This is a genomic window from Streptomyces sp. NPDC005761, assembly GCF_040630635.1.
In the GTDB taxonomy this organism is placed as follows: domain Bacteria; phylum Actinomycetota; class Actinomycetes; order Streptomycetales; family Streptomycetaceae; genus Streptomyces.
The window spans coordinates 214,170-269,761 of the sequence record NZ_JBEXXX010000003.1 but is presented as its reverse complement, the minus strand read 5'-3'; the positions used below and the strand labels follow the sequence as shown (position 1 = coordinate 269,761).

Genomic DNA, 55,592 nt, shown 5'->3' with positions numbered 1-55,592 from the left:
TCCATCTCGTCGACGGACGCCGCGCCCACGTACCCCATCGTCTGGCGGAGACCGCCGACGAGCTGGTGCAGGACGTTGGCCAGCGGGCCGCGATAGGGGACCTGGCCCTCGATGCCCTCGGGGACGAGCTTGTCGTCGGAGGAGACCTCGGCCTGGAAGTAGCGGTCCTTCGAGTACGAGCGGCCCTGGCCGCGGGACTGCATCGCGCCCAGCGAACCCATGCCGCGGTACGACTTGAACTGCTTGCCGTTGATGAAGAGGAGCTCGCCCGGCGACTCCTCGCAACCCGCGAGCAGGGAGCCCAGCATCACGCTGTCGGCACCGGCGGCGAGCGCCTTGCCGATGTCGCCGGAGTACTGGAGGCCGCCGTCGCCGATGACCGGGACGCCCGCCGCACGGGCGGCCAGCGCGGCCTCGTAGATCGCGGTGACCTGCGGGACGCCGATACCGGCGACCACACGGGTGGTACAGATCGAACCGGGTCCGACGCCCACCTTGACGCCGTCCACGCCGGCGTCGATCAGGGCCTGGGCGCCGTCGCGGGTCGCGACGTTGCCGCCGATGACGTCCACGTTCACGGCCGACTTGATCTTCGCCATCCAGTTGAGGGCGTTGCTGTTGTGGCCGTGCGAGGTGTCGACGATCAGGAAGTCCACGCCGGCCCCGGCCAGCGCCTGGGCGCGGTCCAGCGCCTCCGGGCTGGCACCGACGGCCGCGCCGACGAGCAGCCGGCCCTCGGCGTCCTTGGCCGCGCCCGGGTACTGCTCGGCCTTCTTGAAGTCCTTGACCGTGATGAGGCCCTTGAGGATGCCCGCCTCGTCGACCAGCGGCAGCTTCTCGATCTTGTGGCGGCGCAGCAGCTCCATGGCGTCCACGCCGGAGATGCCGACCCGGCCGGTGACCAGCGGCATCGGCGTCATGACCTCGCGCACCTGGCGCGAACGGTCCGACTCGAAGGCCATGTCGCGGTTGGTGACGATGCCGAGCAGCTTGCCCGCCGGGTCGGTGACCGGGACACCGCTGATGCGGAACTTGGCGCAGAGCGCGTCGGCGTCGCCGAGGGTGGCGTCCGGGCCGACCGTGATCGGGTCGGTGACCATGCCGGACTCGGACCGCTTCACCAGGTCGACCTGGTTGACCTGGTCCTCGATCGAGAGATTGCGGTGGAGGACACCGACGCCGCCCTGACGGGCCATGGCGATGGCCATGCGCGCTTCGGTCACCTTGTCCATCGCGGCGGAGAGCAGCGGGATGTTCACGCGTACGTTCCGCGAGATGAGCGTCGAGGTGTCGACCGCGTTGGGCAGCACTTCAGATGCGCCCGGCAGCAGCAGCACGTCGTCGTATGTCAGCCCGAGCGTCGCGAACTTCTCGGGCACTCCGTCGACGTTTGCAGTCATGACACCTTCCCCAAATGGCCTTGATCGGTGCGGATGTCCATGCTAACGGCCTCTGGAGGTGTCTCATTCCACGGGCAAGATCACCGGGCGGTTCTGTAGCTTTCTACGGGCCCGGGCAGGGCCTGTGTCACTGTTCCGCGAGGGCCCGCAGCCGGCTCAGGGCACGGTGCTGGGCGACCCGCACGGCACCCGGCGACATGCCGAGCATCTGTCCGGTCTCCTCGGCGGTGAGCCCGACGGCGACCCGCAGGACGAGCAGCTCGCGCTGGTTCTCCGGAAGGTTGGCGAGGAGTTTCTTGGCCCAGGCGGCATCGCTGCTGAGCAGCGCCCGCTCCTCGGGCCCGAGCGAGTCGTCCGGCCGCTCCGGCATCTCGTCGGAGGGCACCGCGGTCGAACCCGGGTGCCGCATCGCGGCGCGCTGGAGATCGGCCACCTTGTGGCCGGCGATGGCGAAGACGAAGGCTTCGAAGGGCCTGCCGGTGTCCTTGTACCGCGGCAGTGCCATCAGCACCGCGACACAGACCTCCTGCGCCAGGTCCTCCACGAAGTGACGGGCATCACCGGGCAGCCGGTTGAGCCGGGCCCTGCAGTAGCGCAGCGCGAGGGGGTGGACGTGGGCCAGCAGATCATGGGTGGCCTGCGCGTCGCCCTCGACGGCGCGATGCACCAGTGCACCGATCACCGTCGTTCCGTCCTCGCGCATCGAACCATGGTGCCCCGGTGCCCCGTCATCTGCGGCACCGCGTTCGTAGTTGTGCACTGAAGCGTTATGAGCGGGTGCGCCGGAAGTCATGTCCTGCGCCCTCCCCTTCCGCTCGACCGAATCGTTCCCGAGGAACTCCACGTCTCAAGGATGCGTCATCGGCCGGGAAGCGTCACATGCCGCGGGGCGGCGGGCTGCACGGGCGGGGCACGAACGGGTCGCGTCCGGGGACACGACCCTGCTCAGCACCCCTCACCCGGGGTCACCCCGTCCGCCCGCGAGCGGACGGGGAATGGATCGCCGGCCGGTCACGGCCGGGCCTCCGCGGACCGGACCTCAGCGGACCAGGCCCCAGCGGAAACCGAGCGCCACCGCGTGGGCGCGGTCCGAGGCGCCGAGCTTCTTGAACAGACGCCGGGCGTGCGTCTTCACCGTGTCCTCGGACAGGAACAGCTCGCGGCCGATCTCCGCGTTGGAGCGGCCGTGGCTCATTCCTTCGAGCACCTGGATCTCACGCGCCGTGAGCGTGGGCGCCGCACCCATCTCGGCCGACCGGAGCCGGCGCGGGGCGAGCCGCCACGTCGGATCGGCCAGGGCCTGGGTGACGGTCGCCCTGAGCTCCGCCCGGGAGGCGTCCTTGTGCAGATAGCCGCGGGCTCCCGCGGCGACCGCGAGCGCGACCCCGTCCAGGTCCTCGGCGACGGTCAGCATGATGATCCGCGCCCCGGGGTCGGCGGAGAGCAGTCGACGGACGGTCTCCACTCCCCCCAGACCGGGCATGCGTACGTCCATGAGAATCAGGTCCGAACGGTCGGCACCCCAGCGGCGGAGGACTTCCTCCCCGTTGGCCGCCGTCGTCACACGCTCGACGCCGGGCACGGTCGCGACCGCGCGGCGGAGCGCTTCTCGGGCAAGCGGGGAATCGTCGCAGACGAGAACGGATGTCATGACCGCCCTCCGCAGCTGATGCGCGTCACCTTGTGCCTCCAGGCTGTTACAAGTCGTCACCTGTGCGGTTGACGCTCTCGGACATCTGCCCGATCGCTTTCTCTGCCAACCGCCTCCGCACTCTCAACGACGGTCACTCGAAAGAGTTACGGGTCGGACGACCGAGTTCGGCACTCTACGTGAAGGGACGACCACGGAGGAGAGCGCCACGGGTCGTCCAGCCGTCAACCGAAAACTCCCCAGGAACTCATGCCCCATTTAGCGGGTTTTCTTCCCTTTTGCTGGTGTCTGTGACTAGATTCGCAATCAGTCATATTTACATCTACTAACACCGTAGATGTACGGTCATGGGCACGGCACGACGGACGACCACGACGTTTCCGACTCAGCATGGTTTCGAGGGGACAAGCAATGGCAGATTTCTCCCGCCTTCCCGGACCCAACGCCGATCTGTGGGACTGGCAGCTGCTGGCGGCCTGCCGAGGGGTCGACAGCTCACTGTTCTTCCACCCCGAGGGGGAACGCGGAGCCGCTCGGAGCGCCCGCGAGACCTCCGCGAAAGAGGTCTGCATGCGCTGCCCGGTACGCGCCGAGTGCGCTGCCCACGCACTGGCGGTACGCGAGCCCTACGGGGTGTGGGGAGGACTGACCGAGGACGAACGCGAAGAACTCATGGGCAGGGCGCGCAACCGCCTGATCAGCGCGGCGGCACCCTCGTCCCCGCCCGGGCACGGCTGACCCCGCCGCGCCGGACGACAACAGAAACGTTTCTCCACCGGACCCCGCGGGCCCGGGGCGGACCGCTCAGCGGGCAGCCGCCAGCGACAGCTGGTCCAGGGTGGCCGCCACGGCCGGGACCTGCGCCAGGTCGGGCAGGGTCAGCGCGACGATCTCGCGCTCGATGGCGGGCTCCACCGTCACGGTCCTGGCCCCCCTGGGGCGTACCGACTCGATCGCCAGCGCCGGCAGGACGGCCACCCCGAGGCCCGCACCGACCAGACCGATCACGGCGGGGTAGTCGTCGGTGGCGAAGTCGATCCGCGGGGTGAAGCCGGACGCCTCGCAGACCTCCACCAGCTGCCGCCGGCAGCGCGGACACCCGGCGATCCACGGCTCCCCGGCGAGTTCACCGATGCCCACCTCGTCCCGGTCCGCGAGCGGGTGGCGCTCCGGAACGAGACCGATCAGCCGGTCGGTGAGCAGGGGCCGCACCACCAGGTCCTCCCACTCGGCGCCCTGCGTGCCGTAGCGGAAGGCCAGTGCGATGTCGCAGTCGCCGTCGCGCAGCATCTCCACCGAGCGGGGCGGCTCGGCCTCGACCAGGGAGACCCGGGTGCCGGGGTGGGCGGCCCGGAGCGCCGCGAGGGCGCCCGGGACCAGGGTGGAGCTGCCGCTGGGGAAGGAGACCAGCCGGACCCGGCCGGCCCGCAGCCCGGCGATCGCGGCGACCTCCTCCTCAGCGGCGGTCAGCCCGGCGAGGATGCCCGAGGCGTGGCGTACGAGCGCCTCCCCGGCCTGCGTCAGCCGCATCTCGCGTCCGGTGCGGATGAGCAGCGTGGTGCCCGCCGAGGATTCGAGCGCCTTCATCTGCTGACTCACGGCGGGCTGGGTGCAGCCGAGCTCGCGGGCGGCGGCGGAGAAGGAGCCGGTGCCGGCCACGGCTCGCAGGACTCGGAGATGACGGGCTTCGATCACCCTCCTAATATAAGGGATTCTTGGGTCGCCTGCGCATTATTGACGTGCACCTTTGAGCTGGCGTTCGCTAGCGTTCGGGCATGACTGCGATGACTGTGCTGACCGTGAACGCGGGCCGCCCCGTGGCGGCGCCCTACACCGACTCCCCGGGCGGAATGACCGGGATCGACAAGCGCCCGGCCGAGGGGCTCATACGGGTCAGCGACCCCGGGCCCAAGGGGGAGGGCGGCAGCGGTCTGGCCGGGGACGCGGTCTGCGACCTGCGCCACCACGGCGGCTCGCACCAGGCGGTGTACGCCTTCGCCCGCGAGGATCTCGACGCGTGGGAGCGGGAGCTGGGGCGTCCGCTGGCCAATGGGACGTTCGGTGAGAACCTGACCACAAACGGTCTGGACGTCAGCGGCGCGCTGATCGGCGAGCGCTGGCGGATCGGTGCCGAGTTGGTCCTGGAGGTCACCTCCGGCCGGATTCCCTGCCGTACGTTCGCGGGCCACCTCGAAGAGGCGCGCTGGGTCAAGCGGTTCACGCAGGCGGCGGGCCCCGGGGCGTACTTCCGGGTGATCACGCCGGGCAGCATCCGGGCCGGCGACCCGGTCGAGATCGTGCACCGGCCGGAACACGAGGTCACGGTGGAAATGCAGTTCCGGGCGGTGACGACCCAGCGCGAACTGCTGCCGCTGCTGCTTGCGGCGGGCGAGGCGCTGCACCCCGAAGCGCTGCGCAGGGCGCGCGCGCACGCGGAGAAGTCGGCGGCGTCCTGACGGGGGTGCGGGCACGGCTTCCCCGTCCACGACGTGCGGTTCGGGGCGCCGGCGGTGAAGGGCGGGGGACCGGCGCCGCGGGCCGGGAGGACACTGTCGCGGGCCCGCGGCGGGCGGGTCGTCCGGGGGCTCGGGCGGCGAGCTAACGTGCCGCGTATGACGACTGCACTGATTACGGGCGCGACCGCGGGCATCGGCGCCGCCTTCGCGCGGCGGCTCGCGGCCGAAGGGCACAATCTCGTGCTGGTGGCCCGCGACACCGACCGGCTGCGGGAACAGGCCACCGAACTGCACGACCGGCACGGCATCGAGGCCGAGGTGCTGACCGCGGACCTGTCCCTCGACGACGGGATCGCCGCCGTCGAGGCCCGGCTGGCCGACCGGAGGCAGTCGGTCGATCTGCTGGTCAACAACGCCGGGTTCGGCAACAAGGGGCACTTTCTCGACGTCCCCATGGCGGACGAACTGGCGATGCTGAAGGTGCACTGCGAGGCGGTCCTGCGGCTGACCTCGGCGGCCGCGGCCGGCATGAAGGAGCGGGGCAGGGGCGGCATCGTGAACGTGGCCTCCGTGGCCGCGTTCGTGCCGCGCGGCACGTACGGGGCGTCCAAGGCGTGGGTCGTGCAGTTCACCCAGGGCGCGGCGAAGGACCTGGCCGGTTCCGGAGTGCGGCTGATGGCACTCTGCCCCGGCTTCGTACGGACGGAGTTCCACCAGCGGGCCGGCATGGGCACCGGCAACATCCCTGGCTGGATGTGGCTCGACGCCGACAAGCTGGTGGCGACGGCGCTGGCGGACCTGGCGCGCGGCAAGTCGCTCTCGATTCCCGACGCGCGGTACAAGGCGCTGATGGGACTGGTGAAGGTGACGCCGCGCGGCCTGCTCGGAGGGGTGACCTCCAAGACAGGCCGCAAGTACGGGCCGCGGTGAGCGGCCGGGAGCGAGGATGAGCTCGTTACCGCACGCCGCGGCCCGCGTAGGCGCCGATGTTGGGGGCGCCGGCCCTGAGCCGGTTGCCGAAGTAGTCCTTGCCGCCGTTGTCCTCGATGACGGCTCCGGCGGCGAGGGCCGGTGAGCCCGCACCGAGGCGGAAGTCGTCCCGGAGCTTCGGGTCGGCCGTGACGCCGCCGGGGTCGGGGCGCGTCATGTCGATGCCGTAGAAGGCGTTGTGGTCGAAGGAGAGCCCGGGGGTCGGGTTCTTGAAGGCGTAGCCGCCGGTGCCTTCGGCGACGAAGACGTTGTTGCGGATGGACAGTTCGTGCTGCGTGGTGGCGGGGCTGCCGGCGTCGTCCTGGACGAGGTAGCCGGGGATCTGCTCCGTGTTGCGGAAGGTGTTGTTGTAGATCCGGGTGCCGAGGATCGGGCCCCAGCAGTTCTGGATCAGGCGGGCGCCGTCGTTGTGGCTGACGTTGTAGCGCGCGACCGTGCCGATGGTCTTCGCGCCGCTGTACGGGCAGATCAGCAGGAAGCCGCCCTTGTTGTCATGGCTGTGGTTGTACTGGAAGACGGTGTTCCGCGAGGCGCCGTCGGCGTCGAAGGACATGCCGTCGTGGGTGTTGCCGCCGCCCGAGACCTCGTTGTACTCGACGGTCGTGTCGTCGGTGTTGAAGGTCCAGATTCCCGCGTTGGCGGAGGGCGAACGGAGCTGGAAGCCGTCGACCCGGTTGTGGTCGACCCGGGCGCCGCTGGTGGTGTCGAGCTTCATGCCGTCGCCGGCCAGGGACCTCAGGGTGTTGTGGTGGATGCGGACGCCGGTGCTCGGGGTCCACTCCCCCGGGTAGACGTTCGGGTCCTGCTGTTGACCGACCAGATCGCGCTTGGAGAACGTCGACTTGAAGTAGATCCCTTCGCGGTCGACGTCCTCGATGCGGTTGTGGCCGATGTCCAGGCCGTCGTACCAGCTGGCCTTCGCCGTGCCCTCGACGGCGATGTGGATGGCGCTGGAGCCGGACACGGTCTTGTGGTCGCCGCCGCGCACGTCGTGGATGTGGAGGCCGCTGATCTCGAAGCCGCGGGCGACACCGTAGTCGGTGAGGCGGAGGCGGACGCCGTTGCGCTCGCTGCCCGGGTTGTCGGCGTTGGTGATCTCCAGGTCCCGGAGGTGCACGTACTGCGTGTCGGAGAGCAGGACGGTGTCGTGGGCACCGGCGCCGTCGAGGTGGGCACGGGCCGGGCCGTTGCCGTAGTCGGCGATGGTGAACGGCGTCGGCGATGGTGAACGGCGCGCGGGCGGAGCCGGCGCCGGTGGGGGCGAGTGTGCCGGTGCAGGTGGCGCCCCGCCTGAAGAGCAGCCGGTCGCCGGGCCCGTAGGCGTGCGCGTTGGCTTCGGCGAGCGTGGTCCAGGGATGCTGCCTGCTGCCGGTGGCCCCCTGCGGGGCGGCTCCGCAGTCGACGTGGAAGGTGCGGCCGGCGGGTGCCGCCTGGGCGGCGCTCGGCCCCGCGGCTGCCAGACCGGCGGCGGCAGTCAGGGCCGCGAGCGCCGCGGCGGTGACGCGATGTCTCACAATTCCTCCGTACGTACAGTCAGGGTCGGGACGGCCGGATACGGCCTGGATCGGCATCGCCGGGAATCCTGGACTCGGATTGATCGAACGTCAATGGATAACGTTTGAATGATCGAAACTCCCATCGTTCGATCACGTTGGTCTAGGGTCGGACATCGGCTCCGGCACCGGCCGGGCCCGGGGCCGGGCCACACACTGCGAGGGGACTGCCGCCGTGCGCGAAAGTGCTGCTGAACGTCATGACCGCCTGCTCGGGCTCGTACGGGACCGGGGCTCCGCCCGGGTCTCGGAGCTGGCCGCACAGCTGGGGGTCTCACCCGTCACGGTGCGCCGGGACGTCGAGGACCTGGCCGGCCGCGGACTGCTCGACCGGGTCCACGGCTCCGTGTCCTGGCCCCAGGACACGGCCCACGCCGCAGGGGCGGGGACCGGCGGCGCGGGCAACGGCCTGGTCCTCGGCATGCTCGCGCCCTCCGCGACCTACTACTTCGCCGAAGTCATCCGGGGCGCCCACGAGGCGGCCGCCAGGGCGGGCGCCCGGCTCATCCTGCGGATCTCCGACTACCGGCCCCAGGAGGACCACGCCCGCACCCAGGGGCTGCTCGCCGCGGGCGCCGAGGGCCTGCTGGTCGCGCCCGGCTGGCAGCACCCGGGCGACCCCTCCGCGTTCGGTGACTGGATCAGCTCACTGCCCGTACCGACCGTCCTGCTGGAGCGAAGGCCCACCGCCGGGTCACCGCTGGACGGCCTGGACCGTGTCTGCTCGGACCACGCGCACGGGGTGCTGCTGGCCGTACGCCACCTGGTGGGCCTCGGGCACGGGGCCCCCCTGCTGATGGCCCGGGCGGACTCCCCGACCGCGCTGGCGGTGCGCTCCGGGTACGCGGAGGCGCTGACCGCGCTCGGGCTGCGCGCACCGCAGGACGTGATCGACTCCGTACCGGCCGAACTCGCCCCGGAATCGTTCGAGGAGGCCGTGCGGGCCTTGCACGAGGCGGTCCGCTCGGGGGTGGCGACGGCGGCGCTGATCCACAACGACGTGGACGCGATCCAGGTGGTGCAGCGCCTGGCGGAGCTGGGCGTGCGGGTACCGGACGACCTCGCCCTGATCGCGTACGACGACGAGGTGGCGGCACTGGCGGACACCCCTCTCACCGCCGTCGCCCCGCCCAAGCGCGAGGTGGGCCGCCATGCGACAGAACTGCTGGTGGAGCGGCTGGGTCAGGGCGGCGGCGACGCCCCTCGGCGGCACCTGACGCTGCTCCCGCAGCTGCGGGTCAGGGACTCCTGCGGAGCACCGCTTCCGTAGACGCCCTCCGGACTCCCCGGCAGTTTCCGTACGCAACTCTTCTGATCTTTTTTCGATCAATCGCTCTTTCGCTCTTGACTTCGGTCACGGCTGGTCCAAGGATCACGGCCAACGCCAATGTCGCCGCCTGTTCAGGAGCTTCGCTGTGAGCCGCAGTTCGAGCAGAACGTCCCTCGCCGTAGTCGGCGCCGCCACCGCCCTCGCCGTTCTCACGGCCTGCGGCGGAAGCGGCGACGACTCGTCCGCCGCCAAGAGCGACGGCAAGCCCGTCAGCATCACCTTCTGGGGCTGGGCCAAGGGGTCCAAGGAGGTCGTTGACGCCTTCAACGCCTCGCACACGGACATCGAGGTGGTGTACGAGGAGATCCCGTCCGGCAACGCGGGCGGCTACGCCAAGATCTCCAACGCCGTGAAGGCGGGCAACGCCCCCGACCTCGTCTCCATCGAGTACCCGCAGCTCCCGGAGTACGTCAGCCAGGGCGCGCTCCAGGACATCGGCCAGTACTTCACCGAGGACGTCAGGAAGAAGCTGCTGCCCCAGGCGGTGGAGCTGACGACGCTCGGCGGCAAGAACTGGGCCGTCCCCTTCGACGCCTCCCCGCAGTCCTTCTACTACCGCAAGGACCTGTTCGAGAAGTACGGCGTCGAAGTCCCCAGGACCTGGGACGACTTCCGCAAGGCCGCCGAGAAGGTCAGGAAGGCCGACAAGAAGGCGCGGATCGGCACGTTCTTCCCCGACGACCCGACCACCTTCCAGGCGATGGCCTGGCAGGCCGGCGCCCAGTGGTACAAGCCCGAGGGCGACACCTGGAAGGTGAACACCACCGACGCGGGCACCACCAAGGTCGCCGACTACTGGCAGGGCCTGCTCGACGACGACCTGATCCGCGCGAACGCCTCCTTCAGCCCGGAGTGGACCAACTCCCTCAAGAACGGCGGCACCGTCGGCTATCTCGGCGCGGCCTGGGGCGCGGGCGTCCTCAAGGGCACCCTGCCCGAGCAGAGCGGCAAGTGGGCCGTCGCCCCGATGCCCAGCTGGGACGGGAAGCCGGCCAGCGGGATGCTCGGCGGCTCCACCTTCGCGGTGACGAAGACCAGCAAGAAGGCCGAGGCGGCGGTCGAGTTCGCCACCTGGATGTCGACCACGGAGGACGGCATCAAGGCCCGCATCGAATCCGGCACATCGAGCGCCTTCCCGGCCGCCGCGTCCCTGCGCCCGGTCGCGAAGAAGGCGTTCGACGCGGACTTCTACGGCGGCGAGGACATCTACCAGGTGTTCGAGGACGCCGCGACGTCCATCGGCCCCGACTGGAGCTGGGGCCCGACCACCGGCACCACGAACACCACCATGAAGGACCAGTTCGGCAAGGTCGCGAGTGGCGGCACCACGGTGAAGGAGGCCGTGGAGGCCGGACACGACGCCACCGTCGCCGAGTTGAAGAAGCGCGGTCTGAAGGTCGAGGACGCAGGCTGATGAAGCACGCCCGGACGACCAGAGCCGCCGCCATCCTGCTGGGGCCCTTCTTCGTACTGTTCACCCTGGCGATGGTGCTGCCGATCGGATACGCGGTCTGGCTCAGCCTGTTCACCGAGAAGCAGTCCGGCCTGGGCTTCGGCGGCACCGAGTCCGTCTTCAGCGGTCTCGACAACTACACGGCGGCCCTCGGCGACCGGGCGTTCCGCGAGGGCTTCGGCGTACTGCTCGGATACTGCCTGTTCTACATCCCGCTGCTGCTCGTCGGGGCCCTCGTCCTCGCCCTGCTGCTGGACTCCACGCTGGCCCGCGCCCGCCGGTTCTTCCAGCTCGCGCTGTTCCTGCCGCACGCCGTGCCTGGCATCATCGCCGCGCTGATCTGGGTGTACCTCTACACCCCGCAGCTCAGCCCGGTGGTCAGCGCGATGGAGTCCGGCGGCATCGGCTTCGACTTCTTCTCTCCCGACGGGGCCCTGCCCTCGGTCGTGAACATCGCGCTGTGGGAGTGGCTCGGCTACAACATGGTGATCTTCTATGCCGCGTTGCAGGCCATCGACCGCTCCGTACTGGAAGCGGCCACGGTCGACGGAGCGGGTGCCTGGCGCGTCGCGATCGCCATCAAGGTGCCGCTGATCCGCGCCTCGGTCGTGATGGTCGCGCTGTTCACCGTCATCGGCTCGCTCCAGCTGTTCACCGAACCACTGATCCTCAACAAGGGGACCGGCTCCGCCGTCTCCTCCACCTGGACGCCGAACATGTACGCGTACACCGCGGCCTTCGAACGCAATGACTACGGCCTTGCCGCGGCCGCCTCCATCCTGCTGGCACTCACCGCCGCGCTGCTGTCCTTCGTCGTCACCCGCTTCACCGGCCGGAAGGGAAAGAAAGCATGAGTTCCCCCGCCTCCCACGGCCGCTGGATGTCGAAGACCGCGGTCAACGGCTTCCTCCTGCTCGCCGTCGTCTACATGCTCTTCCCGCTCGTCTGGCTGGTCACCGCCGCCACCAAGGACACGGGCGGACTCCTCGCCGGCAACGCGTTCTCCTTCGACGGCTTCAACCTCGGCGAGAACCTGTCGGACCTGGCCTCCTACGGCGACGGCATCTACTTCCGGTGGTACCTCAACAGCCTCCTGTACGCGGGCGGTGGGGCGATCGTCTGCTCACTGATCTGTGTCGCCGCCGGGTACGCCTTCGACAAGTACGAGTTCCACGGCAAGGAGAAGCTGTTCGGCCTCGTGCTGATGGGTGTGCTCGTCCCCACCACCGCGCTCGCCCTGCCGATGTACCTGCTGGCCTCGAAGGTCGGCCTGGTCAACACCTACTGGTCGGTGCTGATCCCCGTCCTGGTCAATCCGTTCGGCGTGTACCTCGCCCGGGTCTTCTGCTCGGGCTACATACCGAACGAGGCGCTGGAGGCTGCCCGTATCGACGGGGCCGGCGAACTGCGCACCTTCTGGTCCGTCGGTCTGCCCATGGTCATGCCGGGATTCGTGACCGTCTTCCTCTTCCAGTTCACCGCGATCTGGAACAACTTCTTCCTCCCCCTCGTGATGCTCTCGGACCGCGAACTCTTCCCCCTGAGCCTCGGTCTGTACTCGTGGAACACCAACACCCACGGCGAGCCGAGCTTCTACCCCCTCGTCGTCACCGGCTCCCTCCTCGCCGTCATCCCGCTCATCGTCGCCTTCGTCTCCCTGCAGCGGCACTGGAAGGCGGGCCTGACCGCCGGAAGCGTCAAGTGACCGCCCCCGAGAGCCCCGAGGAGTTCGAGTTCCCCCATGCCGCACCCCACTGACAACCGGCCCCGGGCCCTGCTCGCGATGGGCCCCGGCATCGCCGGACGCCTCCTCGCCGAGCGCCACCACACCCGGCTGAGCACCCTCACCCGTACGGACACCCGGCTCGTCGCCCATGACCTGGCCGACCCCTCGCCCGAGGTGGCGGCCGCGCTCGCCGAGGCCGAGGTGCTGTTCACCTGCTGGGGTGCGACCCCGCTGACCGCACCGGTACTCGCCGCCGCTCCCCGGCTGCGCGCGGTGGTGCACGCGGCCGGGTCCGTGAAGCACCACATCACCGACGCCTGCTGGGAGCGGGGCATCGCCGTCACCTCCGCGGCCGGCGCCAACGCGCTGCCGGTGGCCGAGTTCACCCTCGCCGCGATCCTCTTCGCGGGCAAGCAGGTCCTGCGTTCCGCACAGCACTACCGCGCCCTGCGCACCGGCCACGACTGGCTCGACGAGCTGGGCGGCACCGGCAACTACGGCCGCACGGTGGGCATCGTCGGCGCCTCCCGCATCGGCCGGCGGGTGATCGAGCTGCTGCGCCCCTTCGATCTGGACGTCCTGCTGTACGACCCGTACGTCGGCGTGGACGACGCGGCCCGGCTGGGCGTCCGGCTCACCACGCTCGACGACCTGTGCGCGAACAGTTCCGTCGTGTCGGTGCACGCCCCGCAACTGCCTCGGACGCACCATCTCGTCGGCGCCGCCCAGCTGGCCGCGATGCCGACGGGTGCGACGCTGATCAACACGGCCCGGGGCTCGCTGGTCGACGAGGCCGCGCTGCTGGCGGAGCTGACGAGTGGGCGGCTGCACGCGGTCCTGGACGTGACGGACCCCGACCTGCCCCGGGCGGCCTCGCCGCTCTACGACCTGCCGAACGTGCTGCTGACACCGCACATCGCCGGATCGCTCGGCAACGAGCTGCACCGGATGGCGGACCAGGCCCTGGACGAACTGGAGCGGTTCGCGGCCGGCCGGCCGTTCGCGGACCCGGTGTACGGCGAAGGACTGTCACGCTCGGCATGACCCTCCCCGGAGGTGCGCGAACACGCAAGAGGCCCGGTACCCCGCGAGGGGTACCGGGCCTCACCGCTTGCGCGGAGAGCTACGGCTGCACGCTAGTGCGAGTGGCCGTGACCGTGACCGGCCTCGGCCTCTTCCTCGGCCGGCTTCTCGACGACCAGGGTCTCGGTCGTGAGCAGCAGCGACGCGATGGACGCGGCGTTCTCCAGGGCGGAGCGGGTGACCTTGACCGGGTCGATGACGCCGGCCTTCACCAGGTCGCCGTACTCGCCGGTCGCGGCGTTGAAGCCCTGACCCTTGTCGAGCTCGGAGACCTTCGAGGTGATGACGTAGCCCTCGAGGCCCGCGTTCTCCGCGATCCAGCGGAGCGGCTCGACGGCGGCGCGGCGCACGACCGCGACACCGGTGGCCTCGTCGCCGGTCTTGTCGAGGTTGCCCTCGAGGACCTTGACGGCGTGGACCAGAGCGGAGCCACCACCGGAGACGATGCCCTCCTCGACCGCGGCGCGGGTCGCGGAGATGGCGTCCTCCAGACGGTGCTTCTTCTCCTTGAGCTCCACCTCGGTGGCCGCACCGACGCGGATCACGCAGACACCGCCGGCCAGCTTCGCCAGGCGCTCCTGGAGCTTCTCGCGGTCCCAGTCGGAGTCCGTGGACTCGATCTCGGCCTTGATCTGGTTGACGCGGCCCGCGACCTCGTCGGACTTGCCGCCACCGTCGACGATGGTGGTGTCGTCCTTGGAGACGGTCACGCGGCGGGCGGTGCCCAGCACGTCAAGACCAGCCTGGTCGAGCTTGAGGCCGACCTCTTCGGCGATGACGGTCGCACCGGTGAGGGTGGCGATGTCGCCGAGCATGGCCTTGCGGCGGTCACCGAAGCCCGGGGCCTTCACCGCGACGGCGTTGAAGGTGCCACGGATCTTGTTGACGACCAGGGTCGACAGGGCCTCGCCCTCGACGTCCTCGGCGATGATCAGCAGCGGCTTGGAGGCACCGGCCTGGATGACCTTCTCCAGGAGCGGCAGCAGCTCCTGGATCGAGCCGATCTTGCCCTGGTGGATCAGGATGTACGGGTCGTCGAGGACGGCCTCCATACGCTCCTGGTCGGTCACCATGTACGGGGACAGGTAGCCCTTGTCGAAGGCCATGCCCTCGGTGAAGTCCAGGTCCAGACCGAAGGTGTTGGACTCCTCGACGGTGATGACACCGTCCTTGCCGACCTTGTCCATCGCGTCCGCGATGAGCTCGCCGACCTGGGTGTCCTGCGCGGAGAGCGCGGCCACGGCGGCGATGTCCGACTTGTCCTCGATCGGGCGGGCGGTCGCGAGGAGCTCCTCGGACACGGCCTTGACCGCGGCGTCGATGCCCTTCTTCAGAGCGGCCGGGGACGCGCCCGCGGCCACGTTGCGCAGGCCCTCGCGGACGAGCGCCTGGGCCAGGACGGTCGCGGTGGTCGTACCGTCACCAGCTACGTCGTTGGTCTTGGTCGCCACCTCCTTCACCAGCTGGGCACCGAGGTTCTCGTACGGGTCGTCCAGCTCGACCTCGCGCGCGATGGTGACACCGTCGTTGGTGATGGTGGGCGCACCGAACTTCTTGTCGATGACGACGTTGCGGCCCTTGGGGCCGATCGTCACCTTCACCGTGTCGGCAAGCTTGTTGACGCCGCGCTCGAGGGCGCGACGGGCGTCCTCGTCGAACTTCAGGATCTTCGCCATGGAGCTGAACTGTCCTCTCAAAAACAAGAACTGCGCCCCTGCCGCCCGGCTAGTTATTTCGCAGGGGGCCAGGGGCGCAGAACAGAAGCAAACGTTGAGTGAATTACTTCTCGATGATCGCGAGCACGTCGCGAGCCGAGAGGACGAGGTACTCCTCGCCGTTGTACTTCACCTCGGTGCCGCCGTACTTGCTGTACAGCACGACATCGCCGGTCTTGACGTCGAGCGGAAGGCGCTCGCCGTTCTCGAAGCGGCCCGGGCCCACGGCCAGGACGACGCCCTCCTGGGGCTTCTCCTTGGCAGTGTCCGGAATGACCAGGCCGGAGGCCGTGGTCTGCTCGGCGTCGAGCGGCTGGACCACAATGCGGTCCTCGAGCGGCTTGATCGCAACCTTGGTGCTGGTCGACACGATCCGGTCTCCCCCTTCGGAGATCTCACGGGGTTATCAGTCTGTGGGTGGCGACCAGGTGGGCCCGTCGTCGCGGGTGCCGGACCTGCCGGTCGCACAGTACTGCTGGCACTCTCCAGTGGGGAGTGCCAGCACTGAGACTATGACCGCGATTAGCACTCGGTCAAGCGGAGTGCCAATTCACGCCCCACGTGGCGTCCGGGGGCCCGCCTCTCGCACAGCTGTGCCCGTACGACGCTCCGCTCACCGCAGGAACAACGCGGGGACCGTCCGCACCGTTCCGTCGAACGGTGGAGTCCTGCGCATGCGGCCTGCCGGGCCGTCCGGGCCGGGCACCTCGGGGCCGCTCATGGCGTGGCACAGCGACTACCGCCTCGCGCACCCCGCGTCCGCGGCCGCTGCGTCGTACGCCCCCGCCCGCTCCGGCCACCAGTGGACCGCCGGGCGCACCCCGGAGCCCTCGGCCGCGGCGGGGCGGCCGCAGGAGACGACGACCATCGCCCCCGGCGCCCCGTGATCACCGCGCACCGCCGTGGGCCGCACCTGACCGCCGGGCGACGGGTTCACATGCTGCGCCGCCTTGCGGCCCAGCCGTTCGATCGGGTCCACCGACTGGGCGCAGCCGGCGGTGGCGGTCACGAGCGCACCGGCGGTCAGCAGTCCGGCCAGCAGCCGGTGCGCCCTTCTCATACGTAGTCCTCCAGGCGGGCCACGGCGTAACCCTTGTCCGTGATGACCTTCATGACGTTCCGGATCATGTCGGGCATGCTGCCCTTCCAGTCCGCCTTGCCCCGGAAGTGCGTGAGGATGATGTCGCCGGGATGGAGGTCCTGGTCCTCCTCGCGCCACTCCATGTGGTCGGGGAAGGCCTCCGCCGCCCACAGGGGCACGGCCGTGATGCCACAGGACTTGGCGATCCTCAGGGTGTCGCCGTTGTAGTTGCCGTACGGCGGCCGGAAGAGCCGGGGGCGCTCGCCGTACTGCTGCTCGAGGATGTCCTGCTGGTCGCAGATCTCCCGCTCCTGCTCGCCGCGGGAGAGTCCGGGCATGTAGCGGTGGTTCAGCGTGTGGTTGCCGAGGACGACACCGCGGACCTGGGCCTCCTTGAAGTACGCGTAGTTGTCGCGCACCAGGTAGTCGCTGAGGAAGGCGCTGTACGGGATGTTCAGCTCCGACATCATCTTCAGCAGCTCGGGGTCCTTGTCCTCCCCGTCGTCCATCGTCAGGAAGACGATCTTCTCCTTGGTGGGGACGGTGGTGAAGACCGGCGGCAGCGAGGCGTCACCGCCCTCGACCTCGAACCCCTCGCGGGTGGTGATGTGCGGCTTCACGGCGGGCGGCGCCGGCGGCGCCAGCGGGGTGCTCGCCAGGCCCCACTTCTTGGCGGCCACCGCGCGTGCGGCCTGGGCGCGGCGCGCCTTCTCGGCCTGCGCCGCGACGGAACCCGCAGCGCCCGCCGGCGGGCCGCCCGGCTGTCCGGCCTGCGCCGCGGCCACGTGCGCGGGGTCGGGCGCCGCTCGTTCGCCGCTCCCGGCCGCGCAGCCCGAGCCGGCGGCGGCGACCAGGAGCGCGGCCAGGACCGCGTAGCCGGGCCGGCGCCGCAGATGCCCCTGCCCGCGCTTGCTGCCGCCCCGCCCGCTCGCCACCGCACCCGGTCTGCGCCTCTTCATGGCAAATTCTTCCTTTTGTCGTACTGGCTGCATGGCGCCGCATCCTGCCAGCCCGGAACCGGGCATCCGGGCCGACACAGCGCCCACCCCGCACGGTCCCCCGGCTGGCGCGCAGCCGACTGGCCCACAATGGGACGGGTGAACGCTCAAGCCCCGACCGGCCCGTCCGACGTCCCCGACCCCATCGCCGCCTTCCAGGCCCTGCGCACCCCCGAGGGCGCCGAGTTGCTGGCCGGACTGCGCTCGTACGACCCCGCAACCGAACTGGCCACCGCCACCCGGCTGCGCCGCACCCACCCGGCCGGCCTCGTCACGGCGGCACTGGGGCAGGCCCGGCTGCGGCAGCGGGCGGCGGCGAAGTTCGGCGCCGAGGACGCGCACCGGATGTTCTTCACGCCGAACGGGGTCGAGCAGGCGACCCGCACCTCGGTGGCCGGCTACCGCGCGCGGCGGTTCGCGGACGCCGGGGTGCGCAGCGTCGCCGACCTCTGCTGCGGGATCGGCGGCGACGCGATCGCCCTGGCCCGGGCCGGCATCACCGTCCTCGCCGTGGACCGCGATCCGCTGACCGCCGAGGTGGCCCGGGCCAACGCCGCCGCGCTCGGTCTCGACGCGCTGATCGAGGTGCGGTGCGCCGACGTCACGGAGATCGACACGTCGCCCTACGACGCGGTGTTCGTCGACCCGGCCCGCCGGGGCGGACGCGGGCGGATCTTCGACCCGGAGGCGTACTCCCCGCCCCTGTCCTGGGCGACGGCGGCCGCGCTGAAGGCGCCCAGGGCCGCACTGAAGATCGCCCCGGGGGTGCCGCACGAGGCGATCGGGCCGCAGGCGGAGGCGGAGTGGATCTCGGACGGCGGCGACGTGAAGGAGGCGGTGCTCTGGTTCGGCGAGGGCTTCGAGGCGGGCTCCTACCGCGCGACGCTGCTCCCGTCGGGCGCCACCCTGTCCGCTCCGGCCACGCTGCCCGCACCGCCGGTCGGCCCGGTGGGGCGCTATCTGTACGAGCCGGACGGTGCGGTGATCCGGGCGCACCTGGTCGCCGGGATCGTGGAGCGGTGCCACGGGAGGCTGTTCGACGGGATGATCGCGTACGTCACGAGCGACGAGCTGTACGACTCCCCGTACACCTCCGGCTACGAGATCACCGATCAGCTTCCCTTCAACACGAAGCGGCTGAAGGCGCTGCTGCGGGAGCGGAAGGTCGGTGTCCTCACGGTCAAGAAGCGCGGTTCGGCGGTCGAACCGGAGGAACTGCGCAGGAAGATGAAGCTCCAGGGACCGAACGCGGCCACGGTGTTCCTGACCCGGGTCGCCGACGTGCCGACGATGCTGATCGGCCGCCCCGTGACCGGCCCGGAGGCCGGCCTGCGCTGACGACGGCCGGACGCCGGTGCCCGCGGAGCGGGCCCGGGGTCAGCGGTGGGCGCCGCCCCCCGCGGAGAGCAGCGGCTCGGGGGCGGGGGCGCCGAGCAGCGTCCGCAGGACCCAACGCCGGTGCCAGAAGGCCTTGGTGATGCCGATGAGGCCGGTGATCCAGCCGATGAGTCCGAGGCCCATGACGAGGGCCATCAGGCCGTAGGTGTCGTCGCCCCGGACCGCGCCCGCCGGCACCACGAAGCAGGCGTACAGCCCGCATGCGCAGAGCACGAAGGAGCCGAGGAGCCAGGCGAGGCTCACGCCCGGCAGCCGGTACGCGGCATCGCGCGCGGGGTCACGGTCCAACGCGCCCCACTGTGTGAGCAGCCGGCGGAGCTGCCGGTCCCGGCCCAGGCCGATGACGACGAGGATGACGGCTGGCACCAGGCAACAGGCGCCCATGGCAAGCATGACGAAGCCGAAGAAGGCGCTGAAGACGTCGTACGACTGCTCGAAGGTGACGAACGCGGTCCCGATCAGTGCCCAGCCCAGCGCACCGACCGCTGCCCACAGCCACAGCAGTCCGAGCCGGCCGGGGCCGATGTGCCTCTTCACCAGCGCGCCCAGGATGAGGGCGCGGTCGGCCAGCAGCGCCCCCCGGTCGGGCCAGGTGCGTATCTCCACGGGAGGCGGGGGCGGCGGCAGCGCCGAGCGAGCGAACATGGGCCAGACCCTATCGAGAGCCGGCGCCGCCCTGCTCCGTGGTGATCACACGTCAGGCGTTGCGCAGCGCCTCGATGTCGAGCCGCTTCATGCCGAGCATCGCCTTCATGGCGCGGGCCGCCTTGTCCGGGTCCGGGTCGGTCAGGGCATCACCGAGGCCGGGCGGGATGATCTGCCAGGAGACGCCGAATCTGTCCTTGAGCCAGCCGCACTGGCTCTCCTGTCCGCCGTCCGCGGTGAGCTCGTCCCACAACCGGTCCGCCTCCTCCTGCGAGGCGCAGTCGACGGACAGGGAGACGGCCTCGCTGAAGGGGAACTCGGGGCCCCCGTCGAACGCGATGTACTCGGTGCCGTCCAGCTGGAAGCGGACCGTCATCACCGCTCCCTCCTCACCCGGCGACGCGGCCGTCCAGCGCGTCACGTCCAGGACCCGGGAGTCACCGCCGATGACGGAGATGTAGTGGTCCGCCGCCTCCTCGGCCTGGTTTTTGTCGAACCACAGGAACGTGGTGACCTTCTGCATGGTCTTCTCCTCACGCGGTGGTACTGAGTGCTGTGCTGGGTAGACCGGTGGCGGGCCCGGAACTCATCGGCCGGCCCGGTCCAGGAGCAGGGCCCGTTCCCGTTCGTTGCGGGTGAGCTCCGCCGCCCGTACGAACTCGGCGCGGGCCTCGTCCGTACGCCCCATCCGCTCCAGCAGATCCCCGCGGACGCTCGGCAGCAAGTGGTAGCCCTTGAGCGCGGGGTCGGCGGCCAGGGCGTCGACCAGGGCGAGACCGGCGGCCGGGCCCTCGGCCATGGAGACCGCGACGGCACGGTTGAGCTCCACGACCGGGGACGGGGTCAGGGCGGCGAGCCGGCCGTACAGCGCGGCGATGGCGGCCCAGTCGGTCTCCTCGTAGCGCGCCGCCCTGGCATGGCACGCGGCGAGAGCTGCCTGCAGGGCGTAGGGCCCCAGGGCCTGCCCCGCCTCCGCGGCCGTGTCGCGGGCCCGGAGCAGGGCCGCCAGGCCCCGGCGGATCAGCAGCCGGTCCCAGCGGGCCCGGTTCTGGTCGGCGAGCAGTACCGGGGCGCCGTCCGGCCCCACCCTGGCTGCGGTGCGCGAGGCCTGGAGCTCCAGCAGGGCGGCCAGTCCGTGCGCCTCGGGTTCGTCCGGCATCAGCCCGGCCAGCACCCGGGCCAGGCGCAGCGCGTCCTCGCAGAGCCCCGGGCGCAGCCAGTCGTCGCCGGCGGTCGCGGCGTACCCCTCGTTGAAGATCAGGTAGATGACTTCGAGCACCGGTCCGAGCCGGGCGGCGCGCTCGGGGCCGTACGGCACCTCGAAGGGGACGTCTGCCCGGCCCAGCGCCCGTTTGGCGCGGACGATCCGCTGGGCGACGGCCGGCTCGGTGGTGAGGAAGGCGCGGGCGATCTCCTCAGTGGTGAGGCCGCCGAGGAGCCGCAGGGTGAGGGCGATCCGGGCGTCGGTGGAGAGGACCGGATGGCAGGAGGTGAAGATCAGCCTCAGCAGGTCGTCGTCGATGCGGTCGGGGTCGGCGGAGCCCGGATCCGGTTCGCCGGAGACACCGTCCAGGTCGCGGCCCATCTCGGCCAGCTTGCGGGCGTACGTCTCGCGACGGCGTACGAGATCGATGGCGCGGTGCTTGGCCGTGGCCATGAGCCAGGCTCCCGGATTGTCCGGGACACCCGACTCCGGCCACTGCTCCAGCGCGGCGACCAGGGCGTCCTGCGCGAGCTCCTCGGCGATGCCGACGTCCCGTACGATCCGGGCGACACCGGCGATGATCCGCGCGGACTCGATCCTGAATACCGCCTCAACCGCGCTCGCTGCCGTCACGGCCACCCATCAGAGCAGCCGCACCGGACGCGGGCAAGCGCGACCCGGCGTCTCCTCAGGCCTCGTCGATGGCCCGGACCTCGCAGGTGACGCTCCAGCTCTCCGGGTGCACCTGCAGGAACCTCCTGGCCCATTCCAGGGCCTCGGCGTGGTCCTTGCACTGGAGGATCGCGTATCCGCCGACGACTTCCTTCGTCTCGGTGAAGGGCCCGTCGGTGTGGCTGATTTTGCCGCCGGACCAATGCACCCGGGTGCCCTGGGCGGTCGGGGTGAGGCCGGCCGTCTCCAGCATCACGCCCGCCTTGTTGATCTCCTCGAACAGTGCGGTGACCCGCTCGTCGAACCCGGGATCGGGCTCGAACCCCGCGGCGGCCTCCTCGTCGAGGCGGATGAGGGACATGAAGCGCGGCATGGTGACTCCTCGGTCGGGAGGGCGGGGACCTTCCCTGCCTCTCACCACTGCGTCGAACGGGGCACGGCCGGATCGACAGTTCCCCCGGAATTCTTCTGAGAAGTTTCCGGATCGGCCACCGGGGCGGCCCCGGGACCGGATTCCGCGCCCGTCCGCCGGGTTGCGGGGCGCAGGGCCGGCGCCGCCGTCGCCCCCGGTTCACCGCGCTCCGGAAGGACCGGCGGGCGGGCGCCGGCTACGAGGTCGCGGACGACCCCGACGCCGTCGTCACCGGTCCGCCGGCCCGAGGGACTCGAAGCGCCAGCGGTGCACCGGCCGGGTGATGATCTCCGCGGCCGGCTCGGGCAGCTCCGGCAGCTCGTCGCCGTACGCGCCCTCCCACCAGGTGATGACCAGGACGCGGTCCTGCGGGGCGCGCAGCAGTTCGCTGCGCAGCGGCGGACGCGCCAGTTCGCCGGCGCGGGCGTGGGCCCACTCCAGCAGTTCCGCGCCCCGGCCCTCGGAGGCCCGGGCCTCCCACATCAGCGCGACGGTGGTGCCGCTCCCGCTCATGAGTACAGGTTGTCCTTGCTGATCTCGTGCACGTGGTCGTGCGTGTGGGTGTGGTCCGCGCCCGGTACGTGGGTCTCGGTGACCGGCAGCGAGGAGTCGGCCGACAGCTCCAGGTCGGAGGCGGGCCGGTTGCGGGCCACCATCTCCGCGCCCAGCGCGGCGACCATGGCCCCGTTGTCCGTGCACAGTCCGGGACGCGGTACGCGCAGCCGGATACCCGCCCGCTCGCACCGCTCCTGGGCGAGGGCCCGCAGCCGCGAGTTGGCCGCCACCCCGCCGCCGATCATCAGGTGGTCGACGCCCTCGTCCTTGCAGGCCCGGACGGCCTTCCGGGTGAGTACGTCGACCACTGCCTCCTGGAAGGAGGCCGCCACGTCCCGTACCGGCACGTCCTCGCCCGCGGCGCGCTTCGCCTCGATCCAGCGGGCGACGGAGGTCTTGAGGCCGGAGAAGGAGAAGTCGTACGCGGGGTCGCGCGAGCCGCTCAGGCCGCGCGGGAACGCGATGGCCGTCGGGTCGCCCTCCCTGGCGAGACGGTCGATGACGGGGCCGCCGGGGAAGCCGAGCTGCAGCACCCGGGCGATCTTGTCGAAGGCCTCGCCGGCCGCGTCGTCGATGGTCGCGCCGAGCGGCCGCACGTCGTTGGTGATGTCGGGTGCGAGCAGCAGCGAGGAGTGCCCGCCGCTCACGAGCAGCGCCATCGTCGGCTCGGGCAGCGGGCCGTGCTCCAGCTGGTCGACGCAGATGTGGGAGGCGAGGTGGTTCACCCCGTACAGCGGCTTGTTCAGCGCGTACGCGTACGCCTTCGCCGCGGAGACGCCGACGAGCAGGGCGCCGGCGAGTCCGGGTCCGGCGGTGACGGAGATGCCGTCGAGGTCGCGTCCGGTGACGCCGGCCTCCTTGAGGGCGCGCTCGATCGTGGGGACCATCGCCTCCAGGTGCGCGCGGGAGGCGATCTCCGGGACGACGCCGCCGAAGCGGGCGTGCGTGTCCACGCTGGACGCGACGGCGTCGGCGAGCAGCGTCGTCCCGCGGACGATGCCCACGCCGGTCTCGTCGCAGGAGGTCTCGATGCCGAGTACGAGCGGTTCGTCAGCCATCAGTCAGTCTCTGTTCCCTGTACGTGCCCTGATACGTCTTCGTGTGCGTCCTCGCGTACGTCTTCGTGCACGTGGAGGCGCATGACGAGTGCGTCGATGTTGCCCGGCTGGTAGTAGCCGCGCCGGAAGCCGATCGGTTCGAAGCCGAAGCGTTCGTACAGCTTCTGCGCCCGCGTGTTGTCGACGCGGACCTCCAGCAGCACCTCGGCGCACTCGAAGGCCGTGGCGTGCTTCAGCAGGTCGGTCAGGAGCTCGGAGCCGAGCCCGCCGCCCCAGTGGCCGCGGGTGACACCGATCGTCTGTACGTCGGCGAGGTCACCGGCCGCCGCGAGACCCGCGTACCCGACGATCCGGCCGGAGACCGGGTCCTCGGCGACCACGTAGCGGCGGGTGGCCTGCGGACCGCGGGCGTGCGCCAGCTCGGACCAGAACATGCCGGCCGACCAGGCGTCGTCCGGGAACAGCTCGTGCTCCAGGCCGAGGACCGGGTCGATGTCCCACCAGCGCATCTCGCGCAGCACTGCGGTCGTGGCGGTCACTTGGGGGTGACCACCTTGTAGTTCTTCGGGACCTGCGCGTCGGGCCTGCGCAGGTAGAGAGGCTGCGGCGGCAGCAGTTCCTCCCCCGCGGCGAGGCGCTCGACGGCGAGGGCCGCCAGCGCACCGGCGCCGACGTGCTCGGGGCCGCGCGCGTCCGGGAACGCGTCGGGATAGAGCACCGCGCCCGCCCCCACGACCGGGAGGCCCGCCAGTTGCCCGGCGATGTCGGCGGGCCGGTCCACGGCGGGTTCACCGCTCCGGGTGAGAGGGTCCTCGTACCGCGCCCAGTAGACCTCCTTGCGTCGGGCGTCCGTCGCGACGGCGAACGGACCCGGCACCCCGGCCTGTCCCGCGGCGTACGCGAGGGCGTCCAGGGTGCACAGGCCGTGCACGGGCACGGACAGCGCCGAGCCGAAGGTCGCGGCCGTCACCAGGCCGACCCGCAGCCCGGTGTACGGACCGGGGCCGACGCCCACGGCCACGTCGGTGACGGCGGAGAGCGAGACCCCGGCCTCGGCGAGGACCCGGTCGACGGCGGGCAGCAGCAGTTCCCCGTGCCTTCGGGCGTCGACCTGGCCGGACTCGGCGACGACGCGGGTCCCGTCGTGCAGGGCGACGGTGACGGCGGGGGTGGCGGTATCCATAGCGAGCAAGAGCACGCAAACAGCCTACGGCTCCGCCGCGGGCGGTACGGCGCCCCGTACGGCGTCCCGGTGCGGGGGTGCGCCGGTGCTACCGTCACCGGGTATACGCGGAGTACGTGTAAACGCTTGTACGACATACGACGGCGAAAGAGGCGCACGGTGGCTAGGGGCAGCTCGGGAATCGTGGCCGCGCTCACCGCGGCGGCCGTCGCCGCGGTCGGCTTCCTGGCCTACCAGGCATCGGCGAACGTCCCCCACGACCTCGGTGCCAAGCCGAAGGCGTCCAGCAGTTCACCCGCCGCGGGCGGTCACACCGCGCCGAAGCCGAAGAAGAACCCTCTCGCGGTTCCCGCCGCGTCCGGCACGGGCATGCGCGTCGTGTACGCGCTGGCCGACCGCCGGGTGTGGCTGGTGAACGCGAAGAACAAGCCGACCAGGACCTTCAAGGTGATGCCGAGCGCGGTGCAGGCCACGCCGGGCACCTACCAGGTGACCTCGCGCTCCGGCCGCGTCACGGGCTCCGACGGGGTGCCGATCGAGCACGTGGTCCGGTTCGCGACGAACAAGGACGTGGCCATCGGGTTCAGCGCCGCGCAGGACGGCTCGATGGAGAGCCCGGACCCGACGCTGAAGGCGGGTGGCGTACGGATGTCGCGCGAGGACGGCAACGCGGTGTGGACGTTCGCCACGGTGGGCGTGAAGGTCAACGTCGTCCCGTAGACCGTCCGGGCCGCACGGGCCCGCCCGGCGCACACCGTCCCGCGGACCTGCCGGACCTCCCGGGTCCTCCCGGCGTAGACCATCCGGGCCGCACGGGCCCGCCCGGCGCACACCGTCCCGCGGACCTGCCGGACCTCCCGGGTCCTCCCGGCGTAGACCGTCCGGGCCGCTCAGGCCCGCCGGCGCACACCCGCGGACCTGCCGGGCCCGTCCGGGTCCTCCCGCCGTAGACCATCCGGGCCGCTCAGGCCCGTCCGGTGCCCGAGGGCTTGTTCGCCCGCGGTGCGGGCGCCGCAGCGCGTGGGCGCGGGCCGGGTGGGGTCGAGACGGCCGTGGCCGCCGCTCCGGCGGCGAGCAGGTCTCTCATCGAAACCGCCCGCGGCGGCTGCACTTCTCGCTCCGATGTCGGCATGAACGCCTCCTGGGGCTCCGGTGGAAGGCACGGTTAGGCAGACCTAACCTGCTCTCGCCCTCCATGTCACCACGCCCGCACCGCCCCGCGCAACAATATGCCGACACCATGTCGGAAAGGGGCCCGGCCGGCCGTCCCTCAGACCCCGGCCGTGTCCCAGGGGGCCCAGGACTGCGCCCGCAGCCCGGCCCACCGTGCGCCGACGCCCACGAGCGTGACCACGCGCCGTTCGTCGTCCGTGTCGCCGACCGCGCGGTCGATCAGCACCTGGAGACGGTCCTCGGAGAGCTCCTCGACCTTGCCGTCGCCCCACTCGACGACCACCACCGACTCCGGCAGGGACACGTCGAGGTCCAGGTCCTCCATCTCGTCGAGCCCGCCGCCCAGGCGGTACGCGTCGACGTGGACCAGCGCCGGGCCCTCGCCGAGCGGGGGGTGGACGCGGGCGATCACGAAGGTGGGGGACGTGACGGCGCCGCGCACGCCGAGCCCCTCGCCCAGCCCGCGGGTCAGGGTCGTCTTCCCGGCGCCGAGCTCACCGCTGAGCATCACGAGGTCGCCGGGGCGCAGCACTCCGGAGATCCGGCGGCCCAGGGCCTGCATCTGTTCGGGGGACTCGACGGCCAGCGTCACGGTGACGGCGTCGTGCGCGGCGCCTGCGGCGAGCTCAGCCGCCGGGCTGTTCTGCGGTGCTTCCATGCCCGCCAACGTTAGAGGATTCCGGTACGGCTCCCACCCTCACCAGCAGGTCCGCCAGCCGGTCCGTCACCGTCTCCGGGTGCTCCAGCATCACGAGGTGCCCGGCGTCCGGGACGATGACCAGCTCCGCGTCGGGCAGCTGGTCCGCGATGGCATCGCTGTGCGTGCTGGGCGTCACCAGGTCCTTGTCACCCGCCAGGATCAGCACCGGGATGTCCCTGAACAGCGGCAGCGCCTTGCTCTTGTCGTGCGCGACGAAGCCTGGGTAGAACTCCGCGACGACGTCGATCGGCGTGGCTTCGATGAGCCGTTCGGCGAACCGTGCGACGGCGGGGTCGACGTCCCGCGAGCCGAACGAGTACCGCTTGATCAGCCCCGCGAACAGATCCGCCGTGGCCCGCCTCCCCCGCTCCACCAGCTCCGCCTGCGAGCCGAGCGCCTTCAGTACGCCGGGCAGCACCCGCCGCACGGCGTTCACACCGGCCACCGGCAGCCCGAAGCTGACCTCGCCGAGCTTCCCGCTGGACGTGCCCACGAAGGCGACGGCGGCGACGCGCTCGCGCATCAGGGCCGGGTACTGGTCGGCGAGCTCCATGATCGTCATGCCGCCCATGGAGTGCCCGACCAGCACCAGGGGCCCTTCGGGAGCCGCGGCGTCGATCACGGCCTTCAGGTCGCGGCCGAGCTGGTCGAATCCGACGTGCACGCCCTGCGCCTGCGCCCGGCCCCGCTCGGAGCGGCCGTGGCTGCGCTGGTCCCAGTGGACGGTGCGCACGATGCCGCGCAGGGCCGCCCGCTGGAAGTGCCAGGAATCCTGGCTGAGGCAGTAGCCGTGGCTGAAGACGACCGTCACCGGGGCGGGCGCCTTGTGCCCGAAGAGGCGGCGCCTGCGCTGACCGGGGGCGGAGCCGGGGGGCGTACCGCCCGTACCCCCGCCGCTGCCCGGGTCGACCTCGTCGATCTCGTAGTACAGCTCGGTCCCGTCGTCGGCAGTCGCCCGGCCCGGAAGTCCGCGCAGCGAGCCGTACGGTCCGGTGGCGTCCAGCGCCAGCCTGGCCCGCTTGCGCATGCCCCGGCCCACCGTCAGCCGCTCGACCGCGACTCCGGCCGCCGCGCCTGCGGCGATCACGCCTATGGCGGCCCCGGCGAATCCCGCCCGGCGCCAGCCGGCCGCCGAGGCGGCCTCCGCCACCGCCTCCCCCGCGCTGATCTCGCTCACCGTGCCGCGCTCCTCGTCGGTCGTGTCGTGTCCGTCGGGTCGGTCGGGGCCGGCCCCGGTTCCGGCCGGCTCGCAACCTGCTCAGATCGTGCCTGGTCAGGGGCGCTCATCCGGTCAGGACCCGGCCGAGGGTCCCTCCGGCGTTTCGTCGTCCCGGTAGACGCGCGGCACCCTGCCGCCGATCCGGGTGACGATCTCGTACGCGATCGTGCCGGCCGCCTGCGCCCAGTCCTCGGCGGTCGGCTCGCCCCGGTCCCCGGGGCCGAACAGCACGGCGTCGCTGCCCACCGCCGGCTCGTCCCCGTGGAGGTCGACGACGAACTGGTCCATGGCCACCCGGCCCGCGACCGTCCGCCGGACACCGCCGACCAGGACCGGTCCGCGGCCCGACGCGTGGCGCGGTACGCCGTCCGCGTACCCGAGCGGCACCAGACCGAGCGTGGTCTCCGCGGTGGTCGTGTAATGGTGCCCGTAGCTGATGCCGTGACCGGCCGGCACCCGCTTGACCAGGGCGACCGACGCGGCGAGCGTCATCACGGGACGCAGCCCGAAGTCCGCCGGGGTGCCGAGCTCGGGGCTGGGCGAGATGCCGTACATCGCGATCCCGGTCCGTACGAGGTCGAAGTGTGAATCGGGGACCGTCAGCGTCGCCGGGGAGTTGGCGATGTGCCGCACCTCGGGCTCGACGCCGGCCTTCTCCGCGTACGCCAGCATGTCGCGGAAGGTGTCGAGCTGGGCGGTGATGGAGGGGTGCCCGGGCTCGTCGGCGCAGGCGAAGTGGGACCACAGGCCGGTGATGCGGACGGTGCCCGCCTGCTCGGCGGTGCGGGCGGCGGCGACGAGTTCGGCCCAGTCGGCGGGCTGGCAGCCGTTGCGGCCCAGGCCGGTGTCGGCCTTGAGCTGGACGCGGGCGGGCCGGCCCGCCTCCGCGGCCGCCGCGGTGACCTCGCGCAATGCCCACATGCCACTCACCGACACGTCGATGTCGGCCTCGATCGCCTCGCGCCAGGGCCCGCCCGGTGTCCACAGCCAGCACATCATCCGGCCGCCGAGACCGGCCGCGCGCAGGGCGAGCGCCTCGTGCGGGGTGGCGGTGCCCAGCCAGGTGGCACCGGCTTCGAGAGCGGCGCGGGCGCAGCGCTCCGCCCCGTGCCCGTAGGCGTCGGACTTGACCACGGCCATGAGGTGCGCCCCGGCCGCCCGGGCACGCAGAACGCGCACGTTGGCGCGGAGTACGGCGAGGTCGATCTCGGCACGGGCTCTCAAGGACGCTGTCTCGTTCATCGCGCCCAGTGTCTCAGAGCCCTGCGGCCCGGCCCCCGGGCGGCGGGCCCGGCAGGGCGCGGCGGGTCGGTGGACGAGCACGTCAGCGGTGGTGCAACTCGTGTTCCACGTGGTCGACGAGAACCGGCACATGGCTGTGCGGGACGTCCTTGACCGCCGTGACGAGCGTCACCGGACCGCCCTCGCGGACCAGCGCCGTCAGCGCGTCCACGGCCGCTGTGTGGGCGGGGTCGGCCAGCTCGGCCCGGTAACGGTCGACGAACTCGTCGTACCGGGTCGCGGAGCGGTCCTCGTGGTACCAGGAGCGCAGCTCGTCCGACGGGGTGACGTCCTTGAGCCACTTGTCGATCGCCGCCCGCTCCTTGGAGACGCCGCGCGGCCACAGCCGGTCGACGAGGACGCGGGTGCCGTCACCGTCCTCCTGCGGGTCGTACACCCGCCGTACCCGCACGTCACCGCTGCTGCCCACGACCGACCACTCCCTCGTTGCCGCCGCCCCCGGGCCCCAGCATCACTCAGGCCCGGACGTCGCGCCATGCCGCCGCGATCGCCTCCGCGACGTCCTGCGCGGCGACCGGGGAGCCGTCGGACGCGTGCCGGGCGGCGAGGCCGTGGAGATGGGCACCGACGGACGCGGCGTCGCGCGGCGCGAGGCCCGCGGCCAGCAGGGACCCGGTGAGGCCGGAGAGCACGTCACCGCTGCCCGCCGTGGCCAGCCAGGAGGTGCCGGTCGGGTTGACCCGCACGGGCGTGTGCGGGGCATCGGTGGCGATCAGGGTCGTCGACCCCTTGAGCAGGACCGTGGCGCGGAACCGGGAGGCGAGTTCGCGTACGGCGGCGAGCCGCCCCGCCTCGACCTCCTCGCGCGGTACGCCGAGCAGCGCGGCGGCCTCCCCGGCGTGCGGGGTGAGGACGGTGGGCACGGTGCGGGCCCGTACGACGTCGGCGTCCAGCAGCCGCAGTCCGTCCGCGTCGACGAGCACGGGGACGTCGGTGGCCAGCACGTCGGAGACGGCTTCGACGGCGTCCGTGCCGTCACCGAGCCCGGGGCCGACGACCCAGGCCTGCACGCGCCCGGCCTTCGACGGCGGACCCGCGTGGACCAGGGTCTCCGGATGCCGGGCGATCACGGCGTCGCCCCCCGGACCGACGTAGCGCACGGCCCCCGCCCCGCCGCGCAGCGCCCCGGAGACGGCGAGCACCGCGGCCCCGGGGTAGCGCGCCGATCCGGCGACGATGCCCACCACGCCTCGCCGGTACTTGTCGCTCTCGGCGGCCGGCACGGGCAGCAGCGCGGCGACGTCCGCGTACTGGAGCGCCTCCAGATCGGGCACGTCCGGGAGTTCGGCACCGAGCCCGATGTCGACGAGGTGCAGGGCCCCGGCCCGTTCGGCGGCCGGGTCGACGAGCAGTGCCGGTTTGTACGCGCCGAAGGTGACCGTGGCGTCCGCGCGCACCGCGGCTCCCCGCACCTCGCCGGTGTCGGCCTCGACACCGCTCGGCAGGTCGACGGCGACGACGGGCACCCCGTGGGCCGCGTAGTGCTCCACCACGGCGGCGGCGTCGGGCCGCAGTCCGCCGCGTCCGCCGATGCCGGTGATGCCGTCGACGACGAGGTCGGTGTGCCCGCCCCAGTCGCGGTGCGGGGCGACCTCGCCACCGGCCATCACCCGGCCGCCCGCCGCGAGCAGGGCGGCGACCCCGCCGTCGTGGGCCCGGCCGGGTGACACGCACACGGCCACGACGCCGGCGCCGCGCCGGGCCAGCCGGGCCCCCGCGTACAGCGCGTCGCCGCCGTTGTCACCGCTGCCGACGAGGAGGACGACCCGGGAACCGTAGACGCGGCCGCCGCGCCGCAGCAGATCGGCGCAGGCGGCCGCGAGTCCGGCGGCGGCGCGCTGCATCAGCGCACCCTCCGGGAGCCGTGCCATCAGGGCCTGTTCGGCGGCCCGTACGGTCGAGACGCTGTAAGCGGTTCGCATGGCTCCAACGTACGCAGGTATCCGCGCCCACGCCCCGGGCTCACCCCTCCGCGATCACCACCGCCGAGGCCACCCCCGCGTCGTGGCTGAGCGACACGTGCCACTGCCGCACGCCCATTTCGGCCGCGCGGGCGGCGACGGTCCCCCGGACCCGGAGCCGGGGCTGCCCGCTCTCCTCCACGTACACCTCGGCGTCCGTCCACAGCAGCCCGGCGGGCGCGCCGAGCGCCTTGGCGAGGGCTTCCTTGGCGGCGAACCGTGCGGCCAGCGAGGCGATGCCGCGCCGCTCGCCGCCGGGAAGCAGCAACTCGCTCTCGATGAAGAGCCGTCGGGCCAACTGCGGCGTGCGCTCCAGCGCCGCGTCGAACCGTTCGATCTCCGCCACGTCGATCCCGACCCCGATGATCACGTACGCACCTTCACTGTTGGCTGACGGCTCATTCCACGGTGACGGACTTCGCCAGGTTGCGCGGCTGGTCCACCTCGTTGCCGCGGGCCGTCGCCAGTTCGCAGGCGAAGACCTGCAACGGCACGGTCGCGACCAGCGGCTGAAGCAGCGTAGGCGTTGCGGGGATCCGGATGAGGTGGTCGGCGTAGGGGACGACTTCCTCGTCGCCCTCCTCCGCGATGACGACGGTGAGTGCGCCCCGGGCGCGGATCTCCTGGATGTTCGACACGATCTTGCCGTGCAGCACGGAGCGCCCGGCCGGCGACGGGACGACCACGACCACGGGCAGCCCGTCCTCGATGAGCGCGATCGGTCCGTGCTTGAGCTCACCGGCGGCGAACCCCTCGGCGTGCATGTACGCGAGCTCCTTGAGCTTCAACGCGCCTTCCAGGGCGACCGGATAGCCGACGTGCCGGCCGAGGAAGAGCACGGTGTCGTGGGAGGCCAGCGACCGTGCCAGCTCCCGCACCGGCTCCATGGTCGCCAGGACCCGGTCGACGGAGCCGGAGATCTCGGAGAGCTGACGGATGACGGTACGGATCTCGTCGCCCCACTTGGTGCCGCGGACCTGGCCGAGGTACAGGGCGACGAGGTAGCAGGCGACCAGCTGGGTCAGGAACGCCTTGGTGGAGGCGACCGCGACCTCGGGACCGGCGTGGGTGTAGAGCACGGCGTCGGACTCGCGCGGGATGGTCGAGCCGTTGGTGTTGCAGATGGCGAGGACCTTCGCGCCCTGTTCACGGGCGTGCCGCAGCGCCATCAGGGTGTCCATCGTCTCGCCGGACTGCGAGATGGCGATGACGAGGGTGTGCGGGTCCAGGATCGGGTCGCGGTAGCGGAACTCGCTGGCGAGCTCGGTCTCGCAGGGGATCCGGGTCCAGTGCTCGATGGCGTACTTGGCGATCATCCCGGCGTGGAACGCGGTCCCGCAGGCGACGATCACCACCTTGTCGACCTCGCGCAGCTCACCCCGGGTGATCCGCACCTCGTCCAGGTGGAGGGTGCCCTCCCGGTCGATCCGGCCGAGGAGGGTGTCCGTGACGGCCTTGGGCTGTTCGGCGATCTCCTTGAGCATGAAGGAGGCGTAACCGCCCTTCTCGGCGGCCGAGGCGTCCCAGTCCACGTGGTACGCGTGCACCTCGGCGGGCTCCCCGTCGAACCCGGTGACCTGGACGCCCTCCCGCCGCAGCTCGACCACCTGGTCCTGGCCGAGCTCGATCGCGGAACGCGTGTGGGCGATGAACGCCGCGACGTCGGAGGCGAGGAAGGCCTCACCGTCGCCCACCCCGACGACGAGCGGCGAGTTGCGCCGGGCCCCGACCACCACGTCGGGCGCGTCCGCGAACACGGACACGAGCGTGAAGGCCCCTTCGAGGCGCCGGCACACCTGCCGCATCGCCTCCGCCGGGTCCGCGCTCTGCGAGTACGCCTCGGCGAGGAGGTGGGCGACGACCTCGGTGTCGGTCTCGGAGACCAGGTCGTGGCCGCGCCGGCCGAGCTCGGCGCGCAGAGCGGCGAAGTTCTCGATGATCCCGTTGTGGACGACGGCGACGCGTCCTGCGTTGTCGAGGTGCGGGTGGGCGTTGGTGTCGGTGGGCCCGCCGTGGGTGGCCCACCGGGTGTGCCCGATCCCGGCGCTGCCGGCCGGCAGCGGGCGCTCGACCAGCACCTTCTCCAGGTTGACGAGCTTCCCGGCCTTCTTGGCGGCGGCCAGGCCCCCGTCGGCGAGGATCGCGATCCCGGCGGAGTCGTACCCCCGGTACTCCAGCCGTTTGAGACCGGCGACGACGACGTCCTGCGCCGACTGCCCACCGACGTAACCCACGATTCCGCACATAGTGGTCCTTTCCTGGTCACCAGCCCCTGTTCTTCGCATAGTCGCAGAAGCAACCACTATTTCAAGCCCACAAACCAGGCCGGTCGGGCACTTCGAGCCCGCCGGGCCCGGCCCCTGTTCACCGCGCGGGCACCCGCACCGCCTCCGGTGCCGGGCTCTCGGCACCCTTCCGGGCCCCCTTCACCAGCAGAAGCACCGCCACCCCCGCGACGACCCCGACCACACCGGCCACCACGGCCGCCGTGTTCAGCCCGGAGGCGAACGCCGCCCGCAGCGCGTCCTCCGGCACCCCCGCCGCCCGCAGCCCCGCCGCACCGCCGCCCGCGAGCCCGTGCGCCTGCTCCTCGCTCAGCGTCTCGCCGATCCGCGAGGTGAGCACCGTCCCGAGCACGGCCACCCCGAAGGCGTACCCGAGCTGCCGGAAGGTGTTGACCGCGCCACCCGCCATGCCCGCCCGCTCCGGCTCCACCGCCGCCAGCGCGGCGCCCGCGAGGGCCGGCGAGACCAGACCCGTACCGACGCCCGCCACCACGAGCCCCGGCAGCAGGGCGGGCCACGAGGAACCCGCGCCGAGGACCGCCTGACCGAGCGTCCCGATGCCGATCAGGGCGAGCCCGACGCCGATGGTCAGCCTCGGCTGCACCCCGTGCAGCAGCCGCCCGCCGAGGGCCGCCACCACAAAGGCCGTCGCGGCCAGCGGCAGGAGAGCGAGGCCGCCCTGGACGGGGCTGAGCCCGAGCACCGTCTGCAGCCAGATCGAGGTGTACGGCAGGACGGCGAAGGCCGCCAGGTTGTAGGCGAGCGCCCCGGCCATCACGCCGGTGAAGGCGGACGTGCGGAACAACGACAGCTCCAGAAGCGGGTGTTCGACGCGCCGCTCGACGAGGACGAAGGAGAGCAGCGCGAGCACGGCGACCCCGAACGTGGCGAGCGTGCGCCCCGACGTCCAGCCCAGACTCCCCGCCCGTACGACGGCGTACGTCGCCGCCGCCGCGAACACCGCGAAGCTCACGGTCCCCGCCCAGTCGATGCGCCGGCCCTGCGCCCCGCGCGACTCCGGCACGGTCCTGGCCGTCAGCCAGACCGCGGCGACGCTGACCGGAAGGTTCACGAAGAAGATCCAGCGCCATCCCGGCCCCTCGGTCAGCAGCCCGCCGACCACCGGCCCGACCGCGGCCGCGCCGCCGCTCACCGCACCCCACAGCCCGAGCGCGACCGACCGGTCCTTGCCCCGGTAGACGGAGGCGAGCAACGGCAGCGTGGTCGCGAACATCGCGGCGGCGCCCACCCCTTGGACTCCGCGGGCGGCGACCAGCAGCGCCGGCGACGAGGCGAGCCCGCAGGCCAGCGAGGCGACGGCGAAGAGCACGACGCCGGCGACATGGACCCGGCGCCGCCCGAGCAGATCCGCGGCGGCCCCGACGCCGAGCAGCAGCGCGGCGAGCGCGAGCGCGTAGCCGTCGATGACCCATTGCAGGTCGGAGAGCGACGCGCCCAGCACCCGTGCCATGTCGGGCAGCGCCACGATGACGATCGTGACGTCCAGCAGCAGCATGAACGTCCCCAGACAGACCGCGGTGAGCGGCCCCCACTTGCGCATGTGTTTCTCCCTGTACGTCTTCGGCGTGGTCGGCGACCACTCCCGTACGATCGGAGAGGCGCGGCCGGAACCACCGGCCACAGAGCATCGAGCGCCGGAATTCGACATGGACGAGGCCGTCACCTATGGAATCCGACGCAGTGGGCGATGCTCTCGACCTTCAGGTCCTGCACGCACTGGAGCTGGACGCCCGAGCGCCGTTCAGCCGGATCGCGACCGTGCTCGGTGTCTCCGACCAGACCGTGGCCCGCCGCTTCCGCAGACTGCGGTCCGAGGCGGGCCTCCGGGTCGTCGGGGTCCGCTGCGCGGCCGCCGAGGACTCGCTCGACCACTGGCTGCTGCGCGTGCGCTGCGCGCCCGAGGGCGCGAAGGCCATCGCCGAAGCCCTGGCCAAGCGCCCGGACACGGCGTGGATCGGCCTCACTTCAGGCGGTACGGAGGTGACGTGCACGGCGAACGTCCGCTCCCGGGACGACGCGGACGACCTGCTCCTCGGCAAGCTGCCGCGCACGCCGCACATCGTCGACATCCGCGCCCACCAGCTGCTGCACCGCTTCTACGGCGGCCCGTCCGGCTGGCTCCACAAGAGCGGCGCACTGTCGCCCGAGCAGTCGGCCGCTCTGACCCCCGCGCCCCTTCCGGAACACCAGGGCCCGGCCGTCATCACCGCCGAGGACGAATCCCTGGTCACCGCACTGGAGGCGGACGGCCGGGCCACCTACCCCGAACTCCAGAAGGCCACGGGCCGCTCCGAGTCGGCGGTCAAGCGCCGCATGGCCCAGCTCGTGGCCACCGGCGCGCTGTACGTGGACGTCGAGTTCGACTCCGACCACTTCGGCTTCCGCCACCCGACGATGCTGTGCATCACCGCCGCGCCCCGCGCCCTGCACACGGTGGGCGAGGCGCTCGCCACCCACCCGGAGGTCGCCTACGCGGCAGCGACCACGGGCCCGTCCAACCTGGTGGCGGTGGTGATCACCCGCGACACGGGCCATCTGTACCGCTACCTGAGCGAGCGTCTGGGCGCGCTGGAGGGCGTCGAGCACGTGGAATCGATGCCGTTCCTGCGCCGCGTCAAGCAGCTGACGTACCGGCCGTTCCGGGGATAGCCGGAAGCGTGGGCGGCGGAGGGAGGACGGCTCGCTCCCGGTTCAGGCGGTCGCGGACGCGGCCCGGGACGCTCGTGCCGAGGCGTCGAGGAGGTGGCCGAGCGAGGTGCGCGCGTCCTGCAGGTCCGTCATGCGGTCGTCCAGCTTGCGCAGTTGCTCCTGGAGGTGTTCCTGGACGCAGGCGTCGAGTTCGGGTCCGTCACCGAGGAAGCAGGGCAGGAGGTCCCGGATGGTCTTCGTGGGAAGCCCGGCGGCCAGAAGCGTACGGATGTGGGCGACGGTGATCGAAGCATCGGCTGTGTAGTGGCGGTGACCACCGCTCGTCCGGCCCGAAGTGAGCAGGTCCTGGTCCTCGTAGTAACGCAGCAGCCGCACGCTCACGCCCGTCTCACGGGCCAAGTCGCCGATCTTCATGTGACCCACCTCACGCGCGATGACCTTGAACCTCACACCGATGTCAGATCGTAGCGTCGGCGGCATGACAGCGACGCAAGCACCCATCGCCCTCTACGGTTTCCTGCGCCCCCGGCCGGAGCGTGCCCACGAGGTGCGCGAGCTTCTCAGCTCGCTCGTGGAGCCCACCCGTCAGGAGGAGGGCAACCTGGAGTACCACCTGCACGCCCATGACGACGGGCGGCTCTTCCTGTACGAAGTCTGGCGCTCCCAGGAGGATCTGGACCGGCACAACGCGACTCCACCGCTGCGCGCCTTCCTGGACAACCTGCTCGATTTCCTCGAAGAGGCCCCTGACGGCTACTTCGACACCATGGTCAGCCCGTACCCGGCGAGCAGCGGTGGACAGGAGCGGCAGGAGCAGCGGCCGACGCCGCTCGGCTGACCTGAGCGTGTTCCCTGCGGCCCGCCCCAGGCCGTGAATCACCTCCGGGCCCGAAGAACGCGCGGCGAAGGAACCTGATCCACATCTCCGACGTCGAACCGCGGAACACGAGAGCCTCACCACCAGCACGGTCTCGTTCCTCGTGCTGAGCACCGGCGAGGTCACTCGGCAAAGAGAGGGAACTCCTCTTCTTTGCAGCATCCATCGAGGGGGGAACACATGAAGCGGACCGTACGATCCGCCGGCTTGCTGGGGGCGGCGGCCATGGTGATGTCGATGGCAGCGTGCACGGTCGAGGGCGGTGGCGGTGGCTCGAACAAGTGCGTCGCCCGGTACACCTACCAGGGCGTCACGTATCAGGACGTGGGGAACGTGAAGTTCACCCCCGGGAAGAAGCTCGGCGTCGCCACCGAACCGCCCTGCGACGACACCGGCGGCCGGGGCGGGAACGAGGAGCCGACCGGCTCGACGGAGACCGCCTACGAAGTGGACGGCATCTCTCCCGAGGTCGCCATCGCCGTGGGGGACACACCGAAGACAGCCAGTCTCTTCGCCGTTTCCTCCGACTCGGAGCCGGCGCCCGAGGTGCAGAAACTGATCGACGGCTCCTGATCCGAAAGGCGGGGTTCGGTGTGGCCCCAAGGCTGACGCCGGGCCGGACCCCGCACACCCGGCCAGGCAGCCACGTGGCGGCCGTTCGCGGCCCTGCCGAGCAGGCGGGGCCGACGGCCCGTCATTCGTGACGCGATCCCAACTGACGGACGCGGTACGGGAATACGTCGAGAGGCGAGGTGGAAGCAGGGAGCACCATGCCGTCCGCGAGGACCTGCGACGCGCGAGCGCGGCAGGTCCTCGCGGACGGTGGTCGTAACTGCGGTCAGTTGTCCGAGGCGTACGAGACGAAGTCGGCCCACGCGGCCAGGGTGAAGCCCAGTTCGGGGCCCGGGATGTTCTTCGAGTCGCGGACGTGGACGGTGGCGGGGGCGGCGGCTACCTCGACGCAGGAAGGGCCGTCGTTGGTGCTGTAACTGCTCTTGAACCAGGTCAGGTCGGAGGTGATTCCGGCCGAGGGCTTGGCACTCATGTCTCTCCCAGCAGCTTTTCGATGAGAATCCTCGACAGCCGAGGCGTCAGAGCCTGGGCCCGGATCAGGCCGTACCGCATCTCAAGGATCTGGACTTCCTTGGGTTCGCTGATCAGCCGACTGGTGAGCTGGACCTCGTTGAGCCCCACAGCCGTGCCATCAATCAGCTTAAACACCCGGTGAGGGCCGCCCAACCCCGCGTGTTCCTCGGTCTCGGTCGGCATCACCTGGATCTCGACGTGCCTCAACGAACCCAGTTCTAGCAGGCGTTCAAGCTGTCGACGCAACACATTTCTGCCACCGGTCGGGCGCCGGAGCGTCGCTTCCTCCTGGACGAACGTCAGCAGTGGCGCAGGCTTGCGAGCGAAGATGGACTGGCGGGACATGCGCGCGGCCACGAGCTGGTCGACCTCCTCCTCCGCGTACGCGGGACGCCGTTCTCCGTACAGCGCCCGCGCATACCCCTCGGTCTGGAGCAGGCCGTCGATGACGCCGTTGGCGTACGAACCGAGCTCCGCCGCACCGCCCTCCAGCTTGGCCAGGTCCCGGACCTTCTTCGGGTACCGCGCCTCCGCCACGTCCTGCTTCATCGCGGCGATCCGTCCGCCCGCCCCCAGCGCCTCGTCGGTCCGGTCGAGGAACTCCGGCTTCGGAATCCGCGTTCCGGCCTCCACCTTGTAGACCAGGTTCTCCCCGTACCCGATCGCCTCGCCGAGCTCCGCGGCGCGTAACCCCGCGGCCTCCCGCCAGAGCCGGATCTGCCGGCCGACCGCCGCGATCACGGCACCCGAATCGTCCTCGGGTTCGGCGCCCCATCCCGGCCCGTCCGTACCGTCGTTGACACCCATACGCCACCCGCCTCCGCCCATGACCGGCACCTGACCCCTGTACGCGTGGGACAGGCCCGCACACCCTCTGGACAGTCACCGTCCGTACACGCGTCACTGCTGTTCAGCGTAGCCACGGGCCGCCACGCTGAGTGACGTGAACCGAGAAATCACCCCACCACGCGCCCGGACCGGCCAGTTCGCCGTGCAGCTCTCCGCCACCCGCCGGGGCGCCCGCCTGGCCCGCCTGCTGGCGAGGGAGCAGCTTCGCTCCTGGGGCCTGCCGCTGGAGGACGCGAGCCACGTCGTCGCCGAACTGGCGGCGAACGCCGCACTGCACGGATACGTACCGGGGCGGGACTTCCGCGTCCTGCTCACGGTCGACGGGGACACGCTGCGTATCGAGGTCGCCGACGCACGCGGCGAGCAACTGCCGCGCGTCCTGGAGCAGTCCGAGGCGTACGAGTCGGGCCGGGGGCTGGTGCTCGTCGAGGCGTTGGCCACCCGCTGGGGCATCGAGCGCGGGCCGTTCCCCCGCAAGACCGTCTGGGCGGAGATCGCGATGACCGGGGCGGGAAACCACGACCCGGTGGGCCGCGACCCGGTGAAGTACGACGCGGTGGGCCGCGACGCGGTGGCCCACGACGTAAAAGGCTTTTAAGTCTTCCGGGAAGAAGAAACCAACCAAACCGAACCCACCCGGGTGGACCTCAGCAGGCCCCCCGCGCACATGCGTACACGTTCACGCAGGCGCGTCACTCGCACGGGTGAGGTTCGCCAACTGAGCTGGATTTCGCCCCGGTTGCCTGGCATATGCTCACGAGACCGAACTTCAGACTGAGACGGCCCCCGCCGGGATAGGCATCCCGAGCGAGGGCCTGACCACCGAGGAAGAAGAACCTTCCCGATGGATACCCAGCAGGATATCTCCCCCTCCCACGCCCCGTCCGGCGGCGTCGTGCACGTGAAAGTGCGCCACAGCAGCCACTTCACGGTCATCGGCAACCACCTCGCCCAGCACAGCAAGCTCTCGCTCCTGGCGATCGGCCTCGCCACGCACATCCAGTCGCTGCCCCCGGGGGCGAAGGTCGGCATCAAGTGCCTGGTCGAGCGCTTCCCGGAGAGCGAGGCCCGGATCGCGGGAGCGCTGCGGGAGCTGGAGGTGCACGGCTACCTCACGCGCACCCGCGAACGTCTCCCCTCCGGCCGCGTCATCACCCGCACGACCTCGTACAACCAGCCCTGCACGGGCCCGCGTACGAACCCGGCGGCGGAGCCGAGAGCGAGGCGGACGCCCTCGGTGCCCGAACACGCCCCGGAACGGGCCCACTTCACTCCCCTCCCGCCTGCGCCGCCCGCCGCACCGGCGACCGTGGCCGCGGCCGTGCCCCCGAAAGCGCCTCCACCCCGGCCGGTGACGCCGAGTCCCCAGCTGGACCGGGCGGCCTCGGCGCTCCTGCTCGACCTGAACGGCCGGGCGACCGCGTTCGACCTCTCCGACGGCCACATCAGGGAGCTCACCCCCGCCGTCGCCGCCTGGCTGGAACGCAAGGCCACCCCCGCAGCCATCAGGCGGGCCCTCACCACGGACCTGCCCCTCCCCTTGAAATACCCGGTCAAGTTCCTGGAGTACCGGCTCACCGAACAGTTCCCGCCGCCACCCCCACCCGCCGACCGGCCCCCGCTCCACGACCCACTGCAGAACTGCGACGGCTGCGACCGCGCCTTCAGAGCACCCGAACCCGGCCACTGCGCCGACTGCCGACAGGAGCTCGCCGGCACGGCATAGCCGCCGCGTCGGGCGACCGCAGCCGGCCGCCGGACCGGGCCGCCCCCTGCCGTACACAGCAGTTGGGCCACGACTGCGCGTGCTTCCGCGGCCCCTTCGCCGGGTGCTGTCAGACATCCAGCGGATGCCAGGCGGGGCCACCGACGTCCGGCCGGACGCTGCCGAACACCACGTCGGCGAAGTGGTTGCCGAAGGCGATCGTGCCGGGCTCGGCCAGTTCGGCGAGGAGACGGCGGCGGTGGTGGGCGGCCCCCACGGGGTCGTGGTCGAAGGACGAGGACCATGCGGGGTGCTCGACCTGGACGGGCGAGTGCAGGGCGTCGCCGAAGGCGATCAGGCGCTGTCCGCCCGAGGCGATGACGTACTCGGCGTGACCGGCCGTGTGGCCTGCGGAGATCCGCACGCGCACGCCCGGGAAGATCTCCTGCCCGTCCACCACCGGACGCACCCGGTGCGCCATGCCGGCGACCTCTTCGGCCAGGTCCTGCCCTGCGGGTGACCCGGTCCGGGACCACTCCGGTTCGCTCACCAGGTAGTCGGCGTGGGCGAACGGGGGCCGGGCGCCACCCGGGGCGGGGTGCCGGGCCCAACCCGTGTGATCGGGGTGGAGGTGGGTGAACGCGATGGCCTCGATCTCCTCCGGCCGGCGCCCGAGGGTGGCCAGATTCTCCAGCAGCGCACCCCCGCGAATGACACCTCGCGGACCGGTCGGGGCCGCGGGAAGCGTCTGCGGGCCGAAGCCCGCGTCGATCAACAGCGCACGGTCACCGCGCTCCACCAGCAGGGCGCCGATGCTCGCCACGAGGTGGCCCGAGGCGTCCAGGTACTCCGGACGACCGGCCCACACGTCGTGGGTGGTGTCCGGGAACATGGCGCGTGGCCTGAGCCGCACATCGCCGTCCGGCACGTAGGTGACCCTCGTTCCGCCCAGCTGGAGCGAGCGGATCTCCGCCGGCCGTCGCAACCGGTCGGCGGTGGCCCTCGTTCCGCCGAGTTGGAGCGAGCGGATCTCCACCGGTCGCAACCGGTCGGCTTGGTCGAGCGCGGAGTTCGCCATGGCCTCTTCTTCTCCTTCTTCGTCCGGTGCCGGTCGGGCGGGTCTTCCGGTCTCCCGGCGGCTGCTCCACCATATGCATCAAGCTTGAATCATTCAAGTAAGAATAATAATGACTTGATGCACTTGCTAGGATGGAGCCATGACGACGACGCCCCCCGAACCGCAGGCCATCGCCGAGCGGGAGATCTGCGGCCTGGTGAACGGACTGGCCCAGCAGATCGCCGACCACGTACGCAGGCGCGCCGTCACCCTGAACCTCACCGCGGCGCAGGCGACCGCCCTCCGGGAGATGACGGGCCCGATGACCATGCGGGAGCTCGCCGAACGCATGGGCTGCGAGCCCTCCAACGCGACGTTCGTCATCGACAAGCTCGAGAAGCAGAACCTCGTCGAACGCCGCGCCCACCCCACCGACCGCCGCGCCCGGCACCTGATCCTCACTCCGGAGGGCCACGATCTGCGCGGACGGCTTCTCGGGCTCCTCGCCCAGGAATCACCGCTGGCCGCCCTCTCCCCCGAGCAGCAGCACTCGCTCCAGGTCCTGTTGGAACAGGCCATCACCCACCCGTAAAGCGGACACGGCCGTCGGCCCGGAAGCCGCGCGACGCGACGGATCCCCGGGGCCGAAGGCGAAGACTTTGCATGATCATGCGAGATGATGCATAATCTTCCTATGTCTAAGGTCCTCACCTCCCTGCCCACCGGCGAGCGCGTCGGCATCGCCTTCTCGGGCGGCCTCGACACCTCGGTCGCGGTCGCGTGGATGCGCGACAAGGGCGCTGTCCCGTGCACCTACACCGCCGACATCGGTCAGTACGACGAGCCCGACATCGCCTCCGTGCCCGGTCGCGCCAAGGCCTACGGCGCCGAGCTCGCGCGTCTGGTCGACTGCCGTGCGGCGCTCGTCGAGGAGGGGCTGGCCGCGCTCACCTGCGGGGCGTTCCACATCCGCTCGGGCGGGCGGGCGTACTTCAACACCACGCCGCTCGGCCGCGCCGTCACGGGCACGCTCCTGGTGCGGGCGATGCTCGAGGACGACGTCCAGATCTGGGGCGACGGGTCCACGTACAAGGGCAACGACATCGAGCGGTTCTACCGCTACGGTCTCCTCGCCAACCCGCACCTGCGGATCTACAAGCCCTGGCTCGACGCGGACTTCGTGACCGAGCTCGGCGGCCGCAAGGAGATGTCGGAGTGGCTGGTCGCCCATGACCTGCCCTACCGCGACAGCACGGAGAAGGCGTACTCCACCGACGCCAACATCTGGGGCGCCACGCACGAGGCGAAGACGCTGGAGCACCTGAACACCGGTGTGGAGACCGTCGACCCGATCATGGGTGTGAAGTTCTGGGACCCCTCGGTCGAGATCGAGACCGAGGACGTCACGATCGGCTTCGACCAGGGCCGCCCGGTGACGATCAACGGCGAGAAGTTCGACTCCGCCGTCGACCTGGTGATGAAGGCGAACACCATCGGTGGCCGTCACGGCATGGGCATGTCGGACCAGATCGAGAACCGGATCATCGAGGCCAAGAGCCGCGGCATCTACGAGGCCCCCGGCATGGCCCTGCTGCACGCCGCGTACGAGCGCCTCGTCAACGCGATCCACAACGAGGACACCCTCGCCCAGTACCACAACGAGGGCCGCCGCCTCGGTCGCCTGATGTACGAGGGCCGCTGGCTGGACCCGCAGGCGCTCATGGTGCGCGAGTCGATCCAGCGCTGGGTCGGCACCGCCGTCACCGGCGAGGTGACGCTGCGGCTGCGGCGCGGCGAGGACTACTCCATCCTCGACACCACGGGCCCGGCGTTCAGCTACCACCCGGACAAGCTGTCCATGGAGCGCACCGAGGACTCCGCGTTCGGCCCGGTCGACCGGATCGGTCAGCTCACGATGCGGAACCTCGACATCGCCGACTCCCGCGCCAAGCTGGAGCAGTACGCGGGCCTCGGCCTGATCGGCACCGCCAACCCGGCCATCGGCGCGGCCCAGGCCGCCGCCACCGGCCTCATCGGTTCGCTGCCCGAGGGCGGCGCCCAGGCCATCGCCTCCCGCGGCGAGGTCTCGGAGGCCGACGAGATGCTGGACCGCGCGGCGATGGAGTCCGGCACGGACTAGTACGACGCACGACACGGAAGAGGCCGGCCGGGCGCCCCGAGCGCCCGGCCGGCCTCTTGTCGTTGCCCGCTGCCGGCTCAGCGCACGTCGACGTAGTCGGCCGTCGAGACGGCGCTGCCCGTGGTGTCCCACCCGCCGAAGCTCCAGCGCCAGTAGCCGTCGGCGGACGCCTTGACGGTCGTCCTCAGGGCGCCCGTGGAGCCCGACCGTACGGACTTCACCGTCGTGTAGACCGCACTGCCCTTCTTGCAGAACTGCAGGTGGGCGAGGCCCGCGGCGACGGCGGTGTACTTGTGCTTCACCCAGTCCGCGCGCGTGAGGGTGCCGGTCACCGTGAGCGTCTTCCCCTTCGTCACCGGCTCCGGCGAGGCGTTGACCGTGGCTTTCGCCCACCGCTTGATCTGGACGCGGCCGGAGGTGGACGTGTACTCCTCGGCCTTGAGCTGGCCGTTGGACTTGAAGAGCCTCGCCACGACGCCGGTCGTCCAGGTCGTCGCGTCGTTGTTCGAGTCGATGCGGTAGTACGGATCGATGCGCAGGCTGCCCTCGCAGTCGGCGATCCGGGAGCTCGTCTCGTAACAGGTGTACCCGCCCATGTAGAGGCCGCCGCCGTCCGCTCCCGCCTTGGGAGTGGTGTCGTGGTACAGGAACGGTTCCGCGTCGTACGCGAAGGGGTCCGAGGTGCTGTACCCGGACGGAAGGGTGATCCGGAAGGTGACGGGCGGTTCCTTCACGTCCGACGTACCCACCACGACGGGCTTGCCGCCGTTGATGACGATCCGCGACACCGTGACCCCGGTGTCGGCGGCCTGCGCCGTCGGCGCCGTGACCGGCACAAGGGCGAGGGCCCCTGCGAGGGTGATCACGGCGCCGGTTCTGCCTGCTTTCATGCGCACCTCATTGCTGCGTAAGGAATGCGGACCCGCCGCGGACCGTCACCGGCCGATCAGCGGGGCGGCAGACTAGCAGCAGCGGGGACGCACGCGGCGAGCCGGGTGATCATGGGGCTGCGCGCGGCGGGCGGGTACGCGTCCGCCGCAGGCCCGCTCCGGGCGCGGGGCGCCGCGCGGCACGACGAACACCCGCCGTCCCTGCGTTCTGCGCCCCGGCGCCGTTGTGTCAGGCCCCGGCCTGACGGCGGAGGCCCGCCAGGGTCAGCTCCAGCCCGGCGAGGAACTGCTCCTTGTCGTCGTGCCCGTCGAACTCGTCGACGATGTCGTGCACGAACGGATACTTCCCGGCGTCGAGCGTGCGCCACGTAGCGGCGTAGCGGCCGAGGAACTCCTCGCGGCCCACGTGTCCCTCGACCACTTCCTTGGGCGGCTCCTGCCCCAGGTCGGCGGCATTGGCGACCACGACGCCCACGACCGCCGTCACGGCGTGGAACCGCTGCCGCGGCGTGAGGTCGAGTCGAAGCGTCTTCTGCCCCAGCTCCTCGTAGAGCCGCAGGGCGTTTCCCTCGACGTCGATGTTCTTCATGAAGTGCGCACCCAGCCACGGCCGGTCCACGACCGCGTCGAACAGGGTGACGGCCATCACGCGCAGGTCGTCGATCGGGTCGCCGCTGCTGCGCTGCCCCTCGACGGCGGTCAGCACCCCGCCGAGCACGTGGTCGATGGCGCGGTCGAGCAGGTCGTCCTTGCCCGAGACGTACCAGTAGATGCTGCCGACGCCCGTGCCGAGCCGGGCCGCGAGGGCGCGGATGGTCAACGCCTGCTCGCCCGCCTCGTCGAGCAGGGCCACAGCCGCGGAGAGGACGGCCTCCATGGAGTGCGATCCACGCTGACGTCCTCGGGACGGGCGATCGGCGGGTCGTGGTCGCGGGCCTGTCATGGTCCCCATCCAATCACAGCTTGCGCATTTATCGAACCACGTTCTATGGTCGAACCACGTTCCATAGTGGAACGTCGTTCGATATCCGACGACGTTCCGGAGGGAGGCCCGTCATGACCACCACCGCCACCGCCACCGCGCCCGCCGCGCCACGCACCTATCCGTCCCTGCGCGCCGCATGGATACCTCTGGCCGCGCTCTGCCTGGCCTTCTTCGTCGAGATGGTCGACAACACCCTGCTCTCGATCGCGCTGCCCACGATCGGCCGCGACCTCGACAGCGGCACGACGTCGCTGCAGTGGGTCACCGGCGCGTACTCGCTGACCTTCGGCGGGCTGCTGCTGACGGCGGGATCCATGGCCGACCGGCTCGGGCGCCGCCGTGTGCTGCTGGTCGGCCTGGCGGTGTTCGGCCTGCTGAGCCTGGGCGTCGTCGCGGTCTCCACAGCGGGCGAGCTCATCACCCTGCGGGCCGGCCTCGGCATCGCCGCGGCGGCGATGGCCCCCATCACCAACTCGCTGGTCTTCCGGCTGTTCGACGACAAGGCGCTGCGGATGCGCGCCATGACCCTGATGATCGTCGTCGGCATGTCCGGCTTCGTTCTCGGCCCCCTGCTGGGCGGCACCGCCCTGGCGCACGTGCGGTGGCAGTGGCTCCTGATCGTCAACGCCCCGATCGCCCTGATCGCGGCCATCGGCGTCCGCCTCGGCGTCCCGGCCGACCGCCCGCAGGACCTGACCCGCGACAAGCTCGATCTGCCGGGCGCCGCACTGAGCGTCACCACCATCGGTCTCGCCTGCTACTCACTGACGAGCGGCGTGGAGCACGGCTGGCTCTCCACGACCACACTCGCCTCGGTGCTCGGCGCCCTCGCCGCGGGGATCGCGTTCGTGTGGCACGAGCGCCGCAGCGCCTCGCCGATGCTGGACCTCCGCCTCTTCTCCAACGGCACCGTGCGCGGCGCCGCCATCGCACAGATCGGCACAGCCATCGCGATGGCCGCCGTGATGTTCGGGCTGATCCTCCACTTCCAGTACGCCTACGGGTGGAGCCCCGTACGGGCCGGCCTGGCGAACCTGCCGCTCATCGTGACGATGATCGCCGCGACCCCCCTGTCCGAGTGGCTCGCGGCAAGGTTCGGCCACCGCATCGCCTGCCTGGCCGGCGCGGCCTGCCTGGCCGGCTCACTGGCCGGGCTTTCCTGGGGCGTCGACCACGGGTACGGCGCCATCGCGGCCTGCATGGTCCTGATGACCGTCGGCCTGCGCACCGTCATGACGATCTGCGCCATCGCGCTCGTCGACGCCATGCCGGGCAACCGCACATCGATCGGCACGGCGCTCAACGACACCGCCCAGGAGGTCGGAAGCAGCATCGGCACCGCCGTGGTCGGCACCCTGATCGCCGCACTGGTCACCACCCAGCTGCCCGCAGGCACCTGGAGCGACGCTCTGGTGGCATCGTTCTTCCACGGCGAACGGATCACCTACGCCGTACTGGCGGTCGTCGTCGGCCTGGTCGCGGCAGGCGGTGCGCTCACGCTCACCGACTCCCACGCCACCGAGGAGCACCCCTAGGGCCTGAACCGGGAGACCGGCACCACCGAAACCGTGCACCCGCGTGACGCGCCTCCCGCACGGTCCCACGTGACCGAGACCACCCCCCGCTCCGTTCGAACTCCCGTCGAACTCCCGCAACAATGAACCCGTGATCACCTCGCCCACACGGAGCACGAACCGACGCGCCGAGCCCGCCGCGACGCCGTACGTCGACCTCTCCCGGGCGGAGTGGAGCGCCCTGCGCGACAAGACGCCGCTGCCGCTGACCGCCGACGAGGTGGAGCGGCTGCGCGGGCTCGGGGACGTCATCGACCTCGACGAGGTGCGCGACGTGTACCTGCCGCTCTCGCGCCTGCTCAATCTGTACGTCCAGGCCACCTCCGGGCTGCGGGGCGCGCTGAACACCTTCCTCGGGGACGCGGGGAACGGGCACGGGGCACAGCGCGGGACCCCGTTCGTCATAGGGGTGGCGGGCAGTGTCGCGGTCGGCAAGTCCACCAGCGCCCGTATCCTCCAGGCGCTGCTGGCCCGCTGGCCGGAGCACCCGCGGGTGGAGCTGGTGACCACGGACGGGTTCCTGCTGCCGATGAAGGAGCTCCACGCGCGCGGCCTGATGTCGCGCAAGGGCTTCCCGGAGTCGTACGACCGGCGCGCCCTGACCCGGTTCGTCGCCGACATCAAGGCGGGCAAGGAGGAGGTGACCGCCCCCGTCTACTCCCACCTGATCTACGACATCGTGCCGGGCGAGCGGCTCACCGTGAGGCGCCCGGACATCCTCATCGTCGAGGGGCTGAACGTGCTGCAGCCCGCACTCCCCGGCAAGGACGGCCGCACCCGGGTCGGGCTGGCGGACTACTTCGACTTCAGCGTGTACGTGGACGCGCGGCCCGAGGACATCGAGACCTGGTACCTCAACCGCTTCCGCAAGCTGCGCGCCACGGCGTTCCAGGACCCGTCCTCGTACTTCCGCAAGTACACGCAGGTCTCCGAGGCGGAGGCGATGGAGTACGCGGCGACGATGTGGCGGACCATCAACAAGCCCAATCTGGTGGAGAACGTGGCACCGACCCGCGGCCGTGCCACGCTGGTGCTCCGCAAAGGCCCCGACCACAAGGTCCAGCGCCTGTCCCTGCGCAAGCTCTGATCCCGGAAAGGGTGCACCGTGCTGCATCTCCGCCTCCTCGTCCCCGCCGACCGCACGGACGAGGTGACCGACCTGCTGGAGCGGACCGTGGGGACCACCCATCTCGCGGTGCTGCCGGGAGTCGCGCGTGATCCGGTGGGGGACATCGTCCTGTGCGATGTCGCACGCGAGGCGGGTGACGAGCTGATCGCGGAGCTGCGGCGGCTCGGGCTCGACCGGTACGGGGCGATCACCGTCGAGAACATGGATCTGACCCTCTCCGCACGCGCCGACCGGGCCGAGGAAGCCGCTCCGGGCGAGGGCGCGGACGCGGTGCTGTGGGAAGAGCTGGTGGAGGCCACGCACGACGACTCCACGTTCAGCGCCACCTACGTGGCGTTCCTCGCGGTCGCGACGATGCTCGCCGCCTGCGGTGTGATGCTCGACAACGCGATCCTGATCGTGGGTGCGATGGCGGTGGGGCCCGAGTTCGGACCGCTCGCGGGGATCTCCACGGCACTGGTGCAGCGCGCCCCGCGCCTCGTGTGGCGCTCGCTGACGGCGCTGATCGGGGGCTTCGCCGCGGCCATGCTGCTGACGGTCGCCTTCGCCTGGCTGATGAACGCCTTCGGGCTGTTCGACGAGGCGATGATCGAGGCGGACCGACCCAACACGGCGTTCGTCTGGCAGCCGGACTGGATGTCGTTCGTGGTGGCGTTCCTCGCCGGCATCGCCGGGACGCTCTCCCTGACCTCGGCGAAGTCCGGCGCGCTCATCGGCGTCGCGATCTCGGTGACGACCGTGCCGGCCGCGGCCAATGCGGCGGTGGCCTTCAGCTACCGCGACTACGGGCAGATGACGGGGTCCATCCAGCAGTTGCTGGCGAACCTGGGCGGGATCGTGCTCGCCGGGACGCTGACGCTGCTGGCCCAGAAGGCCCTCTGGCGGACGACCCGGCACCACCAGCGGGCCCACCAGCGCGCCCACACGAAGCCGACCGCGCCGACGCGCTGAGGGGGCGGATGCGGCGGTCCACCGCGCACCCGCCCCCCTCCCGGCGCTCAGCCCAGTGCGGACTTCACCACGTCGGCCAGCCGCCCGGCCACCGCGCGCGCCTGCTCGATGTCGGCCGCCTCGACCATGACCCGTACCAGCGGTTCCGTACCCGACTGGCGCAGCAGCACCCGGCCGGTGGCGCCCAGCTCGCGCTCGGCCTCGGCGACGGCCGCGGCCAGCTCCGGGGAGGTGCCGACGCGGGACTTGTCGACGTCCGGCACGTTCACGAGGACCTGCGGCAGGCGCTCCATCACACCGGCCAGCTCGGCGAGCGAGCGGCCGGTGGCGGCGACGCGGGCCGCCAGCATCAGACCGGTCAGCGTGCCGTCGCCCGTCGTGGCGTGGTCCAGGACGATGACGTGACCGGACTGCTCGCCGCCGAGCGCGTAGCCCTCGGCCTTCATCGACTCCAGGACGTAGCGGTCGCCCACGGCCGTCTGGACGAGCTGGATGCCCTCGCGCTCCATGGCGATCTTGAAGCCGAGGTTCGACATCACGGTGCCGACCACGGTGTCCTTGCGCAGCTGCCCGGCCTCGCGCATGGCGAGGGCCAGCACGGCCAGGATCTGGTCGCCGTCGATCTCCTCGCCCGCGCCGTCCACCGCCAGGCAGCGGTCGGCGTCGCCGTCGTGCGCGATGCCGAGGTCGGCCCCGTGCTCGACGACGGCGGCGCGGAGCAGCGACAGGTGAGTGGAGCCGCAGCCGTCGTTGATGTTCAGGCCGTCCGGCTCGGCGCCGATCGTGACGACCTCGGCACCGGCCCGGGCGAACGCCTCGGGCGAGACGTGGGCGGCGGCGCCGTGCGCCTCGTCCAGGACGACCTTCAGACCGTCGAGGCGGTTGGGGAGCACTCCGATGAGGTGGGCGACGTAACGGTCGAAGCCCTCGGCGTAGTCGCTGACACGGCCCACACCGGCGCCGGTGGGACGGGCCCACGGCTCGCCGGTGCGGTGCTGCTCGTAGACCGTCTCGATGCGGTCCTCCAGCTCGTCGGCGAGCTTGTGGCCGCCACGGGCGAAGAACTTGACACCGTTGTCCGGCATGGCGTTGTGGCTGGCGGAGAGCATCACGCCGATGTCGGCGCCCAGGGCGCCGGTGAGATAGGCCACCGCCGGGGTCGGCAGCACGCCGACGCGCAGGACGTCGACGCCCGCGCTGGCGAGGCCGGCCACCACGGCGGCCTCCAGGAACTCTCCGGAGGCGCGGGGGTCGCGGCCGACCACGGCCGTCGGCCGATGGCCCTCGAAGGTGCCCGCCTCGGCCAGTACGTGTGCCGCCGCGACCGAGAGACCGAGCGCGAGCTCGGCCGTCAGGTCCGCATTCGCGACACCGCGCACGCCGTCCGTGCCGAAGAGTCGTCCCACTGGTGTCCTCCGAAAGTGCTCCGAAACGCAAAAAAATTCAGACTAAGTAAGCAACAAGCACATCAAGCCTATGAACGCCTTATGCCGTTATATGCCCGAGGCTGTCAATAAACGAACGCCCCGGCAGCACGAAGAGTGCCGCCGGGGCGAACGAGTAACGCGGTTGAGCAGGCGGTTTAGCGCTTGCTGTACTGCGGGGCCTTACGGGCCTTCTTGAGACCGGCCTTCTTGCGCTCGACCGCACGGTCGTCGCGGGAGAGGAAGCCGGCCTTCTTCAGCGTGGCGCGGTTGTTGTCCACGTCCGCCTCGTTCAGCGAGCGGGCCACACCGAGGCGCAGGGCACCGGCCTGACCGGAGACACCGCCACCCGAGATGCGGGCCACGACGTCGTAGCGACCGTCGAGCTCGAGAATCTTGAAGGGCTCGTTGACTTCCTGCTGGTGCACCTTGTTGGGGAAGTAGTCCTCAAGGGTGCGACCGTTGATCTTCCACTTGCCGGTGCCCGGAACGATCCGGACGCGGGCGATGGCGTTCTTGCGACGGCCAAGGCCGGCCGCGGGCTGCGGGTCGCCGAAGCGGCCTGCGAGCGACTCGGAGGTGTACTCACCCTCGACGGGGACCTCGGACTCGAAGGTGGTCACCTCGGCGAAGGTCTCCTCGCCCTCGGTGCCCTCGATGGGGGTCTCAACAGTGGTCTCGGCCACGATTCTCCTCAGATCTTTCTTTACGTCTTTGGGGGGAGGCCGGAACTACTGCGCGACCTGGGTGATCTCGAACGGGACCGGCTGCTGCGCAGCGTGCGGGTGCTGGTCACCCGCGTAGACCTTCAGCTTCGAGATCATCTGACGGCCCAGGGTGTTCTTGGGGATCATGCCCTTGATGGCCTTCTCGACGGCCTTCTCGGGGTTCTTCGCGAGCAGCTCGTCGTAACGAACGGAACGGAGACCACCCGGGAACCCGGAGTGACGGTACGCCATCTTCTGGGTCTTCTTGTTGCCGGACAGGTGAACCTTGTCGGCGTTGATGATGATGACGAAGTCGCCCATGTCCATGTGGGGGGCGTAGATCGCCTTGTGCTTGCCTCGGAGGAGGTTCGCAGCCGTGGTGGCCAGACGGCCCAGGACGATGTCCTCGGCGTCAATGATGTGCCACTGGCGAGTGACATCGCCGGGCTTGGGGCTGTACGTGCGCACTTCGTAGCCTTCGCTTCTTCAGTGGATGGGGTCCAGACACACGGCACCCCTGAAGCGATATGCAGCTGGGGCTCACAAGGCCGGGGACGCTGCCCGTATGCGAGCCACTGGTAACTGCTCCAGGGAACCTACGTAAGGGCCCTTCGCGTGAGAACGACGAAGCCAATACGTATAACAGTCCCCGAGAGTACCCGCCCCGCCCCGGACGGGTCAAAACGGGGCCCTTGAGCGGGCGGCGGGGTGTGCCGGGGCGGGGGTTCTGCCGGGGCGCGGGTTCTGTCCTCAATCGCCGGACGGGCTTGGTGGTGCGGGTGCCCCGCGGGGCGCCTGTGTTCGGTGGGTGGGGGTCCGGGGTCCCTCCGGGGCGTCTCCTCAGACGACGAACGTTCCGCGGGTACGCAGTTGTACCCGGGTATCCGTTCGTCGTCCTGCGGGGACTCCCCTGCACGCCCCCGAACCCGGCCGCCCTGCGTCTGCGACAGTCGATTCGCCGGTGTGCAGACGCCGGCGAGAGCGGGTGGGGACGTGCAGGGCAGTCCCCGCAGAAAATGGCGTACGACCCGGGTACGAGTGCGTCGTCGGGTGCACACGCCATTTTTGAGGAGTCTGCCCGGAGGGGCACCACCCCCACCCACCGGACAACAGCGCCCCGCGGGGACCCCGCACACAAGCCCGTCCGGCGATTGAGGACGGAACCCCCCACCACGCGAACCCCGCACCGCGCGTGGTCAGCGCGCCCGTTCCACCCGCCGCTCGTCCCACACCGGCTCCGTCGTCTCCCGTACGACCCCGTCCGAGCCGAACACCAGATACCGGTCGAAGGACTTCGCGAACCACCGGTCGTGGGTGACGGCCATCACCGTGCCGTCGTACACCTCAAGGCCGTCCTGGAGCGCCTCGGCCGACTCCAGGTCCAGGTTGTCGGTCGGCTCGTCCAGAAGCAGCGCGGTCGTGCCGGCCAGCTCCAGGAGCAGGATCTGGAAGCGGGCCTGCTGGCCGCCGGACAGCTTCTCGAACGGCTGGTCCCCCTGCCGCTCCAGCTCGTACCGCCGCAGTACGGACATGGCGCCGCCCCGGTCCTTGGCCTGTTCCGTCCACAGGATCTCGACGAGCGTCTTGCCCAGCAGCTCCGGATGGGCGTGGGTCTGCGCGAAGTGTCCGGGCACCACCCTCGCCCCGAGCTTCCACTCCCCCGTGTGCGCCACCGGCTCGCCCGCCAGCAGCCGCAGGAAGTGCGACTTGCCCGATCCGTTGGAGCCGAGGACGGCGACCCGCTCCCCGTAGAAGATCTCCAGGTCGAACGGCTTCATCAGGCCGGTCAGCTCCAGGTTCTTGCAGGTCACCGCCCGCACCCCGGTCCGGCCGCCGCGCAGCCTCATCTTGATGTCCTGCTCGCGCGGCGGCTCAGGCGGCGGACCGGCCTCCTCGAACTTCTTGAAGCGGGTCTGCATCGCGTGGTAGCGGTTCGCCATGTCGGGGCTGTTCGCGGCCTGCTGCCGCATCCGCAGGACGAGCGCCTTCAGCCGGGCGTGCTCCTCCTCCCAGCGGCGCAGCAGTTCCTCGAAGCGCGCGAACCTTTCCTTGCGGGCCTGGTGGTACGTGGCGAAGCCGCCACCGTGCACCCAGACGTCACTGCCGGCCGGGCTGGGCTCCACGCTGACGATCTTCTCGGCGGCGCGGGAGAGCAGCTCCCGGTCGTGGGAGACGAAGAGGACCGTCTTACGGGTCTCCTTCAGCTTCTCCTCCAGCCAGCGCTTGCCGGGGACGTCGAGATAGTTGTCCGGCTCGTCGAGCAGCAGCACCTCGTCCGGCCCGCGCAGCAGCGCCTCCAGGACCAGCCGCTTCTGCTCCCCGCCGGACAGCGTGCGCACCTCGCGCCACTGCGCCTTCTCGTACGGGACGCCGAGCGCGGCCATGGTGCACATGTCCCAGACCGTCTCGGCCTCGTACCCGCGCGCCTCCGCCCAGTCGCTCAGCGCCTGCGCGTACGTCATCTGCGCGGCCTCGTCGTCGGTGGTGAGGATCAGTGCCTCGGCCCGGTCGACCGCCTGCGCGGCCTCGCGGATCCGGGGCTGGGCCACGGACACCAGCAGGTCCCGCACCGTGCGCTCGTCCCGCACCGAGCCGACGAACTGCTGCATCACGCCGAGTCCGCCGCTCACCGAGACCGATCCGCCGTGCGGCTGGATCTCCCCGGCGAGCAGCCTGAGCAGCGTGGTCTTACCGGCGCCGTTCGCCCCGACGAGGGCGACGACGGCGCCGTCCGCCACACGGAACGAAGCATCGCCGAGCAGCACCCGCCCGTCCGGTAGGTAGTACTCGAGATGGCCTGCTTCAAGATGTCCCATGCACAGCATTGTCACGGGCGGCGAACCTGTGGCCCAACCGGATTACCCAGGGCCTAGGATTCGCGGCATGAGCTTTGGGCAAGGGGGGCCCTCCTGGGGGCCCGGGGGCACTGATACTCCGGACTGGGCGGCGCTGGCCGAGGCATCGGCGGCACGCACCAGGCGCAAGAGGTGGCTGATGATCGGCGGGGGCGCGCTGGCCACCGCCGCGGTCGCCGCGATCGTGGCGACGGCGGTCATCTCGACCGACAGGAACGACACCGGCGGCACGTCGGGCAAGAACGCGAGCGAGCTGCCGTCGGCGACCGATCTGCCCAGTCAGTCGGCACAGCCGGAGCCGTCGTTCTCCTCGGTGGCCCCGGCGCCCCCGCCGGATCCGAAGGACTACATATCCGACGTGCGGAAGGACCGGGCGCCCGTCACCGTGGACGCCTTCTTCCCCGGCAGGAAGCTGACGATGGGTGACCGCGTCTACGCCAAGGGCGCGACGCAACGCACCACGAAGTGCGCCACGACCACTCAGGGCGCACTCGGTTCGATCCTCACGAACAACGGCTGCGACCAGGTCATCAGGGCCACCTACAGCCGCAGCGGGGTGGCCGTGACCATCGGCCTCGCGGTCTTCGAGACCGAGGCCCAGGCCAAGAAGGCCGCCCAGCAGGCCAGCGGAGGCCTGGCATCGCTGAGCGGTGCGGGCGTGCCGACCTTCTGCCGCGGCGGCGCCGTCTGCCGTCGCACGGCCAACTCCTACGGCCGATATGCCTACTTCACGGTTGGCGGCTTCACCAGCGGCAAGAACGTCACCAAGGCCGACAAGAACGTGTTCGCCGTCGGTGACGACCTGACGAACTTCACCTTCCGTCAGATCCGTCAGCGCGGCGAGGTCCAGGCTTCCGCCGCTGCTACGGCCCCGGCCGCCTGACCAGCCCGTCCTTCGGTTACGTCACCTCTCCCGGATGCGGAGGACCGCTGCTGTGCGTCTCGTCTTCCTGGTCTCCTTCCTGCGCATCCTGCGCCACCGCGATGCCATCGGCGTCGACCTGGCGCCCGACGAGGCCGTCGTCCTCGACCCGCCGGACGCACCGCTGCGCGCTGCCCTGACCGCCGCGACAGCCGGTGACCACGCCCCCGCGCGGGAGCTTCTCGCCTCGACCAGGGCACACGCCCAGTGGGAGCGCAGGGACGCGTACGTGAGCCGGCTGGCCCGGACCGCGCTGCACCACGACGGCTGGCTGGACGCCTGGCTGGCGGAGTCCCCCGACGACCCCGACGCGCTCCTCGTCGTGGCCGACTTCCACCTCCACCAGGCGTGGAAGGTACGGACGGGCGCCCGCGCGAAGGATGTCGAACGGGACCAGTTCCAGGCCTTCTTCGCGCTGCTGGAGGACGCCGTGCCCGTGATCGGCGCCGCGGCCGAGCTCAACCCCGCCGACCCGGTCCCCTGGCGCATCGCGCTCACCCATGCCCGCGGCATACAGGCCCCGCGGGAGGTCTTCGACGCCTACCTCGCCGAGGCCGAGGCCCGCGAC

Annotated in this window: 57 protein-coding genes (2 of these 57 cut by a window edge); 22 read left to right on the top strand and 35 right to left on the bottom strand. The window is 71.2% G+C overall.

The window, feature by feature from the left end; genetic code table 11:
• From guaB to ABZ434_RS05210, 3 genes are all read right to left on the bottom strand, one after another.
• On the bottom strand, positions 1-1,400 hold the 5' portion of the coding sequence (gene guaB, locus ABZ434_RS05220) for an IMP dehydrogenase (RefSeq protein WP_359132162.1). Its footprint begins 103 nt before the window's first position; only the first 1,400 of its 1,503 coding nucleotides appear in the window; it begins with the start codon at positions 1,398-1,400; its stop codon lies beyond the left edge, outside the window.
• 127 nt (positions 1,401-1,527) lie between these two features.
• Positions 1,528-2,103, bottom strand: a complete 576-nt coding sequence (locus tag ABZ434_RS05215) for a sigma-70 family RNA polymerase sigma factor (protein ID WP_359132159.1) — start codon at positions 2,101-2,103, stop codon at positions 1,528-1,530.
• A gap of 336 nt (positions 2,104-2,439) precedes the next feature.
• Entirely contained in the window at positions 2,440-3,051 is a 612-nt protein-coding gene (locus tag ABZ434_RS05210) for a response regulator transcription factor (protein WP_003948568.1), read from the bottom strand.
• 411 nt (positions 3,052-3,462) lie between these two features.
• On the opposite strand from ABZ434_RS05210, the gene ABZ434_RS05205 reads away from it, so the two are divergent.
• Positions 3,463-3,789 (top strand): WhiB family transcriptional regulator, encoded by a 327-nt coding sequence (locus ABZ434_RS05205; protein ID WP_018550557.1) that lies wholly within the window; start codon positions 3,463-3,465, stop codon positions 3,787-3,789.
• Positions 3,790-3,855: 66 nt separating this feature from the next.
• Here the strand turns inward: ABZ434_RS05205 and ABZ434_RS05200 are convergent, their stop codons facing one another.
• A complete protein-coding gene (locus ABZ434_RS05200; protein WP_359132157.1) occupies positions 3,856-4,746 on the bottom strand; it encodes a LysR family transcriptional regulator in 891 nt (296 codons plus the stop codon).
• Between the two features lie 89 nt (positions 4,747-4,835).
• Here ABZ434_RS05200 and ABZ434_RS05195 point away from each other — a divergent pair, with 89 nt between their 5' ends.
• Both ABZ434_RS05195 and ABZ434_RS05190 read left to right on the top strand, forming a co-directional pair.
• Entirely contained in the window at positions 4,836-5,507 is a 672-nt protein-coding gene (locus ABZ434_RS05195; RefSeq protein ID WP_359132239.1) for an MOSC domain-containing protein, read from the top strand.
• A 156-nt stretch (positions 5,508-5,663) separates the two neighbouring features.
• Positions 5,664-6,437: an SDR family oxidoreductase gene (locus ABZ434_RS05190; protein WP_359132155.1), complete on the top strand. Its 774-nt coding sequence runs from the start codon at positions 5,664-5,666 to the stop codon at positions 6,435-6,437.
• Positions 6,438-6,462: 25 nt separating this feature from the next.
• Here ABZ434_RS05190 and ABZ434_RS05185 read toward each other — a convergent pair whose 3' ends face one another.
• On the bottom strand, positions 6,463-7,614 hold the full coding sequence (locus ABZ434_RS05185; protein WP_359132152.1) for a right-handed parallel beta-helix repeat-containing protein: 1,152 nt from the start codon (positions 7,612-7,614) through the stop codon (positions 6,463-6,465).
• Positions 7,615-8,225: 611 nt separating this feature from the next.
• Between ABZ434_RS05185 and ABZ434_RS05180 the strand changes: the two genes are divergently transcribed.
• The 5 genes from ABZ434_RS05180 to ABZ434_RS05160 all read left to right on the top strand — a co-directional run bounded on the left by ABZ434_RS05180 (position 8,226) and on the right by ABZ434_RS05160 (position 13,603).
• Entirely contained in the window at positions 8,226-9,320 is a 1,095-nt protein-coding gene (locus ABZ434_RS05180) for a substrate-binding domain-containing protein (protein ID WP_359132150.1), read from the top strand.
• Between the two features lie 145 nt (positions 9,321-9,465).
• A complete protein-coding gene (locus ABZ434_RS05175) occupies positions 9,466-10,794 on the top strand; it encodes a sugar ABC transporter substrate-binding protein (RefSeq protein WP_359132148.1) in 1,329 nt (442 codons plus the stop codon).
• Positions 10,794-11,687 carry a sugar ABC transporter permease gene (locus ABZ434_RS05170; protein WP_359132146.1) on the top strand — a complete coding sequence of 298 codons (894 nt, stop codon included), beginning with the start codon at positions 10,794-10,796 and terminating at the stop codon, positions 11,685-11,687. Before ABZ434_RS05175 ends, ABZ434_RS05170 begins: the two co-directional genes overlap by 1 nt.
• Positions 11,684-12,538 (top strand): carbohydrate ABC transporter permease, encoded by an 855-nt coding sequence (locus ABZ434_RS05165; RefSeq protein WP_359132144.1) that lies wholly within the window; start codon positions 11,684-11,686, stop codon positions 12,536-12,538. Before ABZ434_RS05170 ends, ABZ434_RS05165 begins: the two co-directional genes overlap by 4 nt.
• Before the next feature lie 36 nt (positions 12,539-12,574).
• Positions 12,575-13,603, top strand: a complete 1,029-nt coding sequence (locus ABZ434_RS05160) for a hydroxyacid dehydrogenase (RefSeq protein WP_359132142.1) — start codon at positions 12,575-12,577, stop codon at positions 13,601-13,603.
• A gap of 92 nt (positions 13,604-13,695) precedes the next feature.
• Here ABZ434_RS05160 and groL read toward each other — a convergent pair whose 3' ends face one another.
• From groL to ABZ434_RS05140, 4 genes are all read right to left on the bottom strand, one after another.
• Positions 13,696-15,318, bottom strand: a complete 1,623-nt coding sequence (gene groL, locus ABZ434_RS05155) for a chaperonin GroEL (protein ID WP_359132140.1) — start codon at positions 15,316-15,318, stop codon at positions 13,696-13,698.
• 103 nt (positions 15,319-15,421) lie between these two features.
• The gene (gene groES / locus ABZ434_RS05150; RefSeq protein ID WP_024490209.1) at positions 15,422-15,730 is read right to left on the bottom strand and encodes a co-chaperone GroES; all 309 of its coding nucleotides are present in this window, start codon (positions 15,728-15,730) and stop codon (positions 15,422-15,424) included.
• A 363-nt stretch (positions 15,731-16,093) separates the two neighbouring features.
• On the bottom strand, positions 16,094-16,417 hold the full coding sequence (locus ABZ434_RS05145; RefSeq protein WP_359132138.1) for a hypothetical protein: 324 nt from the start codon (positions 16,415-16,417) through the stop codon (positions 16,094-16,096).
• Entirely contained in the window at positions 16,414-17,397 is a 984-nt protein-coding gene (locus ABZ434_RS05140) for a polysaccharide deacetylase family protein (protein WP_359132135.1), read from the bottom strand. Before ABZ434_RS05140 ends, ABZ434_RS05145 begins: the two co-directional genes overlap by 4 nt.
• A gap of 129 nt (positions 17,398-17,526) precedes the next feature.
• Here ABZ434_RS05140 and ABZ434_RS05135 point away from each other — a divergent pair, with 129 nt between their 5' ends.
• Complete coding sequence (locus ABZ434_RS05135; RefSeq protein WP_359132133.1) at positions 17,527-18,774, top strand: methyltransferase domain-containing protein; 1,248 nt, start codon at positions 17,527-17,529, stop codon at positions 18,772-18,774.
• Positions 18,775-18,813: 39 nt separating this feature from the next.
• Here ABZ434_RS05135 and ABZ434_RS05130 read toward each other — a convergent pair whose 3' ends face one another.
• From ABZ434_RS05130 to tsaB, 8 genes are all read right to left on the bottom strand, one after another.
• The gene (locus ABZ434_RS05130) at positions 18,814-19,479 is read right to left on the bottom strand and encodes a hypothetical protein (protein WP_359132132.1); all 666 of its coding nucleotides are present in this window, start codon (positions 19,477-19,479) and stop codon (positions 18,814-18,816) included.
• A 52-nt stretch (positions 19,480-19,531) separates the two neighbouring features.
• Positions 19,532-20,002 (bottom strand): VOC family protein, encoded by a 471-nt coding sequence (locus ABZ434_RS05125; protein ID WP_359132130.1) that lies wholly within the window; start codon positions 20,000-20,002, stop codon positions 19,532-19,534.
• 63 nt (positions 20,003-20,065) lie between these two features.
• The gene (locus tag ABZ434_RS05120; RefSeq protein WP_359132129.1) at positions 20,066-21,316 is read right to left on the bottom strand and encodes an RNA polymerase sigma factor; all 1,251 of its coding nucleotides are present in this window, start codon (positions 21,314-21,316) and stop codon (positions 20,066-20,068) included.
• A 55-nt stretch (positions 21,317-21,371) separates the two neighbouring features.
• Positions 21,372-21,728 (bottom strand): YciI family protein, encoded by a 357-nt coding sequence (locus tag ABZ434_RS05115; protein ID WP_359132128.1) that lies wholly within the window; start codon positions 21,726-21,728, stop codon positions 21,372-21,374.
• Between the two features lie 267 nt (positions 21,729-21,995).
• Complete coding sequence (locus tag ABZ434_RS05110) at positions 21,996-22,280, bottom strand: hypothetical protein (RefSeq protein ID WP_359132126.1); 285 nt, start codon at positions 22,278-22,280, stop codon at positions 21,996-21,998.
• Positions 22,277-23,380 (bottom strand): tRNA (adenosine(37)-N6)-threonylcarbamoyltransferase complex transferase subunit TsaD, encoded by a 1,104-nt coding sequence (gene tsaD / locus ABZ434_RS05105; protein WP_359132125.1) that lies wholly within the window; start codon positions 23,378-23,380, stop codon positions 22,277-22,279. The genes ABZ434_RS05110 and tsaD overlap by 4 nt, the downstream gene beginning before the upstream one ends.
• Positions 23,380-23,919 (bottom strand): ribosomal protein S18-alanine N-acetyltransferase, encoded by a 540-nt coding sequence (gene rimI, locus ABZ434_RS05100; RefSeq protein ID WP_359132124.1) that lies wholly within the window; start codon positions 23,917-23,919, stop codon positions 23,380-23,382. The genes tsaD and rimI overlap by 1 nt, the downstream gene beginning before the upstream one ends.
• Positions 23,916-24,563, bottom strand: coding sequence for a tRNA (adenosine(37)-N6)-threonylcarbamoyltransferase complex dimerization subunit type 1 TsaB (gene tsaB, locus ABZ434_RS05095; RefSeq protein ID WP_359132237.1), 648 nt, complete (start codon positions 24,561-24,563; stop codon positions 23,916-23,918). Before tsaB ends, rimI begins: the two co-directional genes overlap by 4 nt.
• A 183-nt stretch (positions 24,564-24,746) precedes the next feature.
• On the opposite strand from tsaB, the gene ABZ434_RS05090 reads away from it, so the two are divergent.
• On the top strand, positions 24,747-25,283 hold the full coding sequence (locus tag ABZ434_RS05090; protein WP_359132235.1) for a hypothetical protein: 537 nt from the start codon (positions 24,747-24,749) through the stop codon (positions 25,281-25,283).
• A 550-nt stretch (positions 25,284-25,833) separates the two neighbouring features.
• On the opposite strand, the gene tsaE is transcribed toward ABZ434_RS05090, so the two are convergent.
• The 8 genes from tsaE to ABZ434_RS05050 form a co-directional block, all read right to left on the bottom strand.
• Complete coding sequence (gene tsaE, locus ABZ434_RS05085; RefSeq protein ID WP_359132123.1) at positions 25,834-26,394, bottom strand: tRNA (adenosine(37)-N6)-threonylcarbamoyltransferase complex ATPase subunit type 1 TsaE; 561 nt, start codon at positions 26,392-26,394, stop codon at positions 25,834-25,836.
• Entirely contained in the window at positions 26,363-27,613 is a 1,251-nt protein-coding gene (locus tag ABZ434_RS05080) for an alpha/beta hydrolase (RefSeq protein ID WP_359132121.1), read from the bottom strand. The genes tsaE and ABZ434_RS05080 overlap by 32 nt, the downstream gene beginning before the upstream one ends.
• Positions 27,614-27,727: 114 nt before the next feature.
• Positions 27,728-28,897 carry an alanine racemase gene (gene alr, locus ABZ434_RS05075; protein WP_359132119.1) on the bottom strand — a complete coding sequence of 390 codons (1,170 nt, stop codon included), beginning with the start codon at positions 28,895-28,897 and terminating at the stop codon, positions 27,728-27,730.
• A gap of 82 nt (positions 28,898-28,979) precedes the next feature.
• A complete protein-coding gene (locus ABZ434_RS05070) occupies positions 28,980-29,366 on the bottom strand; it encodes a DUF488 family protein (protein ID WP_359132118.1) in 387 nt (128 codons plus the stop codon).
• A 46-nt stretch (positions 29,367-29,412) separates the two neighbouring features.
• Positions 29,413-30,879, bottom strand: a complete 1,467-nt coding sequence (locus ABZ434_RS05065) for an NAD(P)H-hydrate dehydratase (RefSeq protein ID WP_359132117.1) — start codon at positions 30,877-30,879, stop codon at positions 29,413-29,415.
• A gap of 40 nt (positions 30,880-30,919) precedes the next feature.
• Positions 30,920-31,288, bottom strand: a complete 369-nt coding sequence (locus ABZ434_RS05060; RefSeq protein ID WP_359132116.1) for a holo-ACP synthase — start codon at positions 31,286-31,288, stop codon at positions 30,920-30,922.
• A gap of 28 nt (positions 31,289-31,316) precedes the next feature.
• Complete coding sequence (gene glmS / locus ABZ434_RS05055; RefSeq protein ID WP_359132115.1) at positions 31,317-33,164, bottom strand: glutamine--fructose-6-phosphate transaminase (isomerizing); 1,848 nt, start codon at positions 33,162-33,164, stop codon at positions 31,317-31,319.
• Positions 33,165-33,282: 118 nt separating this feature from the next.
• A complete protein-coding gene (locus ABZ434_RS05050; protein ID WP_359132114.1) occupies positions 33,283-34,764 on the bottom strand; it encodes an MFS transporter in 1,482 nt (493 codons plus the stop codon).
• A gap of 125 nt (positions 34,765-34,889) precedes the next feature.
• On the opposite strand from ABZ434_RS05050, the gene ABZ434_RS05045 reads away from it, so the two are divergent.
• Positions 34,890-35,873: an Lrp/AsnC family transcriptional regulator gene (locus ABZ434_RS05045; RefSeq protein WP_359132113.1), complete on the top strand. Its 984-nt coding sequence runs from the start codon at positions 34,890-34,892 to the stop codon at positions 35,871-35,873.
• A gap of 42 nt (positions 35,874-35,915) precedes the next feature.
• On the opposite strand, the gene ABZ434_RS05040 is transcribed toward ABZ434_RS05045, so the two are convergent.
• Complete coding sequence (locus tag ABZ434_RS05040; protein ID WP_359132112.1) at positions 35,916-36,287, bottom strand: MerR family transcriptional regulator; 372 nt, start codon at positions 36,285-36,287, stop codon at positions 35,916-35,918.
• A gap of 64 nt (positions 36,288-36,351) precedes the next feature.
• Between ABZ434_RS05040 and ABZ434_RS05035 the strand changes: the two genes are divergently transcribed.
• On the top strand, positions 36,352-36,711 hold the full coding sequence (locus ABZ434_RS05035) for a putative quinol monooxygenase (RefSeq protein ID WP_359132111.1): 360 nt from the start codon (positions 36,352-36,354) through the stop codon (positions 36,709-36,711).
• 219 nt (positions 36,712-36,930) lie between these two features.
• A complete protein-coding gene (locus ABZ434_RS05030; RefSeq protein WP_359132110.1) occupies positions 36,931-37,323 on the top strand; it encodes a DUF6281 family protein in 393 nt (130 codons plus the stop codon).
• Positions 37,324-37,588: 265 nt separating this feature from the next.
• Here the strand turns inward: ABZ434_RS05030 and ABZ434_RS05025 are convergent, their stop codons facing one another.
• Complete coding sequence (locus ABZ434_RS05025; protein WP_359132109.1) at positions 37,589-37,795, bottom strand: DUF397 domain-containing protein; 207 nt, start codon at positions 37,793-37,795, stop codon at positions 37,589-37,591.
• Positions 37,792-38,643, bottom strand: a complete 852-nt coding sequence (locus ABZ434_RS05020; RefSeq protein ID WP_359132108.1) for a helix-turn-helix transcriptional regulator — start codon at positions 38,641-38,643, stop codon at positions 37,792-37,794. Before ABZ434_RS05020 ends, ABZ434_RS05025 begins: the two co-directional genes overlap by 4 nt.
• A gap of 136 nt (positions 38,644-38,779) precedes the next feature.
• Between ABZ434_RS05020 and ABZ434_RS05015 the strand changes: the two genes are divergently transcribed.
• Positions 38,780-39,283: an ATP-binding protein gene (locus tag ABZ434_RS05015; RefSeq protein ID WP_359132107.1), complete on the top strand. Its 504-nt coding sequence runs from the start codon at positions 38,780-38,782 to the stop codon at positions 39,281-39,283.
• A gap of 246 nt (positions 39,284-39,529) precedes the next feature.
• Positions 39,530-40,411, top strand: a complete 882-nt coding sequence (locus tag ABZ434_RS05010) for a helix-turn-helix domain-containing protein (RefSeq protein WP_359132106.1) — start codon at positions 39,530-39,532, stop codon at positions 40,409-40,411.
• Between the two features lie 109 nt (positions 40,412-40,520).
• Here the strand turns inward: ABZ434_RS05010 and ABZ434_RS05005 are convergent, their stop codons facing one another.
• Positions 40,521-41,468, bottom strand: a complete 948-nt coding sequence (locus tag ABZ434_RS05005; RefSeq protein ID WP_359132105.1) for an MBL fold metallo-hydrolase — start codon at positions 41,466-41,468, stop codon at positions 40,521-40,523.
• 139 nt (positions 41,469-41,607) lie between these two features.
• Between ABZ434_RS05005 and ABZ434_RS05000 the strand changes: the two genes are divergently transcribed.
• Both ABZ434_RS05000 and argG read left to right on the top strand, forming a co-directional pair.
• Positions 41,608-42,039, top strand: coding sequence for a MarR family transcriptional regulator (locus ABZ434_RS05000; RefSeq protein WP_359132104.1), 432 nt, complete (start codon positions 41,608-41,610; stop codon positions 42,037-42,039).
• Positions 42,040-42,141: 102 nt separating this feature from the next.
• On the top strand, positions 42,142-43,587 hold the full coding sequence (gene argG / locus ABZ434_RS04995; protein WP_327709375.1) for an argininosuccinate synthase: 1,446 nt from the start codon (positions 42,142-42,144) through the stop codon (positions 43,585-43,587).
• A gap of 77 nt (positions 43,588-43,664) precedes the next feature.
• Here the strand turns inward: argG and ABZ434_RS04990 are convergent, their stop codons facing one another.
• The gene (locus ABZ434_RS04990) at positions 43,665-44,477 is read right to left on the bottom strand and encodes a hypothetical protein (RefSeq protein ID WP_359132103.1); all 813 of its coding nucleotides are present in this window, start codon (positions 44,475-44,477) and stop codon (positions 43,665-43,667) included.
• A 229-nt stretch (positions 44,478-44,706) separates the two neighbouring features.
• Positions 44,707-45,354, bottom strand: a complete 648-nt coding sequence (locus ABZ434_RS04985; RefSeq protein WP_359132102.1) for a helix-turn-helix domain-containing protein — start codon at positions 45,352-45,354, stop codon at positions 44,707-44,709.
• Positions 45,355-45,533: 179 nt separating this feature from the next.
• On the opposite strand from ABZ434_RS04985, the gene ABZ434_RS04980 reads away from it, so the two are divergent.
• From ABZ434_RS04980 to ABZ434_RS04970, 3 genes are all read left to right on the top strand, one after another.
• The gene (locus ABZ434_RS04980) at positions 45,534-46,997 is read left to right on the top strand and encodes an MFS transporter (RefSeq protein ID WP_359132100.1); all 1,464 of its coding nucleotides are present in this window, start codon (positions 45,534-45,536) and stop codon (positions 46,995-46,997) included.
• Positions 46,998-47,127: 130 nt separating this feature from the next.
• A complete protein-coding gene (coaA, locus tag ABZ434_RS04975; RefSeq protein WP_359132099.1) occupies positions 47,128-48,123 on the top strand; it encodes a type I pantothenate kinase in 996 nt (331 codons plus the stop codon).
• A gap of 18 nt (positions 48,124-48,141) precedes the next feature.
• Positions 48,142-49,116 (top strand): DUF389 domain-containing protein, encoded by a 975-nt coding sequence (locus ABZ434_RS04970; protein ID WP_359132098.1) that lies wholly within the window; start codon positions 48,142-48,144, stop codon positions 49,114-49,116.
• 47 nt (positions 49,117-49,163) lie between these two features.
• Here ABZ434_RS04970 and glmM read toward each other — a convergent pair whose 3' ends face one another.
• From glmM to ABZ434_RS04950, 4 genes are all read right to left on the bottom strand, one after another.
• Positions 49,164-50,522 (bottom strand): phosphoglucosamine mutase, encoded by a 1,359-nt coding sequence (glmM, locus tag ABZ434_RS04965; protein WP_359132097.1) that lies wholly within the window; start codon positions 50,520-50,522, stop codon positions 49,164-49,166.
• 176 nt (positions 50,523-50,698) lie between these two features.
• Complete coding sequence (gene rpsI / locus ABZ434_RS04960; protein ID WP_219573707.1) at positions 50,699-51,226, bottom strand: 30S ribosomal protein S9; 528 nt, start codon at positions 51,224-51,226, stop codon at positions 50,699-50,701.
• Positions 51,227-51,271: 45 nt separating this feature from the next.
• Entirely contained in the window at positions 51,272-51,715 is a 444-nt protein-coding gene (gene rplM / locus ABZ434_RS04955; RefSeq protein ID WP_136328420.1) for a 50S ribosomal protein L13, read from the bottom strand.
• A 728-nt stretch (positions 51,716-52,443) separates the two neighbouring features.
• Positions 52,444-54,063: an ATP-binding cassette domain-containing protein gene (locus tag ABZ434_RS04950; protein WP_359132095.1), complete on the bottom strand. Its 1,620-nt coding sequence runs from the start codon at positions 54,061-54,063 to the stop codon at positions 52,444-52,446.
• 67 nt (positions 54,064-54,130) lie between these two features.
• Here ABZ434_RS04950 and ABZ434_RS04945 point away from each other — a divergent pair, with 67 nt between their 5' ends.
• Both ABZ434_RS04945 and ABZ434_RS04940 read left to right on the top strand, forming a co-directional pair.
• Positions 54,131-54,985: a hypothetical protein gene (locus ABZ434_RS04945; protein ID WP_359132094.1), complete on the top strand. Its 855-nt coding sequence runs from the start codon at positions 54,131-54,133 to the stop codon at positions 54,983-54,985.
• A 52-nt stretch (positions 54,986-55,037) separates the two neighbouring features.
• Positions 55,038-55,592, top strand: the start of a protein-coding gene (locus tag ABZ434_RS04940; protein WP_359132092.1) for a hypothetical protein. The gene runs 1,317 nt beyond the window's last position; only the first 555 of its 1,872 coding nucleotides appear in the window; it begins with the start codon at positions 55,038-55,040; its stop codon lies beyond the right edge, outside the window.

Bases quoted from the DNA above. Each gene is read 5' to 3' on its own strand.
- groL (WP_359132140.1), bottom strand. From the start codon at position 15,318: ATGGCGAAGATCCTGAAGTTCGACGAGGACGCCCGTCGCGCCCTCGAG.
- ABZ434_RS05065 (WP_359132117.1), bottom strand. From the start codon at position 30,879: ATGCGAACCGCTTACAGCGTCTCGACCGTACGGGCCGCCGAACAGGCC.
- argG (WP_327709375.1), top strand. From the start codon at position 42,142: ATGTCTAAGGTCCTCACCTCCCTGCCCACCGGCGAGCGCGTCGGCATC.
- ABZ434_RS05005 (WP_359132105.1), bottom strand. From the start codon at position 41,468: ATGGCGAACTCCGCGCTCGACCAAGCCGACCGGTTGCGACCGGTGGAG.
- ABZ434_RS05165 (WP_359132144.1), top strand. From the start codon at position 11,684: ATGAGTTCCCCCGCCTCCCACGGCCGCTGGATGTCGAAGACCGCGGTC.
- ABZ434_RS05160 (WP_359132142.1), top strand. From the start codon at position 12,575: ATGCCGCACCCCACTGACAACCGGCCCCGGGCCCTGCTCGCGATGGGC.
- ABZ434_RS05195 (WP_359132239.1), top strand. From the start codon at position 4,836: ATGACTGTGCTGACCGTGAACGCGGGCCGCCCCGTGGCGGCGCCCTAC.
- ABZ434_RS05025 (WP_359132109.1), bottom strand. From the start codon at position 37,795: ATGAGTGCCAAGCCCTCGGCCGGAATCACCTCCGACCTGACCTGGTTC.
- ABZ434_RS05115 (WP_359132128.1), bottom strand. From the start codon at position 21,728: ATGCCGCGCTTCATGTCCCTCATCCGCCTCGACGAGGAGGCCGCCGCG.
- ABZ434_RS05050 (WP_359132114.1), bottom strand. From the start codon at position 34,764: ATGCGCAAGTGGGGGCCGCTCACCGCGGTCTGTCTGGGGACGTTCATG.
- ABZ434_RS05130 (WP_359132132.1), bottom strand. From the start codon at position 19,479: ATGTTCGCTCGCTCGGCGCTGCCGCCGCCCCCGCCTCCCGTGGAGATA.
- ABZ434_RS05215 (WP_359132159.1), bottom strand. From the start codon at position 2,103: ATGCGCGAGGACGGAACGACGGTGATCGGTGCACTGGTGCATCGCGCC.
- tsaB (WP_359132237.1), bottom strand. From the start codon at position 24,563: ATGGATACCGCCACCCCCGCCGTCACCGTCGCCCTGCACGACGGGACC.
- glmS (WP_359132115.1), bottom strand. From the start codon at position 33,164: ATGTGCGGAATCGTGGGTTACGTCGGTGGGCAGTCGGCGCAGGACGTC.
- ABZ434_RS04945 (WP_359132094.1), top strand. From the start codon at position 54,131: ATGAGCTTTGGGCAAGGGGGGCCCTCCTGGGGGCCCGGGGGCACTGAT.
- ABZ434_RS05040 (WP_359132112.1), bottom strand. From the start codon at position 36,287: ATGAAGATCGGCGACTTGGCCCGTGAGACGGGCGTGAGCGTGCGGCTG.
- ABZ434_RS05145 (WP_359132138.1), bottom strand. From the start codon at position 16,417: ATGAGAAGGGCGCACCGGCTGCTGGCCGGACTGCTGACCGCCGGTGCG.
- ABZ434_RS04990 (WP_359132103.1), bottom strand. From the start codon at position 44,477: ATGAAAGCAGGCAGAACCGGCGCCGTGATCACCCTCGCAGGGGCCCTC.
- ABZ434_RS04980 (WP_359132100.1), top strand. From the start codon at position 45,534: ATGACCACCACCGCCACCGCCACCGCGCCCGCCGCGCCACGCACCTAT.
- alr (WP_359132119.1), bottom strand. From the start codon at position 28,897: ATGAACGAGACAGCGTCCTTGAGAGCCCGTGCCGAGATCGACCTCGCC.
- ABZ434_RS05020 (WP_359132108.1), bottom strand. From the start codon at position 38,643: ATGGGTGTCAACGACGGTACGGACGGGCCGGGATGGGGCGCCGAACCC.
- ABZ434_RS05190 (WP_359132155.1), top strand. From the start codon at position 5,664: ATGACGACTGCACTGATTACGGGCGCGACCGCGGGCATCGGCGCCGCC.
- ABZ434_RS04950 (WP_359132095.1), bottom strand. From the start codon at position 54,063: ATGGGACATCTTGAAGCAGGCCATCTCGAGTACTACCTACCGGACGGG.
- ABZ434_RS05035 (WP_359132111.1), top strand. From the start codon at position 36,352: ATGACAGCGACGCAAGCACCCATCGCCCTCTACGGTTTCCTGCGCCCC.
- ABZ434_RS05110 (WP_359132126.1), bottom strand. From the start codon at position 22,280: ATGAGCGGGAGCGGCACCACCGTCGCGCTGATGTGGGAGGCCCGGGCC.
- ABZ434_RS05010 (WP_359132106.1), top strand. From the start codon at position 39,530: ATGGATACCCAGCAGGATATCTCCCCCTCCCACGCCCCGTCCGGCGGC.
- ABZ434_RS05210 (WP_003948568.1), bottom strand. From the start codon at position 3,051: ATGACATCCGTTCTCGTCTGCGACGATTCCCCGCTTGCCCGAGAAGCG.
- tsaE (WP_359132123.1), bottom strand. From the start codon at position 26,394: ATGGAAGCACCGCAGAACAGCCCGGCGGCTGAGCTCGCCGCAGGCGCC.
- tsaD (WP_359132125.1), bottom strand. From the start codon at position 23,380: ATGGCTGACGAACCGCTCGTACTCGGCATCGAGACCTCCTGCGACGAG.
- ABZ434_RS05045 (WP_359132113.1), top strand. From the start codon at position 34,890: ATGGAATCCGACGCAGTGGGCGATGCTCTCGACCTTCAGGTCCTGCAC.
- ABZ434_RS04985 (WP_359132102.1), bottom strand. From the start codon at position 45,354: ATGGAGGCCGTCCTCTCCGCGGCTGTGGCCCTGCTCGACGAGGCGGGC.
- ABZ434_RS05000 (WP_359132104.1), top strand. From the start codon at position 41,608: ATGACGACGACGCCCCCCGAACCGCAGGCCATCGCCGAGCGGGAGATC.
- ABZ434_RS05030 (WP_359132110.1), top strand. From the start codon at position 36,931: ATGAAGCGGACCGTACGATCCGCCGGCTTGCTGGGGGCGGCGGCCATG.
- ABZ434_RS05205 (WP_018550557.1), top strand. From the start codon at position 3,463: ATGGCAGATTTCTCCCGCCTTCCCGGACCCAACGCCGATCTGTGGGAC.
- ABZ434_RS05135 (WP_359132133.1), top strand. From the start codon at position 17,527: ATGGGACGGGTGAACGCTCAAGCCCCGACCGGCCCGTCCGACGTCCCC.
- ABZ434_RS05125 (WP_359132130.1), bottom strand. From the start codon at position 20,002: ATGCAGAAGGTCACCACGTTCCTGTGGTTCGACAAAAACCAGGCCGAG.
- ABZ434_RS05140 (WP_359132135.1), bottom strand. From the start codon at position 17,397: ATGAAGAGGCGCAGACCGGGTGCGGTGGCGAGCGGGCGGGGCGGCAGC.
- ABZ434_RS05170 (WP_359132146.1), top strand. From the start codon at position 10,794: ATGAAGCACGCCCGGACGACCAGAGCCGCCGCCATCCTGCTGGGGCCC.